We start from the raw sequence: 57,671 nt of genomic DNA, 5'->3' as shown, positions 1-57,671 counted from the left end.
CTCGGGCACCACCTTCGCCGAGGTCTGCACCGCGCCTTGCACCCAGGCCAGCGAACTCACCGGAGGGGCGGGCGTCACCGGCTTGGGCGCGGCAGCCTTCGGCCTGGCCGCGCGCGGCGCGACGTCGGCCACGGTGGCGATCTTCTGGCAGCCCTGGTAGCCCTGGACGCTGTTGCTGTAGACGGTCTCGCCCGACGAACCGGTGCAACGGTACAGCGAACCCGCCTGCACCGGCGCCAGCCACAGCAGCCCGCCCAGCAGCGCGCACGCGGCCGCGGCCCGGCTCAAGGCCGGGGCCATACGGAAAGCCCGCGAAGACGAGCCGAAGCTTTCCCCTTGTCGCTCGGCATCAGACATGGCGCGCAGTGTGCCCCCGGGCAGAACCCAAGCCAAGCGCCGGCTCGCCGTTTCGTGCGCCGCGCCAAACTCCCCGTGCGGCCTGCCCCAGGGATTCACGCAAGTCCCTGATCGCACTGGCCCTTCGCTGGCATGCCCGGCGGCGGGCGCGTAAACTGTGCGGTTCGGCGCCCAGCGCCCCTCCTTACACCGGTACCAGCGCCATGAGCGGCAAGCTTTTCATCAAGACCCACGGCTGCCAGATGAACGAGTACGACTCGGCCAAGATGGCCGACGTGCTCAAGGCATCGCATGGCCTGGAGCTGACCCAGGACGAATCCGAAGCCGACGTCATCCTGGTCAACACCTGCTCGATCCGCGAAAAGGCGCAGGAAAAGGTCTTCAGCCAGCTGGGCCGCTGGAAGGCGCACAAGCAGGGCGGCAAGCCCGTGCTGATCGGCGTGGGCGGCTGCGTCGCCTCGCAGGAAGGCGAGGCCATCATCAAGCGCGCCCCGTTCGTGGACCTGGTGTTCGGCCCTCAGACCCTGCACCGCCTGCCCGAGCTGATCGAGGCCAAGCGCGCCACCGGCAAGCCGCAGGTGGACATCAGCTTCCCCGAGATCGAGAAGTTCGACCGCCTGCCGGAACCGCGCGCCGAAGGCCCCACCGCCTTCGTCTCGATCATGGAAGGCTGCTCCAAGTACTGCTCCTACTGCGTGGTGCCCTACACCCGCGGCGAGGAGATCAGCCGCCCGTTCGACGACGTGGTAGTCGAAGTGGCCCAGCTCGCCGCGCAGGGCGTGCGCGAGGTGAACCTGCTGGGCCAGAACGTCAATGCCTACCGCGGCGCCACCCACGACGGCGGCACTGCGGACCTCGCCGTGCTGATCCACGCCATCGCGCAGATCGAAGGCATCGGCCGCATCCGCTTCACCACCTCGCATCCGCTGGAATTCTCCGACTCGCTGGTCGAGGCCTACGCCAACGTGCCGCAGCTGGCCAACTTCCTGCACCTGCCGGTGCAGGCCGGCTCCGACCGCATCCTGGCCGCCATGAAGCGCGGCTACACGGCGCTGGAGTTCAAGCAGAAGATCCGCAAGCTGCGCGCGGTGCGCCCGGACATCTGCATCTCCTCGGACTTCATCGTCGGCTTCCCCGGCGAGACCGACGAGGATTTCGACAAGACCATGAAGCTGATCGAAGACATCGGCTTCGACCAGAGCTTCTCCTTCATCTTCTCCTCGCGCCCCGGCACGCCGGCCGCCAACCTGGCCGACGACACGCCGATGGCGGTCAAGCACCAGCGCCTGGAGCGGCTGCAGGCGGCGATCAATGCCAATGCGCGGCAGATCAACCAGGCCATGGTCGGCAGCGTGCAGCGCGTGCTGGTGGAAAAGCCCAGCAAGAAGGACCCGAACGAATTCACCGGCCGCACCGAGAACATGCGCTTCGTGAACTTCCCGGGCCACGCGCGCATGATCGGCCAGTTCATCGACGTGGTGATCACCGAAGCCATGGCCAATTCGCTGCGCGGCCGCGTGCACACCGCATGACGCAGGTTGGGGTGAGCCGCAGGCGAACCCCGACATCGCGACACTCGAACGCATCGCACCGTTGGGGTTCGCCTGCGGCTCACCCCAACCTACCCTTCAATCCAGCCGCTTGCGGAACCGCAGGATCGCCGCCGTCATCATCACGGCGGTGAACGCCGCCAGCGCCGCCACCTCGCGCCACAACTCCCACAGGCCCGCCCCGCGCAGCATGATGCCGCGGATCAGCCGCAGGAAATGCGTCAGCGGCAGGATCTCCGCCAGCCACTGCGCCACCTGCGGCATGCCGGCGAACGGGAACATGAAGCCCGACAGCAGGATCGACGGCAGGAACACGAAGAAGGTCATCTGCATCGCCTGGAACTGCGATTGCGCGCGAGTGGAGATCAGCAGGCCCATGGTGAGATTGGCCAGGATCAGCAAACCCGCCGCGAGATAGACGTCCAGCAGGCTGCCGTGGATCGGCACGGTGAACAGCCAGCGCCCCAAGGCCAGGATCACCGTGACCTGCAGCAGGCCGATGCCGATATACGGCAGCACCTTGCCCACCATCAGCTCGGCGCTGGTCAGCGGCGTGGCGATCAGCAATTCCATATTGCCGCGCTCGCGTTCGCGCACGATCGCGATGCCGGTGAACAGCACCATGGTCATGGTCAGGATCACCCCGATCAGCCCCGGCACGATGTTCACCGCCGAGCGCCGCTGCGGGTTATAGAAACTGACGATGCTGATCGGCCCCGCCGCCGGCGTGCTGACCAGCGGCGCGCGCGTATCGGGCACGGAGCTGTCGACCGGCACCTGCGCCAGCTGCGCCGCGGCGCTCTGCACCACGTTGTCGCTGCCGTCGACCATGATCTGCGCCACCTGCCGGCCATCGTAGCGGCGGCGCTCGAAATCCGGCGGCAGCACCAGGCCGATGCTGATTTCGCCACGGCGCAGCATAGCCACCAATGCTTCGGGCGTATCGGCATGCGCCACCGGCGCGATCACACCGGTGGCCAGCATGTCCATCACCAGCGCGCGCGAGCCGGCGCTGTTGGCCTGGTCGACGATGCCGGCATCGAGGCCGCGCAGATTGGTATTGATCGCATAGCCGAACAGCACCAGCTGGATCACCGGAATGCCGACGATCATGGCCAGCGTGATGCGGTCGCGGCTCATCTGCCGCAGCTCCTTCAGCACGATCGCCCATAGCCGCCGCCAGCTCATGCGGCGCGCTCCTGGCCCGGACGCTGCTGGCGCGTCACCGCCACGAACACGTCTTCGAGATTCGGCTTGACCGCTTCGATGCGCGCCTGCGGATCGCGTTCGGCCAGCACCTGATGCAGGCGCGCCAGCGCTTCGTCGCCATCGGCCAGGCCTTCGCGCACGATCACGCGCAGCTCGTTGCCCACCTGGGCCACGCCGAGCACGTCCTTCGCCTCCGCCAGCGGCTGCTGCGCACGCCGCGGCTGCGCGCTGGCGACGACGAAGGTGCGGCCTTGCAGCCGGTCCGTCAGCTCCGCCGGCGTGCCGTCGGCCACCAGCACGCCGCGGTCGAGCACGGCCAGGCGGTGGCAGCGCTCGGCTTCGTCCATCAGGTGGGTGGAGACCAGCATGGTGGTGCCGGCGTCGGTCAGCTCAAAAAGCTTTTCCCAGAAATCGCGGCGCGATTCCGGATCCACCGCGCTGGTCGGCTCGTCGAGGAACAGCAGCTCCGGATCGTGGATCACCGCGCAGGCCAGCGCCAGGCGCTGTTTCTGGCCGCCGCTCATGGTGCCGGCCAGTTGTTTCTGGCGATCGCCGAAGTGGTATTGCTCGATCAGCTCGTCGATGCGCCTGGCGGTGCGCGCCTTCGGCACGCCCTGCACCGCCGCCATGAATTCCAGGTTCTCGCGCACGCCCAGGTCGTCGAACAGCGAGAACTTCTGCGTCATGTAGCCGATGCGCTTGCGCAGCGCTTCCGCTTCGCGCGGCACGCTCAAGCCGAGCACGTCGATCTCGCCGTCGCTGGGCGTAAGCAGGCCGCACAGCATGCGGATGGTGGTGGACTTGCCGGAGCCGTTCGGGCCGAGGAAACCGTAGACATGCCGCGCCGGCACTTCCAGATCGACGTGATCGACCGCGGTGAAATCGCCGAAGCGCTTGGTGAGGCCGCGCGCACGGATGGCGAACTCGCCGTTGCCGTTCCCGGTGCTCACGGCTTCGCCTCGGGATAATCGACACGCACCGGCATGCCGACCGGCAGGTCCGCCGCATCCGGCCCAAGCGCCACTTCGGACAGATAGCTGAGGCGTGCCGCGTCCTCGCCGATCAGCGCGTAGTACGGCGTGAACTCCGGCTCGCTGCGGATCAGGCGGACCTTGCCCTGGTAGACCTTGTCGCGGCCGTCGACGTGTACGCGCACCGTGTCGCCCACGCGCATGCGTGCGCGCTGCGGTTCCTGCAGATAGATGCGTGCATACGGTGCATCGCCGGCAAGCAGCACCACCAGCGGCGCGCCCACGGGCGCCTGGTCGCCGAGCTTGTACGGCAGGCTGTCGATGCGGCCCGCACGCGGCGCCACCAATGCCAGCTTGCCCAGCAGCACCTTCTGCGCCGCGGCCTGCGCCTGCGCCGCGGCAAGCGCGGCTTCACCCTGCGCAACCTGCTCGGGACGCGTGCCGTGCAGCAGCGTGTCGAGCGAGGCCTTCGCGGCAGCGGCCTGGCCATCGGCGTTGCCCGCGGCGGCGCGTGCGCGATCGATATCGGCGGCGGCCGCGTAGTTGTCCTTCTGCAGCGGCAGCAGGCGCTGGTAGTAGGCACGTGCATCGCGGGCCTGCGCCTCGGCGGCGGCCAGGTCGGCGCGCGCCTTGGCGATGTCTTCCTGGCGCGGGCCCACGCGCAGTTCCAGCAGGTTCGCCTGCTGCTGCCGCGCCTGCGCTTCGGCCGCGGCGAGGTCGGCCTGGGTGTGGGTGGGGTCGAGTTCGAGCAGCGGCTGTCCCGCCGCTACCTGTTCGCCTTCGCGCACCTTGAGCGCCACCACGCGTTCCGCGGCGGGTGCGGGCATGCCGATGCGGTCGTATTCCAGCGTGCCCAGCGCCTGCGGCGGCGCCTTGCCGCAGGCGGCGAGCGTGCAGGCCAGCATGAGGGCGAACAGGTATCGGCTCATCGTGAAGCTCCGGACGGCGGTACGCCCAGGCCGCCTTCCAGCAGGGCCAGGGTGTGGTTGACCAGGGCCTGCTGGTCGAGATCGTCGGCCTCGAACACGCGCCGCCAGATCGGCGCACCGGCAGCGGGAAACAGCGTGAGTCCCACCAGCGACACCACCAGCAGGCGCGGGTCCAGCGCGGGATTGAGCGTGCCGGCCTGCTTCGCCGCGGCGAAGCGCTGCGCCAGCAGCCGCGGCAGGTTCGGCAGCAGGTGATGGAACAGCACCTCGCGCAGCTCGCCGCCCTCGCACAGCACCTCGCGCACCCACAGCGGCGGCAGCCAGGGATGGCTCGCCACCACCTCGCCGATGCCGCGCACGAACAGGCCGGCCAGCGCCGCCGGCTCGCTGTCCGCCTGCGCCAGGCGGTCGCGCATCGGCGCCAGCGCGGGCAGCAGGCGCTCGTCGATCACCGCCTGCTTCAACTGCTCCTTGTCGCCGAAGTAGTAATGCAGCATGGCCGGCGTCACGCCGGCCTCGGTGGCGATCGCGCGCAGCGGCGTGGCGCCGATGCCGTCGCGGGCGAACCGCGCCAGGGCGACATCGAGCAGGTGCGCGCGCAGGTCGCGGTCTTCCCTGGCGGGACGGCCGGCGGGACGGCGGGGCTTGGCGGGGGGCTTGGTTCTAGCCATGCCGCGTAAATTAATTAAACAATTAATTATTGGCAAGCGCGGCCATGCCGGCCGCTTCGTCCGGGTAGCCCTGATGCCGCCCCCGCGCTAATCTCGCGCGCCTATGACTGAGCTCAATCAGCGCGACTTCGCGCTAGACCCCGAAGACAACGCCCGCCTCGCCAACCTCTGCGGTCCCTTCGACGAACACCTGCGCCAGATCGAGCTGCGCCTGGGCGTGGAAATCGACCACCGCGGCACGCTGTTCCAGGTGATCGGCGAGGACGCCGCCGCGCGCGCGGCGGAAAAAGTGCTGCGCGCGCTGTACGCCGCCACCGAGCAGGAAGCCCTCACCGGCGCGCGCATCAACCTGCACCTGGCCGAATCCGGCATCGACGCGCTCACCGCCGAAGCGGCCGAAGGCGCGCAGGAAGTGGTGATCAAGGTCAAGCGCGGCGTGATCAAGGGCCGCGGCCCGAACCAGGCGCGCTACCTGCACGCCATCACCACCCACGACATCAGCTTCGGCGTAGGCCCGGCCGGCACCGGCAAGACCTACCTGGCCGTGGCCAGCGCGGTGGAAGCGCTGGAAGCGAACCGCGTGCAGCGCCTGCTGCTGGTGCGCCCCGCGGTGGAAGCCGGTGAAAAGCTGGGCTTCCTGCCGGGCGATCTCTCGCAGAAGGTGGACCCGTATCTGCGCCCGCTGTACGACGCGCTGTACGAAATGCTCGGCTTCGAGAAGGTGGCCAAGCTGATCGAGCGCAACGTGATCGAGATCGCGCCGCTGGCCTATATGCGCGGCCGCACGCTCAACGATTCGTACGTGATCCTGGACGAGGCCCAGAACACCACGGTCGAGCAGATGAAGATGTTCCTCACCCGCATCGGCTTCGGCTCGGTGGCGGTGATCACCGGCGACGTCAGCCAGGTCGACCTGCCGCGCAACGTGCGCTCGGGCCTGCGCCATGCGATCGAGGTGCTGCGCGGCGTGGACGGCATCAGCTTCACCTTCTTCACCTCGCGCGACGTGGTGCGCCATCCGCTGGTGGCGAAGATCGTGCGTGCCTACGAGGCCTTCGAGCAGAAGCCCGAGGAGACCCGGTGAGCGCTGCCGCCGCGTCGAACCTGGCGCTGTCGGTGGGCTACGCCGCGCCGCGTGCCGGCGTGCCCGCCCCCGCCAGCTTCCGCCGCTGGGTGGAAGCGGCGCTGCGCGGAGCGAAGCGGCGCAAGGCGACCGAGCTGTCCATCCGCATCGTGGACGCCAAGGAAGGACGCGCCCTCAACCGCGACTACCGCGGCAAGGACTACGCCACCAACGTGCTGTCCTTCCCCGCCGAACTGCCGCCCGGCGTGGCCCTGCCGCTGATCGGCGACCTCGCCATCTGCGCCCCCGTGGTGGCCCGCGAGGCCGCCGAACAGGGCAAGGCGCCGCGCGACCACTGGGCCCACATGACGGTGCACGGGGTGCTGCACCTGCTCGGCTACGACCACCTCGAAGATGCCGAGGCCGAGGCCATGGAAGCCCTGGAAACCCGCATCCTGGCCGGCCTGGGCATCGCCGACCCGTACGCCTGAAGCTCGCGCGGGCGTGGCTTGCGCCCTGAATCGTCACAAGTTTTGGGCTAGACTCGCCATTCCGCCCTGGCAATGGGCACACCCGCAAGCGTAATGAACGAGGACCCTGGCAGTACCAGCGGCCCGGCCCACCGCAAATGGTGGGATCGACTGGGCCATCTGTTTTCCGGCGAGCCGCGCAATCGCGAAGAGCTGATTGAAGAGCTGCGCTCGGCCCAGGCCAACGGCCTGATGTCCAACGACACCCTCACCATGGTCGAGGGCGCGATCAAGGTCACCGAGCTGAGCGTCGACGACGTGATGGTGCCGCGCGCGCAGATCGTGATGGTCTCCGCCGAAGCCCCGTTGAGCGAGATCCTCGCCATCGTGGTCGAATCCGGCCACTCTCGCTTCCCCGTGCACGGCGAGGACAAGGACGAGATCCTCGGCATCCTGCTGGCCAAAGATCTGCTGAAGTTCGTCGGCGACGGCCGCGATTTCAGCCTGGCCACGGTGCTGCGCCCGGCGGTGCTGATCCCCGAGGCGATGCGCCTGAACGTGCTGCTGGCGGAGTTCCGCCACACGCGCAACCACATGGCCCTGGTGGTGGACGAGTACGGCGGCGTCGCCGGCCTGATCACCATCGAGGACGTGCTGGAGCAGATCGTCGGCGAGATCGACGACGAGCACGACGACGAGGAAGAACCCCAGCTGATGCACGAGCAGGCCGGCGGCGGCTGGCTGGTCAGCGCGCTGACGCCGATCGCCGACTTCAACGAGCAGGCCGGCGCCGCGTTCTCCGACGAGGAGTTCGACACGGTCGGCGGCATGGCCACCTCCGAGTTCGGCCACCTGCCGGAAGTGGGCGAGGAAGTCGCCATCGGCGGCTATCTGTTCCTCGTCACCGAGGCGGACGACCGCCGCGTGCAGCAGTTCCGCGTCACCCGCCTCGCCGAAGGCTGAGCCGTTCTTCACCCTTTAGGAAACGCCCGCCGATGAGCCTGATCGCTCGCACCCTCCTGTTGTTTGCACTGCTGGGGGCTGCGTTCGCCCAGGCTCGGGCGAGCGTGGCCAATGCGCCGGGCGCGAACCTCGAAGTCTCGCTGATCACCTACGGCCCCGGCGAAACCTATTGGGAGCGCTTCGGCCACGACGCCATCCAGCTGCGCGACACCGTCAGCGGCGAATCGGTCGACTTCAACTACGGCGTGTTCGACTTCGACGAAAGCGGCTTCCTGCTCAACTTCGCGCGCGGCCGCATGCATTACCTGATGGATGCCGCGTACACGGCGCAGGACCAGCGCTACTACATCGAATCCGGCCGCTCGGTGACGCGCCAGCCGCTGGCGCTGACGCCGGACCAGGCCGCCGCCTTGCGCGACTTCCTGCTGTGGAACCTGCGCCCCGAAAACGCGCGCTACGACTACGACTACTACGCCGACAACTGCACCACCCGCGTGCGCGACGCGCTGGACCGCGCGCTCGGCGGTGTGATCCGCAAGCAGCTGCAGTCGCGCGCCGGCCTGATGACCTACCGCCAGCAGACCGCGCGCCTGATGAGCGCGCAGCCGTGGCTGATGCTGATCCTCGATCTGGGTCTTGGCCCCTATGCCGATCAACCGCTCACCGCATGGCAGGAAAGCTTCCTGCCGATGGTGCTGGAGCGCGAACTCGCTGCAGTGAAGATGGACGACGGCGCCGGCGGCACGCGCAAGCTCGCGGGCGACAGCACGCTGGTGTCGCCGAACCGGCTCGACGTGCCACCGGAACACGCACCCGACCTGCGCATGCCGCTCGCCATCGCGGGCCTCGCCTTCGCCGTGCTGCTGATCCTCGCCGCGCGCCGGTGGCCGACCGGCCTTGCGCTGCTCGGCACGCTCTACCTGGTCGCGGCCGGCATCGTCGGCCTGTTGCTGCTGGTGCTGTGGACGCTCACCACGCACCACTCCGCCTGGGCCAACGCCAACCTGCTGCTGTTCAATCCGCTGGCCTTCGTGCTGCTGCCTTCGCTGTGGCGCGCGCGCCGCGGGCTGGCGGCGTCGCGCCTGGCGGACCGCGTCATCCTGCTGCAACTGATCGCGCTCGCCGTGGCACTGGGCCTGCACGCGTGGCCCGGCACCGTGCAGCAGAACCAGCCCTGGCTGCTGTTCGCGATCCCATGCTGGCTGGCGCTGTCGTGGAGCCTGCGGCGCGGGCTGCGCCGCCTGCGCTGAACCGCAGGAACTTGCTATTGAACCGTGCGTGAGGCCCTGGGCATCATGCGCGCCATGACTCTGAGTCCCCGCCCCGCCCCTGCGCCCGACGACGCCAAACCCGCCATGGTGGTGAACTGCGTCGCCTACAACACCCGCGACGGCAAGCGCATCGGTGACGTTACCCTGGATGCGATCAGCGACGTGCTGAAGCAGCCGGACACCTTCGTCTGGGTCGGCCTGCACGAGCCCGACGAGTCGCTGCTGCTGAAGCTGCAGGAAGAATTCGACCTGCACGATCTTGCGATCGAGGACGCCCAGGCGGCGCACCAGCGCACCAAGATCGAGGCCTATGGCGAGTCGCTCTTCATCGTGGTGCAGACCGCGCAGCTGGTGAACGGGCACATCGCCTTCGGCGAAACGCATATCTTCCTCGGCGCGCGCTACCTGTTGACGGTGCGCCACGGCGCCTCGCTCTCCTACGCACCGGCGCGCCGCGCCTGCGAGCACACGCCGGACCTGCTGGCGCTGGGCCCCAGCTATGGCCTGTACGGCGTGCTCGACTTCATCGTCGACAACCTGCTGCCGATCGTGCGCGAGTTCAAGGAAGAGCTGCAGGAGCTGGAAAAAGACATCTTCGGCGACACCTTCAAGCGCCGCACCGTGCGCCGCCTGTACGACATGCAGCGCGACCTGATGACCCTGCGCCTGGCGGTGGCACCGCTGCAAGACATCATCAGCCAGCTCGTGCGCATGCATCCGCACCTGATCCAGGACGAGCTGCGCGCGTATTTCCGCGACGTGTACGACCACGTGTTCCGCGTCAACGAGTCGATCAGCGCCATGCGCGAAATGCTCGCCGCGGCGATCAACATCAACCTCTCGCTGGTCACCTTCAACCAGAACGAAGTGATGAAGAAGCTGGCCGGCTGGGCCGCGATGCTGGCCGCGCCCACCCTGATCACCAGCTGGTACGGCATGAACTTCCACCATATGCCGGAGCTGGAGCAGACCTGGGCATATCCGGCGATGATCTGCCTGGTGATCGGCGTGGTGGCCGGCATCTATGCGTGGCTGAAGCGGTCGCGCTGGCTGTAACTGCCGATCACGACCGCCGTAGGCTGGGGTGAGCCAGAGGCGAGCCCCAACGCAGGTGTCGACGAAGCGCAGGTTGGGGTTCGCCTGCGGCTCACCCCAACCTGCGCCGCATTATTTAGATGGCGCCGTCCATTGCTTCAGCCAGGCGTTGACCGTCTCGTGCCACTGCACGCTGTTCTGCGGCTTCAGCACCCAGTGGTTCTCGTCGGGGAAGTGCAGGAACTGGCTGGGAATGCCGCGGCGCTGCATCGCGGTGAACGCGCCCAGGCCCTGCGTATCCGGAATGCGGAAGTCCTTGCCGCCGTGCACCACCAGCATCGGCACGCGCCAATCCTTCACGTGGTTCAGCGGATTGAACTTCTCGTAGTTCTCCGGATGGTCGTAGGCCGTGCCGCCGTTTTCCTTCTCCTCGAACCAGAGTTCTTCGGTGGCGTAGTACATCGAGCGCGTATCGAACACGCCATCGTGGTCGACCAGGCACTTCCACGGCTCGTTCCACACGCCGGCGATCCAATACACCATGAAGCCGCCGTAGCTCGCACCCAGCGCGCAGGCACGGTTGCCATCGAGGAAGCTGTACTTCGACAGCGCGCTCTTCCAGCCGGCCTTCAGGTCGTCCAGCGGCTTGCCGCCCCAGTCACCCGAGATCGAATCGGTAAACGCCTGGCCGTAGCCGGTGGAACCGTGGAAGTTGATGGTGACCACGGCGAAACCCTGGCCCGCATAGGTCTGCGGATTCCAGCGATAGCTCCACGCGTTTTCCATGGCGCCCTGCGGGCCGCCATGGATGATGAAGGCCACCGGATACTTGCGGCCGGATTTGTAATTGGCCGGCTTCACCACATAGCCCTGCACCGGCTCGTTGTTCCAGCCCTTGAAGGTGAAGAACTCGGCATCGCCCATCTGCGCATTCTTCAGGCGCTGCTCGTTGTAGCGGGTCACCTGCTTCAGGCCCTTGCCCTGCAGGTCGGCGGTGTACAGGTCGGCCGGATGCTTCAAGTCGTCGCGCTGCAGCAGCAGCCTGGACTTGCCCAGCGAATAGCCGCCGACGGCGCCGTCGGTGACCAGGGTGCGCACCTTGCCGGTAGCCGCGTCGATGGCGAACAGCGGATGCTGGCCGTGGTCGTCGGCGCCGGCGTACAGCGTCTTGCCGTCGGCGGAAATCTTCAGCGCGCCGGCCGAGCGGTCCCAGTCGGGCGCGACTTCGCGCTTCTGGCCGCTGTCCAGGTCCAGCGCGGTGATGGCGAAGCGGTCCGCTTCGAAACCGGGTTCTTTCATGGCCAGGTAGTACAGCGTCTTGCCGTCGGGCGACGCCACCGGGAACGCATCCCAGGCCAGGTTCGCGGCGGTGAGGTTCTTCGGCGCGGCGGAGCCGTCGGCCGGCACGCTGTAGACGTCGAAGTTGGTCGACCACGGCTCGGTCTTGCCGGCGATGCGCGCATCGAAATACACGGTGCGGCCGTCGGGCGAGAAGCTGAATTCGTCGTCGCCGCCGAACGGCTTGCTGGGCACGTCGCCGTCGATGCCGCGGCTGAGCAGGCGCGGCGCCTCATCGCTGCCCAGGTCCGCGATGTACAGCTGCGCGCGGCGGCCGTCGGCCCAGGTATCCCAGTGGCGCACGAACAGCTTGTCGTACACCGTGCCGGTGGACTTGTCGGCTTCGCGGCCGTCGAGCCGCTCCTTGGTGCAGGCCAGGTCGTTGCAGTCGGTGAAGACGTCGAAGCTCATCAGCGCCTGCTTGCCGTCGGGCGACAGCACGAAGGCATTGACGTCGACCGGCGTGTGCGTCACCTGCGCCGGCGCCGAAGCGGTCTTGCCGAACAGCCCCGCCTTCGATTCGCTGGAACCCCAGCGCCACAGCTGCGACACGCCGTCCTTCGCCGCCAGGTAATAGAACGACGCGCCATCCGGCGCCCAGCGCGGCGAGGAACCCTTGTCCACCAGCTTGCGCGGCTTGCCGCCCTGCTGCAGGTCCAGCAGGTAGATGGCGGTGACGCCCTTGTTCGCGGCGTAGTCGGTGCTGCGCACGGTGTACAGCGCGTAGCGGCCGTCCGGCGACAGCTGCGGATCGCCGACGCGGTCCATCATCACCAGGTCGCGGATATTGAACGGATGCGGCGAGTGGTTCTCGACTTCGGCCGCGACGGCGGAGGACGCCGCCAGCGACAAGGCCAGCGCGGCAAACAGGGGCTTCATGGGCAGGATTCCCTCGGTGGAACGAAGCGCAGACGGTACAGAGGCCCCGCCACGCGACGCAAGGAATAACGCAGCACGACGGGTACTTGCAGCGGGCACCGGGCGGCCCGCGCTCGCTATACTCGGCGTTTTTGCAGTCCGGCACGCCCATGGCATCCACCCATCCCGCCCTTGCGGCCATGCTCGATCGCGACGAGCTGTTCGGCCATCCCAAGGGCCTGTACGTCTGCTTCTTCACCGAGATGTGGGAGCGTTTTTCGTTCTACGGAATGAAGGCGCTGCTGGCGCTGTACCTGATCAAGCACCACGGCTTTACCGACGCGGAAAGCCTGTCGGTGCTCGGCGCCTACGGCGGCCTGGTCTACGCCACGCCGGTGCTGGGCGGCATCCTGGCCGACCGCTACCTGGGCATGCGCAAGGCGGTGCTGCTCGGCGGCGTGCTGCTGTGCCTGGGGCATCTGGGCATGGCGGTGGAAGGACATGCGGCCACGGTGGGGCCGGATGGCGTGGTGCATCGCGACCTGTTCGCGCTGAGCGTGTTCTATCTGTCGCTCGCGCTGATCATCAGCGGCGTGGGTTTTCTCAAGCCGAATATTTCCACCGTGGTGGGCAAGCTGTATGCGGACGGCGATCCGCGGCTGGATTCGGGTTTCACGCTGTTCTATGCCGGCATCAATGTGGGCGCGCTGTTCTCGGCGCTGATCTGCGGCTATCTGGGCGAGCGCTATGGCTGGAGCTATGGCTTCGGCGCGGCGGGCATCGGCATGCTGGCGGGCCTGGCAGTGTTCCTCACCGGCCAGAAATACCTGCAGGGCCATGCGGAGCCGCCGGATCCGGCAGCGCTGCGGCGCCGGCTGTTCGGCCCGCTGACGGTGGAATGGGCGATCTATCTGTGCGCGGCGCTCGCCTTGCCGGCGCTGTGGGCGCTGATGCAACTGGGCAACGCCGTGCTGTGGCTGCAGGTGGCCACGATGGTGGCGTGGCTGGGCTGGCTGGCCTGGTACGTCACCGCGCGCTGCACCAGGGTGCAGCGCCAGCACATGCTGGCCTGCGTGTTCTTCGTGGCGGTGTGCCTGCTGTTCTTCACCCTGTACGAGCAGACCTACGGCTCCTGGGTGCTGTTCAACGACCGCATGCTGACCAAGGACCTGTTCCCCGCCCTGGTGATCCGCGAAGGCCACCCGGTGCCGTGGTCCACCCTGCCCCTGGTGCTCAGCCCCTTCCTGGTGGCGCTCGCGCTGCGCCTGCGCGGCGGCCGCCTGCCCGGCCTGCTACTCGGCGGCCTCACCCTGATGGGCGTGGTCTTTATCGTGCGCGACTGCATCGTGCTGCCGCAGACGGCCAGCTCGCTCACCTACCTGGGCCCGCTCTTTATCGTGCTGCTGGCGCCGATTGCCGCGTGGCTGTGGCCGTTCCTGGAACGCCATGGACTCAATCCGTCGAAGCCCGCCAAGAGCGCGATCGGCCTGGCCTTCGCCGGCCTTGCCTTTATCCCCTTGCTGATGGGCAACCCGGACCCGGCTTCCGGCGCGCTCGGCAGCGTGTGGTGGATCGCGCTGGCCTATCTGCTGATCGAGATGGGCGAAGTAGCCCTTGCCCCGATCGGCCTCTCGGCCGTCACTGAGCTGTCCGTGCCGCAGGTAGCCGGCCTGATGATGGGCGCGTGGTGGCTGGGCACCTCGTTCTCCGAACAGCTGGCCTCGATCCTGGGCAAGCTCGCCGCACTGGACGTGCCGGCGGACGGGCAGATCGACATGGCGGTGGCGGCGGCGAAGTATGGGTCGCTGTTCCAGCAGATGGTGTGGCTGGGGCTGGGGGCTGCCGTGGTTGCGCTGGTTGTGACGCCGGTGGTCAAGCGGTGGATGCTGGGGGTGAGGTGATTTGCGTTTTGGGGGCTGAGCGCTGAGGATCGTGGGTTCTCAGGGTGTGGACAGGGGCGGCACAGGCATGAAGGCAGCGATGGGCATGACCCAGGCATCCTCGCGCGCATGGATTCTTCTGCTGGCCGGCATCGGGCTGCTTGCCTTTGTGTTGCGCTGGTATTACGTGACGCACGCCATGGTCAACACGCCCATACGCAGCGATGCACTCGAGTACTACTACTACGCCTGGAACCTGCTGCACCACGGCGTATTCTCAATGGCCAAAACCGATGCCCCGCAGGTGATGAGCGACGGCTTTCGCGATCCGGGCTATCCGGTGTTCCTGGCTTCATGGATTGCTGCGTTTGGCGAGTTTCCCCGCTGGTATTTGAACCTGCTGGTCGGACAAGCGCTGCTTGGCGCGCTTACGGTGATGATGCTAATGAGCGCTGCGCGCACGTGGCTGTCGACGCGCTGGCTTGCCGGCGCTGGCGTGCTCATGGCGATCTGGCCGCACAGCATCACCATCACTGGCTTCGCCCTCACCGAAACGCTGTTCGGCTTTCTGATCGCGGCCGCGTTATGCGTGCTCAGCGTGGCCTTGCGCCGCGGCAGCGGATGGCTGATGGCCCTCACTGGCCTGCTGTTCGGCATGGCTGCACTCACCAATGCGATGGCGATTCCACTTGCGCCGTGTCTGGCACTGCTGCTCTGGATGATGAACCGCGCGCCGAGGCGACTGCTGGCAACCTTGGCTCTATCAGCGTTGCTGCTGCCGCTTTGCTGGGGACTCCGCAACGTGCAAGTGGGAGGAGCGTCCTCCGGTAGCCGTGCTGCGATGAATCTGGTGCAAGGCTCCTGGCCGGACTATCACGACAACTTCTATCGCTATGCGGTGGATCACGATGCAGAAGCTACCAAAAAGCTTGGACTGATGGGTTCCGAGATCCGGCTTGTCCAGGAACATCCCGGACAGGGCCTCAGCTCGATGGCCCAACGGATGTCCGCAGCGCCGGGCCATTACATCGCCTGGTATCTGAGCAAGCCGGCGTTGCTGTGGGGCTGGAGCATCCGTGTCGGCGCTGGCGATATCTATGTCTATCCCACGACTTATTCGCCGTTCTACGACAAGCTGCCGCTGCGCGTGATCGTATCGGTATGCTATGCGCTCAATCCGGTGCTGATGCTGTTCATGCTGATCGGCTGTATCGCGGCTTGGCTGCACCGGAGGCAGGCGGACCCGATACTGATCGTCATCATGGCCATGGCAGCGTTCGTCACCCTGGTCTATTCGATCCTGCAGGCAGAGCCGCGCTATTCGATCCCGTTCCGTGGCATCGAACTACTCTTGGCCGCCTATGGCGCCTCGCAATTGGTCCGCCTGGCGATCGCCCGGCGGACGGCCGTCCAAACTGGCCCGACGTGACGGCAATCACAGCTCCAGCTGACATAGACGTAGCGCGTTAAGATTGGTACGGGACGTGCTACCCCCGGAGTGTATCCACAGGGGGATTTACCATGTCTCGCACGACAGCCCAGGGCTTTACCCTGATCGAACTGATGATCGTGGTCGCGATCATCGCCATCCTGGCGGCGATCGCCATTCCGGCCTACCAGGATTACGCCATCCGCGCCCAGGTGGCTGAAGGCATAAACCTTTCGGCCGGTGCCAAGTCGGCCATTTGGGATTACGTCTCTAATACGGGGCAGTTTCCGCCGAGCAATGCCTCCGCAGGCCTAGCGCAAGCTACGCAGATTACGGGTAGGTACGTATCGAGCGTTGACGCTACCGGCGGCGCGATCCACGTTGCTTACAACGGCCCGAGCTCGAATGCCGCTATCCGCACCCAGCAGCTGGTGCTTTCGCCGATCACTCATGCAGGCAGCATCACGTGGACCTGCAGCCAGAGCACGCTCGACCGCCGTTACCTGCCCTCTCTGTGCCGTTGATCACACAGTGACTGGGGCGGCCGGCGACAACGACAAAAATTGTCACTTTCCGCCCCATTTCGGCTGGTAATCCGCAGGTTATCGAGATCACGTTTTCAGGCATTCGGATCGTCCAAGAACCTTCGCTTGTGACTATTCGTGATGCCTTGCACAATCCCTGACCCTGGCTGTATGCGGCAATACCGCCGCGGTAAAAATGGCATGCAAGCTGCATCCATCTACCGCGAGCTTCCTGGTCGTTCCTGACCGCAAGTTATGGGGACCAATCCCGCCTAGGGGGATTCGGGACTGGGGCTCAGGGGGCATCACTACGGTTAGCTAACCAAAACAGAGGAACCACCATGAAGAAGACTGTGCAGAAGGGCTTCACCCTGATCGAACTGATGATCGTGGTCGCGATCATCGCCATCCTGGCCGCCATCGCCATCCCGGCCTACCAGGACTACACCATCCGTTCGCAGGTTTCTGAAGGCCTGAGCCTGGCCGACGCTTCCAAGACCGCGCTGGCCGAGTACTACAGCAACTACGGCGTGTTCCCGACCACCCAGGCCTCCGCTGGTCTGCCGGTTGCCACCGCGATCTCCGGCAACTACGTGGTTTCGGTCGATGGCACCACCACCCAGGGCCAGATCCAGATCAAGTACGGCCTGAAGGCCAACAGCAAGATCAACGGCAAGATCCTGATCCTGTCGTCCGCCACCACCGCCGGCAGCACCACCTGGAAGTGCAAGGCCAACACCGTCGACACGAAGTTCGTGCCGTCCAGCTGCCGCAACTAATCGCTGCGCGCTGTTGCATGTGTTGTCGAAGGGCCGCCTCGCGCGGCCCTTCGCTTGTCTGTAAGCTGCGACGCCACCGCTGGGTGCCGTCCGCGACGAACGAATCCCTACGCCTGCCGTGAGCGCTCCCATTTCCAGCCGACACTCTCCCGCCAGGCTGCAACGCCTTTCCACGCTGCTCGCCCTCGTCGCCTTGCTCGCCGCGGCGTGGCTGGCCTATCGCCCGGGATTGAGCGGCGATTTCCTGTTCGACGATTTCGGCAACCTGCCGGATATCGGTGCCACCGGACCGATCCACCGCGCCGACACCCTCGCGCGCTATCTCACCTCCGGCACGGCTGACCCGACCGGCCGGCCGCTGACGCTGGCCTCGTTCCTGATCGATACGCGCGAATGGCCGGCACCGCCGTATCCGTTCAAGCGCACCAATGTACTGATCCATCTGCTCAACGGCCTGCTGCTGTACCTGGCGCTGGCGCGGCTCGGGCGCGAATTCAAGCTGGCCGTGACACCTGCACGCGTGGCCGCGTTGATCGGCGCCGGCGCATGGCTGCTGCATCCGCTGCTGGTGTCGACCACGCTCTATGTGGTGCAGCGCGAAGCAATGCTGCCGGCGACGTTTACGCTGCTCGGCCTGCTCGGCTGGATGCAGGCACGCAGCGCCCTGCAACAAGGGCATATCAAGCGCGGCACGCTCGGCATGCTGCTCGCGATCGGCGGCGGCACCCTGCTTGCCACGCTGGCCAAAGGCAACGGCGCTCTGCTTCCGCTGCTGGTGCTGCTGGTGGAGTGGCTGGTGCTGGCGCCTGCACAGCCGATGCCTTCGGAACCTGCGCGCCGCCGCCTCAAGCTCGGCGTCGCCGTGCTGCTCGCCCTGCCTTCAGCCGCTCTGCTGGCATGGATGATCGCGGGCATTCCCGGCTATATCCACGGCACGCCGCTGCTGCGCAGCTGGACCATGGGCCAGCGGCTGCTCTCCGAAGCCCGCGCACTCGGCGACTACCTCGGCATGCTGGTGCTGCTCAAAGACTCCACCCTGGGCCTGTTCACCGATGCCTTCGCTCCATCCACCGGCTGGCTGCAGCCGTGGACCACCCTGCCCTGCATACTGCTGATCGCGGCGCTGATCGTCTTCGCGATCGCCACACGCAGGCGCTGGCCGGCGCTCTCGCTCGCCATCCTGTTCTATTTCGCCGGCCATCTGCTCGAAAGCACCTGGCTGCCGCTGGAGCTGTACTACGAGCACCGCAACTACCTGCCCGCGCTGCTGCTGTTCTGGCCGCTGGGCGTGGCGCTCGGCATGCCGGGTCCGCTGCCATGGCTGCGCCGTTGCGCCGGCATGGCGATATTGTTTGCGCTGGCAACACTCACCTACCAGCGCGCCGGCATCTGGGGCGACGGCTATCTCCAGGCACAGATCTGGGCCGCCTTCAATCCGACGTCGGCCCGCGCCCAGGCGGCAGCTGCGCAGTACCAGATGGAGCATGACAAGCCCCACCTGGCGGCGGCGCGCCTGACCATGGCCATGGCCACGCACCCCGACGATCTGCAGATTCCGGTAAACCTGATCGGCGCGCAATGCCGCTTCGGCCCCGCCAGCCCCGCCGCGCTGGACGGTCTGCGCCGCGCGCTGTCCACCGCAAAAAATGGCGGCACGCTCGGCTTCGACTGGCTCAATACCGCCATCGACATGGCCGCCAGCCACAGCTGCGAAGGCCTGGATCTCGACGCCGCGCAAAGCTTTATCGACGCCGGCCGCCGCAACCCCAACTGGTCAGTCATCCCTGGCCGCCGCCAGGACATGCAGCACCTCCAGGGCATGCTCGAGCTGGCCCGCCAGGACCCCGACGCCGCCCTGCAAGCCTTCAACCATGCCCTGGCGGAAGAACCCGGCCCCGCCACCGCGCTCGAACAGGCCGCCACGCTCGGCGCCCACGGCTACGCCCGGCAAGGCCTGGCGCACCTGGATTATTGGCGGACGCTTCCGGCACCATCCCAGCCGTCCCGCGGCATGCCTAAACTGCATGCCTGGGTGCTGGCGCACCAGCATTACTGGGAGCACGAAATGGCGCACCTGCGGGCCACCCTCGCCGCCGACGCCGCCACGCAGGCCCGCCCGCCATCACCGTCTTCACGCGATTGAGCCATGCCCACGGATACGCGCTACAAATACCTGCTGCTGCTCGCCCTCGCCCTGCTGGCGACCGCGGCGATCTATATCCCCGGCATGACCGGCGGCTACGTGTTCGATGACTTCCCCAACATCATCGACAACACCGCCATCCACGTTACCCAGTCCAGCTATACGGCCTGGATCAATGCCGCGCTGTCCTCGCCCGCCAGCGCGCTGCACCGTCCGCTGGCCTCGCTGACCTTCGCCGCCAACTGGCTGTTCACCGGCTCCGCGCCGGGGCCGATGAAAGTCACCAACCTGATCATCCATCTGCTCAACGGCGCGCTGCTGTACGGCATGCTGGTGGAGCTGCTGCGGCTGTACGCGATCAACCGCAAGAGCCGCGGCGACGTCGACGAGCCGCGCGCGCGCTGGCTCGCCTTCGCCGTCACCCTCGCCTGGCTGCTGCTGCCGATCAATCTGCAGGCCGTGCTCTACGTGGTGCAACGCATGGAAAGCCTGTGCCAGCTGTTCGTGCTGGCCGGCCTGTGGGGCTATCTGCGCGAGCGCCGCCGCATGCTCGAAGCGGACAGCATCAAGCAGGAAACCAGCGCCTGCGTCCGCGCCGCGGCCTATCTCGCCGTGGGCACCGTGCTGGGCGTGACGGCGAAGGAATCCTCGGTCCTGCTGCCGCTGTATGCCTTCCTCGCCGACCTGATCCTGTTCGGCCTGCGCCGTGCCGACGGCAAGCCGCAGCGCAGCCTGTGGCTGCTGTACACGCTGATGCTGTTCGTGCCGGCGGTGCTGGGGCTGGTGTGGCTGATGCCGCACGTGCTGCCGGCGCAGGCCTGGGCCAACCGCACCTTCACCCTCGGCTCGCGCCTGCTGACCGAGCCGATGGTGCTGATGGAATACCTGCGCTGGACCCTGCTGCCGACGCCGGGTTCGCTCAGCCTGTATCACGACGAGATCAAGGCCTCCACCGGCCTGCTGCAGCCGCCGGCGACGCTGGCCGGCTTCGTGGTGATGTTCGCGCTGATGGCGCTGGCGGTGTGGCAGCGGCGCGAACGTCCGCTGCTGTCGCTGGGCATCGCCTGGTACTACGCCGCGCACGTGCTGACCGCCACCATCATTCCGCTGGAACTGGTCTACGAACACCGCAACTATTTCGCCGCGATCGGCACGCTGCTGGCGGTGTTCTCGCTGCTGATCGGCACCGCGCGCGAGATCGCGCTGCCGATCGTGCGCGGCGCCATCGCCGCCCTGCTCATCGTGTGGTTCGCCGGCCTCACCCTGCTGCGTGCGCAGGAGTGGTCCGATCCGCTGCACCTGGCCATGATCGAGGCCGACCGCCGCGACCAGTCGCCACGCGCCAACTACGAAGCCGCCCGCCTGCTGATCGTCGTCTCCAATTACCAGGCCTCGCCCGCGCTGGACAAAGCCTGGCATTACCTGCGCCGCTCCGCCGCAATCCCGGGTTCGTCCACCCTGTCCGAACAGGCCATGCTGATGGTGGCCGACCACGATGCGCAGGGCGACGACGCGGCGATCTGGCAATCCATGCTGGCCAAGCTGCGCGTGCAACCAATCAGCGAGGAAGATATCTCCGGCCTGATCTCGCTCACGCGCTGCCGCGTGCAGACCTCCTGCATGTTCGATCCCGCCAACCTGCAGCAGGCCTTCCTCGCCGCGCTGTCGCAGCCCGCACCGACGGGACGCCTGCTCGCTGCCTATGCAATGTTCGCGCGCGAACTGCTCAACGACATCCCGCTGACCGAGGAATACCTGCGGCGCGCGGTCGAGAAGTCGCCGGGCGAAGCAGCGTATCGCCTGGATATCGCGCGCATCTACGCCTCGCAGGGCAAGCTGGAACTGGTGGTGCAGCAGATCGACGCGCTGCGCCGGCTGAACAAGTACGGCCAGCTCGATGCGCAGATCGCCGCGCTGGAGCAGCTCGCCGAGCGCGGACCGAAGACGCCGTGAGGCTTCGCTTGCCCGCGCCGCGATCATGAAGCCGCTGTCCGGCCTGATCGCGCGATGGCGGCACAGCGTGCTGGCGCGCAATGCCAGCCTGGCGGTCGCCTGGCAAGGACTGCGCGTCGCAGGGCAGGCCTTGTGGATGATCGTGCTGGCGCGCCAGGTCGGTCCGTCCAGCTATGGCCTGTTCGCCGGCATGGCGGGCCTTGCCACGGCGGTGGGCACGCTCACCGGCTTCGGCTTCGGGGTGCTGATGCTGCAGGACACCTCGCGCGCCCCGGAACGCTTCGCCGCCACCTGGAAGAATGCACTGGGCATGGCCCTGCTTACCGGCGCGGGACTGCTGCTGGTGTTTATCGGCGCAGCGTTCGCGCTGTTCCATCGCGAAGGCACGCTGGCGATGTATGTCGCCATCGGCATTCCGGAACTGCTGTGCGTGCCGCTCACCATCGTCTCCAGCTATGCGTTCCAGGCGCACGAGCGCATGGGCTGGGCCGGCGCGCTGTTCTCGCTGGTGCCGCTGGGCAATCTCGCCGCGGTGTCGGCGTTTTCGTGCATGCCGGGCGCGGCGAGCATCGGCACCTATCTGCCCTTCCATGCGGCCTCGTCGATCCTCGCCGCGCTCACCGCCGTGATGCTGGTGCGGCGCAAGCTCGCGCCGGCACCGGCGCGCTTCGCGCTGCAGCCGCGCGATGTGCGCGAAGGCGCCGCGTTCTCGCTGATGCGGCTGGCCGATACCGGCATGACCTCGCTGGACAAGACCCTGGTGCTGCAGCTGGCCGGCAGCGAGATCGCCGGCATCTACGGCTCCGCTTATCGATTGGTCGCGGTGCTGGCCATGCCCGCCACCGCGGTGGGCGCCGCCGCCCTGCCCCGCCTGTTCCGCGCGGATCTCGAACAATCCGGCTCGAACCCGCACCTGCTGCGCACGTTGATCGGCGTGAACGTGGCCTGGGGTGTGCTCGCGGCGTTCGGCGCCTTCGCCGCCGGCTATCTGCTGCCGCTGCTGCTCGGGCCGGGTTTTGCCGGCGCCACGCGGCTGGCCTGGTGGCTCGCGCCATGGCCGCTGCTGTACGGCTTGTACACGCTGGGCTGCAACGTCCTGCTCACCAGCCAGCGCCGCCATCTGCGCACCGGCGTGCAGGCGCTGGGCATGGGCGTGATGGCGGTCGCGGCGGTGCTCACCATGCCGCGCTTCGGCCTGGCCGGACCGGCCGCGATGCTGCTGTCCACGCAGGCGCTGCTGGTGCTGCTGGTGTGGGGCCTGATCTGGCGGCAGCGCCGCCGCGGTGTCAGTCCGGCTTAGCGTCGAAGCGCACTACGCGCACGCCGAAACCTTCGAACAGTTCCGCCAGCGTCGACGGACGTCCATCGATGGTGATCGGCACGGCGTCCGCCGCCGTGGCGTGGCAGGCGATGTCCGGATACGCCACCACGATATTCGCCAAGGCCGACGTGAAGTAGCTGACCACCTGGTTCACGCCCAGCTTCGCCACCACTTCTTCCGCCGGCAATGCCGCAAGCGCCTCGTCGAGCATCCGCCACCGCGGCGGTGGCGTCACCGCTTTCTGCGTGTAGTGCGGCTTGTAGATCACCTTGCCGCCGAGACGCTCCACGTAGGCAAACGTTCGCGCGCGCAGGAACGCTGCCTTGTCATTGCCCACCACCTGCTCGATGGGCTGATCGAGAAACAGCACGCCGCCTTCGGCCGGCCGATCGGGCGCGGCTGCCGCGGCCAGCCGCAAGCGCTTCACCAGCGGAAACCGCGCGGCGCGCGCGATCATGTCCGGATGCGTGAAGTACCCGCCGGCGACCGGCAATGCATCTACGCCGCTCAGATGCCCCTGGTAGACCGTATACGGCATGCCCGCCAGCGCGGCCTTGGCCTTCTGCCGCAGCCGCCACTTCCACGACGCCAGCGGGCTGCGCGCGTCGTAGTAGTTGAGAATGCCGTCCTGGTAGATGTAGCGGCGCCCCGCCTGCGGATGGAACAGCGCGTAGTTCGCCAGCGGATTGAACGGATGCGGCGCATACAGCGCCACGTCGTCGTACTCGCGCAGGATGCGGTCGATCTCGCGCCCGGCGCGCCGATAGCGCAGTACCCGCGGGCCGCGCGGCGCATCGCAGCCGCCCAGATACGAAACCTTCGGCCCCAGCGCCTGCAGCACGTCCGCGCGCAGATCGGGATGGAACAGATGCAGCTCGCCCTGCGCCTCGCCCGCCAGTTCCAGCATCGGCAGCAGGTGGAACGGCGTGAAGCCGATCAGGATGGAAGCGATGCGCGCCACGTCAGCGTTCGATGCTGTCCCAGCCGACGGGGCTGTTGGCGTGCACCGCCTTGAGCACCGTCTTGCCGATCACCTCGTCCAGGAATTTCGGCGCCAGGCCGTAGCCCGGCCGCACCGAACGCACCGCATCGGCGCCGATCACGTCGCCGGGCTGCAGGTCCTTGACGAAGTACAGCGAGCGGCGGAATTTCAGATTGCCGCGCTCGCTGGACTTGCGGCCGTAGTCCACCCGGCCCAGCGCTTCCCACGCCACCTTGGTGTCGCGGCACAGCGCGCGCAGTTCTTCCGGCTCCAGCGAGAACGCATCGTCCGGGCCGCCACCGCTGCGGTCCAGGGTGAAGTGCTTTTCGAGCAGCACGGCGCCCATCGCGATGCTGGCGATCGCCGTGGCGTTGCCCAGCGTGTGGTCGGACAGTCCGGTGAGCACGCCGTAGCGCCCGGCCATGTCGCCGATGGTGCGCAGGTTGTAGTCGCCGGCCGGCGCCGGATAGCCGCTGACGCAATGCAGGATGCACAGCTCCTTGCAGCCGCCCGAGCGCGCGGCGTCGATCGCTTCCTGGATCTCGTCCTGGTCGGCCAGGCCGGTGGAAATGATCATCGGCTTGCCGGTGCGCGCCACATAGCGGATCAGCGGCAGGTCGACCGCTTCGAACGAAGCGATCTTGTAGGCCGGCGCGCCCAGCGATTCGAGCAGGTCCACCGCGGTGGCATCGAACGGCGAACTGAAGATGGTGATGCCCACCTCGCGGGCGCGCGCGAACAGCGCCTCGTGCCAGGCCCAGGGCGTATGCGCTTCCTGGTAGAGATCGTGCAGCGTGCGGCCGGCCCAGGGGCCGTCCTTGATCTGGAAATCCTCGGCATCGCTATCGAGCGTGATGGTGTCGGCCGTGTAGGTCTGCAGCTTGATCGCATCGGCGCCGCAGGCCTTGGCCTCTTCCACCAGGCGCAGCGCGGTATCGAGCCTGCCATTGTGATTGGCCGACAGTTCGGCGATCACATACGGCGGCTGGTCGGCGCCGATGCGGCGCCCGGCAATGGTGATATGCATCTGACTCATCCTTACCTCGATACCGGAGCCCGTTCGCGCCATTGGCGGGCGGTCAGGCCAAAACCGACGCTGTCCACGGGATGGCCCGGTTCCGGCAGGGCCTCGCCGGTGAAGCCCAGCGCGCGGTGCATGGCCTGCGAGCGTTCATTGGACAGCAGCGCCTGGCCACGGACCTTGCGCAGGCCAAGGGTACCAAACGCGTGATCGAGCGCCGCGGCGCCCAGCCGGCGGCCGGTGCCGGGCGGCGCGCCCGGCACCGCATAGAAACCCCAGTCGGCGACATCGTCGGTGGCGGCTTCGGTGAAATGCACGAAGCCCAGCGGCTGGCCGGCCTGCTCGACGATCAGCAGATGGCGGCGCGGATCGGCCGCGCTGCGTTCGTACCAGGCGCGGTGTTCGGCGATGCCGATCTCGTGCGTGGTGTACATGTGCCGGCGCACGTCGGGGTGGTTGCGCCAGGACAGTACGGCGTCGAGGTCGTCGGGGCGCATCGGCCTGACGGTGGCTTCGTGCGAGGAGGATGGGCGCAATGCCAGGTCCTCGATGCAGATGCGTACGCGCTGCAGGCCAAGGCCGTCGCATATGTCAGCGGCCGCAGCCGACATCGCGCGCCAGGCATCCGGCGCCAGCAAATCCTGCATGGCGGCGGGGATGGCGTCCGGCAGGTTCTCCGGGCCGCCCAGCAGCATCGCTGCACCCTGCCGCACCAGCGCCTGCGCACCGGGACGCTGGTTGTCGGCCAGGATCACCAGCAGCGACGGCAAGCCGAGGCAGCAGCGTTCCAGGGCGGAAACGCCGGCAGCGCCGATGGCGAGATCGCAATCCGCCAGCAGGGCAGCCATATCGCCGACGTCTTCGAGAACTTCGCACGGCCATGGGCTGCGCGCCGCCAGCTCCCTCACGCGTTCCTTCGACGCGGCCTGCGCACCGAGCACCACGGTGATCCGGCATGCCGCCGGCAGCAGAGACCGGCTCAAGCCTTCCAACGCAAGCGACGTGGCATCGGCCGGATCGCCCCCGCCCATGCTGATCACGATCCTGTGCAGCGGCGCCTGCGCGCGTCGCGCCAGGCTTGCTTCGCGCCGCTGGCGGAACTCCGGACGCAGCATCGCGTAGCGCGGGCCGGCAAGCACCCGGCAATCGGTGGATACCAAGCCGGCATAGCGTTCCGCGCGGCGGCCGGCGTTCTGGTCGATCAGCATCTGCGCCAGATGCGGCCGGTCGGCGAGATCGTCGATCGCCACAAGCTTCCCGGCGTGGGGCTGCAAGGCCTGTTCCCACCGGGCATCCAGTGCGTAGTGATCCACGATCAGCACGTCGACGCTGCCGCGGAGCGCCTCGATCGTCGCCTCGGCATCGCCACGCTCATCCATGGCAGCCGCTTCGCCATCGGCCGGCAGCAAGGCCAGCTCGAAACCTTCCGCAGCAATCCGCGCGCCCAGATGCCCCGGCAACTCGCGGCAAACGAACCGGCACGAAGCTCCTTCCTCGCGCAGCGCACGCGCCAGCGCCAGGCAGCGCATCACATGCCCGCTGCCCAGCTGGAACGACGCATCGGCGCGAAAGGCTGCTTTCATGCCATCGCCCGCTAGGCGGTCTTTTCGAGCAGGAACCAGGTGACGTCGTCCTGCGGGAAGCTGGGGTCGCGGCGGTAGGCGAAGCCGTAGTCGACCAGGCGCAGGTCCGCATAGCGGTCCATGATCTCGCCGCAGAACGCTTCCTGCCCGGTCTTGTAGGTCATGCCTGTTCCGCCCCGTGATTGCCTTGCGCCGCCCGCTGGGCGCGGAACATCCATTCCGCGCGGATCCAGTCTTCTTCCGTGTCGATGTCCTGCACGCGATGCCGCGGAATCGGCAGCCCCGCGCCCGACGCATAGATGCCCACGCCATCCAGCCAGGCCTGCGCGCGGCCCCAGTAGAACTGGCCCGCGTCGTGCCAGGCTTCTTCCAGGTCCTGCGAGCGCGTGCCGGCATGCTCCGGCGCGAACATCGCCACCCGCCCCTCCGCCGACAGGCGCAGGGCGCGCTGGATCGGGAACGGGAAGGTGGTGACCGGGAAAACGTAATCGCCGTCGCCCGCATCGAGCATGTGCAAGCCGCGCTCGATATCGCCCGCTTCGACGAACGGCGCGGTGGCATAGATGCAGCACACGTTGCGCGGCGCGGCGCCTGCCCGCTGCAGCTCGCCCACGGCGTGGCGGATGACCGACACCGTGTCGGCGTGATCGCCGGCCAGCTCCGCGGGACGCAGGAATGGCACCTCGGCGCCGAACGAGCGCGCCACCGCAGCGATCTCCTCGTCGTCCGTCGACACCACGACCCGCTCGAAGCACCCGCTGCGCCGCGCCGCCTCGATCGACCAGGCGATCACCGGCTTGCCGCAGAACGCACGGATGTTCTTGCGCGGAATGCGCTTGCTGCCGCCGCGCGCGGGGATCACCGCGAGATTCATACGCCCAGCGCCCGGCGCAGCGACGCGATCACTTCGTCCTGCGCCGCATCGGTAAGCATCGGATACAGCGGCAGCGTGATCGCCTCCGCGTAGTAGCGCTCCGACTCGGGGAACTCGCGCCCGGCCATGCCGTGCTCGCGGTAGTAAGGCTGCGTATGCACCGGGATGTAATGCACGTTGACGCCTATGCCATCCGCGCGCATCGCTTCGAATACTTCCAGGCGCGTGCGCTGGATGCGGTCCAGCTGCAGCCGCACGGTGTACAGGTGCAGGCCGGAATAGCCGTCCGGATGCTGCCAGGGCAAGGTCAGCGGCAGGCCGGCCAGCAGGCGGTCGTAGCGTGCGGCGAGCTCGTGCCGGCGTTCCAGGTAAGCGTCGATCCGCCCCAGCTGGCTGATGCCCAGCGCCGCCTGCAGATCGTTCATGCGGTAGTTGTAGCCCAGCTCCACCTGCTGGTAGTACCAGGGGCCGTCGGAAGCGTGGGTCATGCGCGCCGGATCGCGCGTGATGCCGTGCGCGCGGAACAGCGCCATGCGCTCGGCCAGCGCGGCATCATTGGTCATCGCCATGCCGCCTTCCACGGTGGTGATGATCTTCACCGGATGGAAACTGAAGATGGTGATGTCGCTGTAGCGGCTGTTGCCGATGCGCTCGCCCAGATAGCGCGCGCCGATGGCGTGCGAGGCGTCCTCGACGATCTTGAAGCCATAGGTCTGCGCCAGCGCATGGATGGCGCGCATATCGCAGGGCTGCCCCGAGAAATGCACCGGCACCACCACCTTGGGCAAACGCCCTTCGGCCTTGGCCTGGATCAGCTTCTGTTCGAGCTTGACCGGGCAGAGGTTGTAGGTGCGCTCGTCGATATCGACGAAGTCCACCTGGGCGCCGCAATAGAGCGCGCAGTTGGCCGAAGCGACGAAGGTGATCGGCGTGGTCCACAGCCAGTCGCCTTCGCCCAGCCCCAGCGCCAGGCAGGCCACGTGCAGGGCCGAGGTGGCGCTGTTCGCGCCCACGCCGAAGCCGGCGCCGACATAAGCTGCGACGGCGGCTTCGAACTTCGGCGTCATCGGACCCTGGGTGAGGAAGTCCGAATGCAGCACTTCGATCACCGCGTCGACGTCGTCCTGGGTCACGTCCTGCCGGCCGTAGGGAATCATGTTCAGATCCCCGCCTCGCGGTGCAGCTGCAGGATGCCGTCGTTATCGAGGAAATGCGGATTGGTGCCGGAGTTGTATTCGAAACCCTGCGGCACCGGGGTGCCCGTTTCGCCCAGCCCGTTGACGGCGAAATCGTTGGGCCGGTTGAAGAAGGTGATGGTGGGGCGGATCACGTAGTGGTCGTCGAACTCCAGCGTGAGATGCGAGTCGTCGGCCGGGCACATGATCTCGTGCAGCTTCTCGCCGGGGCGGATGCCGACGATCTTGTGCGCCATCTGCGGCGCCATCGCGCGGGCCAGGTCGACGATGCGCACCGAGGGGATCTTCGGCACGAAGATTTCGCCGCCGTGCATGCGCTCGAAATTCTTCAGCACGAAGTCCACGCCCTGCTGCAGCGAGATCCAGAAGCGCGTCATCGCCACGTCGGTCAGCGGCAGCGCATCGCAGCCTTCGGCCAGCAGCTGCTTGAAGAACGGCACCACCGAGCCGCGCGAGCCGATCACATTGCCGTAGCGCACCACCGAGAAGACGGTGCGGTGGCCGCCGGCCATATTGTTGGCGGCGACGAACAGCTTGTCGGAGGCCAGCTTGGTGGCGCCGTAGAGGTTGATCGGATTGGCCGCCTTGTCGGTGGACAGCGCGATCACCTTGGCGACCTCGTTCTCCAGCGCCGCGTGGATCACGTTCTCCGCGCCGTGGATATTGGTCTTGATGCATTCGGTGGGGTTGTACTCCGCCGCCGGCACCTGCTTGAGCGCGGCCGCGTGGATCACGTAGTCCACCCCGCGCATGGCCTGCACCAGGCGGCCGCGGTCGCGCACGTCGCCGATGAAGTAGCGCATGCAGGGCGCGTCGTACTGGCGCTGCATCTCGTACTGTTTCAGTTCGTCGCGCGAATAGATCACCACGCGCCGCGGCTGGTAGCGGCCGAGCAGGGTCTGCACGTACTGCTTGCCGAAGGAGCCGGTGCCGCCGGTGATCAGGATGGACTTGCCGTCAAACATGGGATGCAACCTCAGCGGAATTCGTGGAATGGGACGGCTCAGCGGATATGCGGAATGCCATAGCGCCCCAGCATGCTCAGTTTTCGCGGAAACAGCACGACGTCGCGCAGATAGGCCGCCAGGCTGGCCCGGCGCATGCCCTGGGCGACACGCCGGCGCTGGCGCAGCGCGCGGAAGTCGCTGGCGATATAGCGCAGGGTCGGCAGGTAGATCTCGCTCCACACGCGCGCATCGCGCTTGACCAGCGCCAGCGCCAGCCCTTCGAGCAGCAGCGCGGCGGCGTGCAGGGTCAGCAGCGGCCACACCGCGATCGTCGGCGTGCAGACCACCATTACCGCGGTCTTGTTGCGCTCGCTCAGGCGGCGGCGGCGGAAGGTGGTGTTGAGGCGGCCGGCGTCCACGCGGTTGCCGCCGAAGCTGGCGCCCTGGCGATGGATATAGCCGCTTTCCTGCGCCACCAGCACCGGCACGCCGCGCAGGCGCGCCAGGCAGCACAGGTACATGTCTTCGGCGAGGGAGCCCATCCACTCGGGGAAGCCGCCCAGTTCTTCCCACAGGCTGCGCGGCAGGAACAGGCAGGCGCCGATGGTGATCGCCACCTGGCGGCGCGCCACGTCGAGGTTCGGCACGGGGTTGTAGAACAGGTCCAGCCGGCAGCCGCGATCGACCAGTTCGCCGGAAGCCCAGTCGTACTGCGGCAGCGTCGCGATGCAGGGCGTGGCCTGCTGCGCGGCCACGCCGAGCAGGGCGCGCAGCGCGCCGGGCTGCAGCGCGGCATCGTTGTTCAGCAGCAGCACGTAGCGGCCGCGTGCGTGCGCGACCATCCGGTTGTTGCCGATGCAGAAGCCGACATTGCTGCGCGCCGCCAGCAGTTCCACCTGCGGATAGCGCTCGCGCAGCCACTCCACCGAGCCGTCGGTGGAAGCGTCGTCGTGCACCAGCACTTCGAGTGCGATCTCGGCCGCCTGGGCAAAGATCGAATCCAGGCATTCGGCCAGCAGTCCGGTGCCGTTGTAATTGGCGATACAGATGGAGCAGACCGGATCGGCCACGCGCTCCCGCGCCGGGTAAAGCTCGACGTCAGAGGCGCTGCCAGCCATTCAGCGACCCTCGCCGGGCGCTTTCAGCAGCAGCCAGCGATGCAGCGCCAGCGGCGAATAGCCACCGGCGCGCGGCCTCTGCCGGCCGGCCAGCCGGCTGGCCAGGCCCCAGCCTACGCGGCCGCCGGCGGTGGCCAGCAGCAGCGCGCTGTCGCGCGGATTGCCGCCCTTGCCCAGCACCTCGAAACCAGCCGCGCGGGCCAGGGCGATGTATTCCTCGCGCCGGAAACCGCGTCCGCCGGTGGCGGAGGCCACACGGTTGCCGGCCAGGCGGCCGATCAGCGAACGCAGTTCCTCGCCCGGGTCCACGATCAGCAGCGGCGCGCCAGGCCGCAGCATCGCCGCGATCTGCGCGAAGGCCGCGCCGACTTCGGGGCGGTCCAGATACATCAGCGAGGTGATGGCCATGGCGCCGGCCATGCTGCGCGGGCGGAACGGCAGTGCGCGCAGGTCGGCCAGCACCGCTCCACCGCCGCCTTCGGCCATGCGCTGGCAGTACCAGCCGCTGATGTCCTGGCCGACCACGAACAGATCCGGGCGGGCCGTGGCCAGCGTCTGCGACAGGCGGCCGTAGCCGCAGCCCAGGTCCAGCACGGCGCCGCCTTCGGCGCCGATCGCCGGGGCGAACATCTCGCGCACCAGCCAGGCGTGCCAGTCGTGCAGGCGGCCGTTCGCCTCGTCGGTGAAACCTTTGAACAGCACGCCGCGGCGCGTGGCGCCGAGGGCCCGCGCCCGTTCGTCCCAGGTCTGGCGGTTGTCGTTCATATGCGGAGCAAAGCCTGTCTCAATGCAGCCGGTCTCAGTGCAGCAAGGTGCGGGCGATGGCCCGCAGGTCGAAGCGGGCGGCGGCTTCGGTGCCCGGCAGGAAGCGTCCGGTCGGCGCCGCCACGGCGGCGGCCAGCGCCCGCGCGTAATCTTCGGCGGACACGGCCTGGGCGACAACACCGCAGCGCAGTTCCTCCACCAGCCGCGGCAGGTCGCCCACCGGCATCGACACCACCGGCCGGCCCAGTTTCATGGCGTCGGAAAACACCACCGGGATGCTTTCGATGCGCGAGGGGATCAGCAGCCAGTCGGCCCGTGCGATGGCGGCTTCGGCCTGGTCCTTCGAAAGAAAGGCACCGAGCAGCACCGGCCTCCCGGCGCGCTGCAAGGCCTCGACGGCCTCGCGCACGGCCGGCTCCAGCGGGCCGCCGCCCTGGATTTCCACCTGTTCGATGCGCTGCCAGTCGGCATCGCCGAGCAGGCCCAGCGCCTGCAGCAACAGGTCCACGCCCTTGTTCGGATGCCAGCGGCCCAGGAACAGCAGCCGGTATGGCGCCTGCGCCCGCGGCGGCGGCGGCTCGCCGGCCGTGCCGATGGAGCGTGTGCTGGGCAGGAAGTCGACCGGGATACCGGCGATCCTGCGGGCGTCGTCGGCCAGCACGTAGCCGTCCGCATAAGCCTTGCCGGCCTGCCGGATCACCCGCCCCAGCATGCCGCGCAGCACCGGCACGCGGCCCAGCGACCACACGTCGCTGCCCAGCAGCCACACGGTGTAGGCCAGGCCGCGGCTGGCGGCGACGCGGCGCGCCCACTCGCCGCAGGGCAGGCCCCACAGCGCCAGCACGCGCGGCTTGCCGCTGCCGACGGCCGCGCGCGCGGCGCGCATGCCGCCGCGCAGCACACGGGCCAGCCAGTACAGGTCGCCCGGGCGCCACGGCTTCAGCGTGGACAGCGGCTTCGCCGGCGCCGCGTAGCGAATCACTTCGATATTCGGCGCGTACTGCTCGCGCTCGTCGCGCGGACCCGGCGCCACCACGCGCACCGCGGCCTGCCGTGCCAGTTCCTCGACCAGGTCGGCCACGAAGGCGCCCGCCGCCTCGCTGCCGTCTCCGCGGATCGGAAACGAGCTGGTGATCACGACCATCGATTCAGCCATGCGTGGTCACCGCTGCGGCCGGCCGGCAAGCGCGGGCATGCGTCAGTCCCGCGCCTTGTAGGTCAGCGCGGTGATCTGCTCGGACACCAGCCCGATCAGGAACACGATCACCGAGGCGCTCCACAGCAGCGTGCTCATGTTGGTGAGGCGGCCTTCGTGCAGGAAAGTCCAGGCGTAGTTGATCAGCCCGAGCAGGAAGAACACCGCGCTGGCCGGCGCGAACAGCTTCAGCGGCGAGTACAGCGTGGCGATCTTGAAGATGATCAGCAGGAAGCGCACGCCGTCGCGCAGCGGCCGGATATGGCTGTGCCCGATGCGCTTGGCCGCCTTGATCGGCATGTAGGCCACCGGATAGGCGCTGCGGAAGAACGCCATGGTGCTGGTGGTCGGGTAGGAAAACCCGTTCGGCAGCAGGTGCAGGAATTCGCGGAACTGCCTGGCCTTCACCGCGCGGAAGCCGGAGGTGAGGTCCAGGATGGCGTGGCCGGTCATGCGCGTGGCCAGCCAGTTGTAGATGGTGTTGGCCACGCCGCGGCCGACGCCGGCCTGGCTTTCCCAGTCGCGCGCGCCCACCACCATGTCGTAGCCCTGCTCCAGGTGCTGCAGCAGGCGGGCGATGTCGGCCGGATCGTGCTGGCCGTCGCCGTCCATGAACACCAGGATGTCGCCGCCGGCGGCGCGCGCGCCGCGCTTGATCGCGGCGCCGTTGCCCATCGAGTACGGCGAGGACAGGCAGGTGATGGCATGGCTGGCGCACAGCTCACGGGTGTCGTCCGTGGAGCCGTCGTCGACCACGATGATTTCCGCGTCCGGCGCGGCCTCGCGCAGCCTGGGCAACAGGCCGCGCAGTGCCGCGGCCTCGTTCTTCGCAGGCAGGATGATGCTCAGTGATTTCATGCGCCCCTCTCGTAATGGCAATCATAGCCTGCCCGGGGCGGGCGGGCTGCGCGGGAATCGACGGATTCCGGCGCCTGGAGGCCCCGGCGCGGCCTCAGCCGCGCTTGCGCGCCTGGCCGCGGGTGGTGATCTCGGTGACCGCCTCGATCACCCGTTCGGCGTCCGCGTCGCTCATCGCGGGCGAAAGCGGCAGGCTCGCGGTCTGCCGGCCGATGCGCATGGCATGCGGCCACTGCTCCGGGCGCCAGCCGAAGCGGTCCTGGTAATAGGGGTGCTCGGGCACTGACAGGTAGTGCACGCCGGTGCCGATCCGCCTGGCGTTCATGGCTTCCAGGAAATCGTCGCGGCTGATGCCGCAGCGCTGCTCGTCCAGCATCACCGTGTAGAGGTGATAGCCGTGGCGGGTATTGGCTTCCGGCGCGGCCGGCAGGCCGATCGGCAAGTCCGCGAAGGCTTCGTCATAGCGGCGCCACAGCTGCTGCCGGCGCTCCCAGCTGCGCTCCACGCGGGCCAGCTGGTGGATGCCGATGGCCGCCTGCAGATCCATCATGTTGTATTTGAAGCCGCACTCCACCACCTGGTAGTGCTTGTAGCCCTTGTCGCCGAAGCGGTGCCAGGCGTCCTTGCTCATGCCGTGCAAGGCCAGCATGCGGGCGCGGGCGATCTGTTCCTCGCTGCGGCCCAGGATCATGCCGCCCTCGCCGGTCACCACGTTCTTGGTGACGTAGAAGCTGAAGCAGCCGAAGTCGCCGAAGGTGCCGGCCGGCTGGCCGTGGAACTCGGTTTCGATGGCGTGGGCGCAGTCCTCGATCACCATCAGCCCGTGCTTCCGCGCGATGGCCATGATGCGGTCCATCGCGCAGGGGCGGCCGGCGAAGTGCACCGGCAGGATGGCCCGGGTGCGCGGCGTGATGGCCGCTTCGATGGCATCCGGGTCCAGGTTCTGGGTGACCGGGTCCACGTCGGCCAGCACCGGGGTCAGGCCGGCGTGCAGGATCGCATTGACCGTGGCGCAGAAAGTCAGCGGCGTGGTGATCACCTCGCTGCCCGGCTCCAGCCCCGCGGCGACCATGCTCACGTGGATGGCCGCCGTGCAGGAATTGACCGCGGCCACCTGCGAGGGGCGCACCCCGCGCCACTGCGCGAAATCCTGCTCGAAACGCGCCACCCGCGGCCCCGTGCCCAGCCAGCCCGAGCGCAGGCAGGCCTCGACTTCCGCAATTTCTTCCTCGCCGATCTGGGGTGCTCCGAAGATCAGGAACGGCTGCATGGGTTCGGCGTTGGACACGATGGCGACCACTGGGGAAAGGCCGCTTTTGTATACGAACTTTCACGGCGGCGTCCATGGCGGCGTCACAACCCTGACGGACGCCACGCTTATGGGAATCCAATGTGCTGGATTTCACGCAAATGGGCCGGGCACGGGTGTACTGGCGCGGCTTCTGCGGTAAATTCCCCGTCAATCAGGGGGCTGGGCGACATTCAGGTTATGGCGACGCAAATGCAACCGTCACTGGCAGGGCTGTCCGGCATGGCCCGGCGCCTGGTATCCGAAGGGGTGCTCCCCGAGCCGGACGTGCGCAAGGCGGTACTCGATTCCGCCCAGGCCAAGACCACGCTCACCGCCTGGCTGCTGGACCACGGCCTGATCGACAGCAGCCGGCTCACCCAGCTCGCCTCGGCCGAATTCGGCATGCCGGCGATGGACGTCTCCTCGCTGCAGCCGGCCAGCATGCCGCTGAACCTGATCAGCGAAGCGCTGATCAACAAGCACCACGCCCTGCCCCTGTTCCGCCGCGGCAAGCGCCTGTTCGTCGGCATCGCCGACCCGATGCAGTCGCATGCGCTGGACGAGATCAAGTTCCACTCCAACTGCATGGTGGAACCGATCCTGGTCGAGCGCGCCCAGCTGCACCGGGTGATCGAGACCGCGCTCAGCGCGATGAGCTCCAGCGTGCCGGACCTCGGCGGCGACGACCTCGACGAACTCGCGCTGGAAGCCGGCGACGACGACGGCGACACCACCGGCATCGACGCCAACGCGAACGACGACGCGCCGGTGGTGAAGTTCGTCAACAAGATCCTGGTCGACGCGATCAAGCGCGGCGCCTCGGACATCCACTTCGAACCATTCGAAACCAACTACCGCGTGCGCCTGCGCATGGACGGCATGCTGCGCGCGGTGGCCAGCCCGCCGATGAAGCTGTCCACGCGCATCTCCTCGCGCCTGAAGGTGATGGCCGGCCTGGACATCGCCGAGCGGCGCGTGCCGCAGGACGGCCGCATCAAGCTCAATCTTTCCAAGAGCCGCTCGGTCGACTTCCGCGTCAGCACGCTGCCCACGCTGTTCGGCGAGAAGATCGTGCTGCGTATCCTGGACGCCTCCACCGCCAAGCTCGGCATCGACAAGCTCGGCTACGAGGAAGTCCAGAAGCAGCTCTACATCGAAGCCATCCACAAGCCCTACGGCATGGTGCTGGTCACCGGCCCGACCGGCTCGGGCAAAACCGTGTCGCTGTACACGGCGCTGAATATCCTCAACACCAACGAGCGCAATATCTCCACGGTGGAAGACCCGGTCGAAATCCGCGTCGAGGGCATCAACCAGGTTCAGCAGAACACCAAGCGCGGCATGACCTTTGCCGCGGCCCTGCGCTCCTTCCTGCGCCAGGATCCGGACGTGATCATGGTCGGCGAAATCCGCGACCTGGAAACCGCCGAGATCGCCATCAAGGCCGCGCAGACCGGCCACATGGTGCTGTCCACCCTGCATACCAACGACGCGCCGCAGACCATCTCGCGCCTGATGAACATGGGCATCGCGCCCTACAACATCACCTCGTCGGTCACCCTGGTGATCGCCCAGCGCCTGGCCCGCCGCCTGCACGACTGCAAGAAGCCGCTGGACCTGCCGCCGGCCACCCTGCTCGCCGCCGGCTTCACCCAGGAAGAGATCGACGCCGGCCTGACCCTGTACGAGGCGGTCGGCTGCGACAACTGCAACGAAGGCTACAAGGGCCGCGTGGGCATCTATCAGGTGATGCCCATGCTCGAGGAGATCCAGAAGATCGTGCTGCAGGGCGGCAACGCCATGCAGATCGCCGAGGTGGCGCGCGGCGCCGGCATCAACGACCTGCGCGCCTCGGCCCTGCTGAAAGCCAAGCAGGGCGTGACCAGCCTGGCCGAGATCGACCGCGTCACCAAGGACTGACGCGGCTCCTGCGGCGGCCTGAGACGCCGCCCGCACTGGAGTTGCGTGCCAAGGCACGGATTGCCTGAGAGATTTGCCATAAGCTGCAACAAATTTGCCGCCGGCCCCTGGCCGGCTAGCTCGAAGGGGGAGTTTCCGCATGGCCACAGCAATCACGGCAGCCAAAGACGCTCGCGCCCGCGGCGCAGAGCGCGCCGCCGTCACCCAGATGTCCATGTACGACTGGGTCGCGCTGGACAAGCGCGGCAAGCGCATGAAGGGCGAGATGCCGGCGAAGAACGCTTCGCTGGTGAAGGCCGAGCTGCGCCGCCAGGGCATGAACCCGCAGACGGTGCGCGAGAAGTCCAAGCCCCTCTTCGGCGCTGCCGGCAGCACGGTCAAGCCGCGCGACGTGGCCATCTTCAGCCGCCAGATCGCCACCATGATGGCGTCGGGCGTGCCGATGGTGCAGTCCTTCGAGATCATCGCCGACGGCCAGAAGAACGTCCGCTTCAAGAACATGCTGGTCGACGTCAAGCAGGGCATCGAGGGCGGCGCCGCGCTGCACGAGGCGCTGGCCAAGTATCCGGTCCAGTTCGACGAGCTCTACCGCAACCTGGTGCACGCGGGCGAATCCGCCGGTGTGCTCGACACGGTGCTGGACACCGTGGCGACCTACAAGGAGCGGATGGAAGCGATCAAGAGCAAGATCAAGAAGGCCCTGTTCTACCCCGTGATGGTGCTGGCGGTGGCGCTGCTGGTCAGCATGATCCTGCTGCTGTTCGTGGTGCCGGTGTTCCAGCAGACCTTCAAGGACGCCGGCGCGGAACTCCCGGCACCGACCCAGATCGTGATCTCCGCCTCGCAGTTCATGCAGAGCTACTGGTACGTGGTGATCGGCGTGATCGTCGGCAGCATCGTCGCCCTGGTCATGGCCAAGAACCGCTCGCAGAAGTTCGCGCACTTCCTCGACCGCGTGATGCTGAAGCTGCCGGTGATGGGCGCCATCCTCCGCCAATCCGCCATCGCCCGCTTCGCCCGCACCCTCGGCGTCACCTTCCGCGCCGGCGTGCCCCTGGTCGAAGCCATGGACGCCGTGGCCGGCGCCACCGGCAGCATCGTCTACGGCGACGCGGTCCGGCAGATGCGCGACGACGTCGCGGTCGGCCACCAGCTGCAGCTGGCCATGCGCCAGACCGGCCTGTTCCCGAACATGGTGGTGCAGATGACCGCCATCGGCGAGGAATCCGGCGCCCTGGACAACATGCTGTTCAAGGTGGCCGAGTTCTACGAGGAAGAGGTCAACAACGCGGTCGACACCCTGTCCACCCTGCTCGAGCCGCTGATCATGGTGATCCTCGGCGTGCTGGTGGGCGGCATGGTGGTGTCGCTGTACCTGCCGATCTTCAAGCTCGCGGGCACCGTGTAAGCTTCCGCATCCGAGCCCCTCTCTCCCCCGGGAGAGGGGGGCTTTTTTTATAGCTATCGAGACGACGCATGCCTGAGCTTCCTCTTTGGGCCTGGATCACCGTGGCAGGCGTGCTCGGCCTGCTGGTGGGCAGCTTTCTCAACGTGGTGATCCTGCGCCTGCCCGAGCGCATGGAAGCGGCCTGGCGCGAACAGGCGCTGGACACGCTCAAGCTGCCCCCCGACGAAACCACGCCCCGCCCGCCCGGCATCGTGCGCGAGCCCTCGCACTGCCCCAGGTGCAAGCACCGCCTGTCGGTGTTCGACAACGTCCCGCTGTTCGGCTGGCTGCTGCTGCGCGGGCGTTGCCGCTACTGCAAGGAGCCGATCTCGATCCAGTACCCGCTGGTGGAACTGCTGAGCGGCGTGCTCAGCGCCATCGTGGTGTGGAAGTTCGGCCCCACCCTGCCGGCGCTGGCCGGCCTGGCCTTCACCTGGCTGCTGATCGCGCTGGCCGGCATCGACTTCCGCACCCAGTACCTGCCGGACGAACTCAACTACCCGCTGCTGTGGATCGGCCTGCTGCTTACCCTGCTGCCGATGTTCGTCACGCCCACCGCCGCGATCATCGGCGCGGCGATCGGCTACCTCAGCCTGTGGAGCGTGTACTGGCTGTTCAAGCTCGCCACCGGCAAGGAAGGCATGGGCTACGGCGATTTCAAGATGCTGGCGGCCATGGGCGCCTGGATGGGCGCCGGCGCGCTGCTGCCGATCGTGCTGCTGTCCTCGCTGGTGGGCACGGTGATCGGCGGTTCGCTGATCCTGCTGCGCCGGCATAAAGCCGAGGTGCCGATCCCGTTCGGCCCGTTCATCGCCATGGCCGGCTGGCTGTGGTTCGTGGCCGGCGACTGGATGCTGCACACCTACATGCAGATCACCGGGCTGCGGTGATCGCGCCGCGCCCTTACGTCGTCGCGCTCACCGGCGGCATCGCCTCCGGCAAGAGCGCGGTGGCGCGGCGCTTCGAAGCGCTGGGCATCGCGGTCTACGACGCCGACGTGGCCGCGCGGGAAGTGGTCAAGCCCGGCAGCGAAGGGCTGGCGGCCATCGTGCAGACCTTCGGCGCCGGCGTGCTCGACGGCGAGGGGCAACTCGATCGCGCCGCCATGCGCCGCCGCGTCTTCGCCGACGACATGGCCCGGCGCCAGCTGGAAGCCATCACCCACCCGCGCGTGCGCAGCTGGCTGCGCGAACGCGCCGGCACCGATCACGGCCCGTACTGCCTGCTGGCGATTCCGCTGCTGGCGGAGAACATCGCGCATTACCGCTGGGTCGACCGCGTGCTGGTGGTGGACAGCACCGAGGCCGCGCAATTGGAGCGGCTGATGCGCCGCGACGGCATCGACGAGGCGCTGGCACGCCGCATGATCGAACGCCAGGCGCGCCGCGAGGAACGCCTCGCCATCGCCGACGACGTGATCGCCAATACCGGCGAAGAAGCCGCGCTGGATGCCGCAGTGGCCGCCCTGCACCAGCGCTATCTGGCGCTGGCCAAAACCAGGACCTGAGCGCGCGTCAGCCGCCCCAGAAGCCGCGGATGCCCGCGACGCCCTGCCCACCCGACGTGCGCGCCTGCTGCACGTCTGCCTGACTCATGCCGCCGAGCGCGTAGACCGGCAGCGCCGCCGCCTCGGCCAGTGCCGCGAAAGCGGCCCAGCCAAGCGCAGGCAGCTCCGGATGGGTCGCGGTGACGGCCACCGGCGACACGGTCGCGAAATCCGCCCCCAGCGCCAGCGCCCGCGCCAGCTCGGCGGCATCGTGGCAGCTCGCGCCGACGGGCTGGTTCCAGGGCAAGGGCCGTTCGCTGCCGCTCAGCTGCGCGGCCTTCAATTGCACGCCGACACCCAGGGCCAGTGCGCCTTCGATATCGCCGTTGAGCAGCAGCCGCGCACCGCGGCTGCGCGCTTCCGGCAGCAGCTGCCCGGCCAGCTCCCTCACCTGCTCCATCGGCCATAGCGGCAGGCGCAGCTGCAGCAGCCGCTCGCCGCGGCCCAGGGCATCGCGCAGCATGGCGGCGCAGGCGTCATGGGCCGCGGGCGGCAGGTCCGCCGGTGTGATCGGATAACGATGCGGCAGGCGCAGCGCCTGCAGGATGGCGCGGTCGGCCGGCGCCAGCAGCGCCAGATCGACCGCATCGGGATCGGCCCATTGCAGCGCGGTGTGCTCCAGCGGCCGCGGCTCGCTGTCCCAGCGCCGCACCACCCAGGCATCCAGCAGCAGGCGCTTGGCGCCATAGGCCCAGGGCACCCGCGTCAGCGGCTCGCCCGGGCCGATCGCGATACCCAGCTCTTCGGCCAGCTCGCGCGCCAGCCCGTCGCCGGCCGCTTCGCCCGGCTCCAGCTTGCCGCCGGGAAACTCCCACGCGCCCGCCAGGTGCTTGCCCGGCGGCCGCTGCGCCAGCAGCACGCGTCCGGCCGGGTCGACCAGGACGCCGGCCATGACGTGGATGGCGCCGCTAGGGGGAACGGGGCTCAAATGCTGCTGCGGACGTACTCGACCATGTCGAAGTCGTAGGCGTGGTCGGCATCTTTCTTGTGATGGGTGCGGCTGAGCTCGGTCCAGTCGCTGAAATGCACGCCGGGGAAGAAGGTATCCGCACCGTCCACCGCCGCATTCACCCAGGTCAGGAACAGCCGCTGCGCCTTCGGCAGCGCCGCCTTGTAGACCTCGCCGCCGCCGATCACCATCAGTCCGGTACCGCCGGCGCGGGCCAGGCCCTCTTCCAGCGAACGCACGGTGACCTGGCCCGGGAACGGCGCTTCGTGCTTGCGCGTCAGCACCAGGTTGGTCCGGCCCGGCAGGGCGCGGCCGACCGACACCGCCGTGTTGTAGCCCATCAGCACGAACTTGCCGAGCGTGAGCTCCTTGAACCAGCGCAGGTCGTCCGGCAGGTGCCAGGGCAACTGGCCCTTGCGGCCGATGGCAGAGTTCTCGTCGAGCGCGGCGATGAGCGAAATGGCCATGAAGACTCCAGATGAGCGAACCGTATGGGGACGCACGGGCGGCCATATGGGGGTCGGCGCGCGCTAGCCGCGCATTGTACTCACGAACACCGCCGGGGCGGTGGCCGCCGGCCCAGGGCAATTCACACGGCGACCGGCGCCTTGATGGCCGGGTGCGGGGTGTAGCCCTCGATCGCCACGTCCTCGAAGCGGAAGTCTTCCAGCGCGCGCACGTCCGGGTTCAGCCGGAGCGTGGGCAGCGGGCGCGGCTCGCGGCTCAGCTGCAGGCGGGCCTGCTCGACGTGGTTGCTGTACAGGTGGGCGTCGCCCAGCACGTGCACGAAGTCGCCCACGCCCAGGCCGCAGACCTGCGCCACCATGTGGGTGAGCAGCGCATAGCTGGCGATATTGAACGGCACGCCGAGGAAGATATCGCCCGAGCGCTGGTACAGCTGGCAGCTGAGGCGCCCGTCGGCCACGTAGAACTGGAACATGGTGTGGCACGGCATCAGCGCCATCCGCGGCAGCTCGCCCACGTTCCAGGCGTTGACGATGAGCCGGCGCGAATCCGGATTGCGGCGGATCTCCTCCACCACCCAGCGGATCTGGTCCACCGTGCCGCCGTCGGCCGTGCGCCAGGCGCGCCACTGCTCGCCGTAGACCGGGCCGAGCTCGCCGTTCGGGTCGGCCCACTCGTCCCAGATGCTGACGCCGTGTTCCTTCAGATAAGCGATGTTGGTGTCGCCGCGCAGGAACCAGATCAGCTCGTGGATGATCGACTTCAGGTGCAGCTTCTTGGTGGTGACCAGCGGAAAACCTTCGCGCAGGTCGAAACGCATCTGCCAGCCGAACACGCTGCGCGTGCCGGTGCCGGTGCGGTCGGCCTTGATCGTGCCGTGCTCCAGCACGTGGCGCAGCAGGTCGAGATAAGCGCGCATGGTTACTCCTTCGCCGGCAGCGCCACGGTATACGGCCGCAGCGTCGGCGCCTTGCGGGACATGAAGATCAGCACCAGGCCCACCAGGATGAGCGGCAGCGACAGTATCTGCCCCATGGTGAGCCAGCCGAAGGCCAGGTAGCCGAGCTGCGGGTCCGGCAGGCGCACGAATTCCACCGCGAAGCGGAAGCAGCCGTACAGCAGCGCGAACAGTCCCGAGAGCAGATAGCGCGGGCGCGGCTTGAGCGACACCAGCCACAGCACGGTGAACAGCACCACGCCTTCCAGCAGCATCTCGTACAGCTGCGAGGGGTGGCGCGGCAGGCGGTCCGGCGCGTTGGGGAAGATCATCGCCCACGGCACGTCGCCGGGCTTGCCCCACAGCTCGCCGTTGATGAAGTTGCCCAGGCGGCCCAGGCCCAGCCCGATCGGTACGATCGGCGCCACGAAATCCACCGTGTCGAAGAACGCGACCTGGTGCCGGCGCGACCACCACAGCCCCGCGGCGAGCACGCCGAGCAGGCCGCCGTGGAAGCTCATGCCGCCGTCCCACACGCGGAACAGCGCCACCGGGTCGGTCCAGATCCAATGGATGTCGGCATAGAACAGCATGTAGCCGATGCGGCCGCCCGCGATCACGCCCATCATCGCGTAGAACAGCAGGTCGCCCAGCGCATCGCGCGTCACCGGCAGGCGGCCATGGCGGCGGCGGTATTCGGCCAGCAGCCAGGCGCCGAAGAAACCGCCCAGGTACATCAGGCCATACCAGTGGATCGGGAAGGAACCGAGGCGGAAGGCCACGGGGTCGATGGCGACGGTATAGGGCAGCGACATGAGTCCGATCGGGGAAGCCGGCAAAGTCCAAGTGTAGCGACACCGGCACCGCTGCCGACAGGCAGGGTCGACGGCCGTGCCGGCTTGGCTATACTCGGCCGCGAACGCGATGCGGGCCCGGGGAGGCGCCCGCACGGCGCGCCGCCGGAAAGCGGCATGCGTCGCGGCGTTCGGCACGGTGGGGGTGTTGCTCCCAGCCACCGGCCCGGCAAGGGAGCCACCAAACAGGGGAAAATACATGTCGCTTCATTTCGCGCGGACCGCGCTGTCCGTGCTTTGCCTGCTCGCGCCCGCGGCCGCCTTGGCCGCCGACCTGATCCCGGTCGAGGATTTCGCCCGCCATCCGCAGATCTCCATGCCGCGCCTGTCGCCCGACGGCAAGTACGTGGCCGTGCGCGTGGATACCGACGACGGCGACAACCACGCGCTGATGGTCTACCAGGTCAGCGACATGAGTAACCCCGTGAGCATGCTGCGCATGCCCAAGTACGAGCTGCCGACCAGCATCGTCTGGGTCAGCCCCACCCGCCTGGTGATCGAGAAGGGCAAGCAGTTCGGCTCGATCGACAAGCCGCTGTCCACCGGCGAGATCATCGCCACCGACTTCAACGGCAAGAACCAGGACTACCTCTACGGCTACGACAGCAAGGCCAGCAGCCGTTCCGCCACGCGCGGCACCGACCGCGGCTGGGGTTCCATCGACGGCCTGCCCGAGCGTGCCAACGGCCATTTCTACATGGGCGCGCAGGACTGGGACGTGCAGAACCAGAGCTCGCTCTACGACGTCAACGCGCAGAAGAACACGCGCCAGCTGATCGGCGACATCGGCGTGGGCGACATGACCTTCATGACCGGCGCGGACGGCCTGGCGCACTTCGCCTACGGCCGCGACGAGAACTACAACTTCGTGGTGTTCCACCGCGAGAACAACGCCTGGGCCAAGCTCGGCAGCCAGGCCACCGGCGCCAGCTTCGCGCCGATCAGCTTCGCGCCGGACCGCCAGCGCATCTACGCCAGCTTCAGCGCCGACGGCGGCCCGGGCAAGCTGGTCGAGCAGGACGAGAACGGCGGCGGCCGCCACGACCTGGCCAAGGACGACTTCGGCAGTATCGGCACCCTGCAGTGGACCGCCCTGCCCAACCAGCCGTTCGCGGCCACCCCGATGACCGGCCTGCCCAAGCCGATCTACATCGACCCGAACCTGCCGGCGGCCAAGCTACATATGGCGCTCAGCCAGAAATTCCCGGGCCAGGTGGTGGATTTCATCAACTACAGCGAGGACGGCAGCCAGCTGCTGTTCTCGGTCAGCAGCGACCGCAGCCCAGGCTCGTACATGCTGATCGACACGCAGACCTTCAAAGTGCGCAAGCTGTTCGACGCCGCACCGTGGATCGATCCGAGCAAGATGGCCGAGCGCCGCCCGGTGCGCTTCAAGGCCAGCGACGGGCTGGAGCTGGAAGCGATCCTGACCTTCCCCAAAAGCTCCAAGGAAGCCAACCTGCCGATGGTGCTGGTGCCGCACGGCGGCCCGCACGACGTGCAGGACACCTGGTTCTACGACGACGACGCGCAGTTCCTGGCCAGCCGCGGCTACCTGGTGCTGCAGGTGAACTACCGCGGCTCCGGCGGGCGCGGCGCGAACTTCAAGGAAGCCGGTTACCTGAAGTGGGGCACGCGCATCCAGCAGGACCTGATCGACGGCGTGAAGTGGGCGATCGAAGAGCGCTATGCCGACCCCTCGCGCATCTGCGTCTACGGCGGCAGCTTCGGGGGCTACTCGGCCATGATGGCCACCATCCGTGCGCCGGGCCTGTTCAAGTGCGCGGTCGGCTACGCCGGCATCTACGACCTGGACATGATGTACAACAAGGGCGATATCGGCTCCAACAAGCGTGGCCGCAACTATCTGCGCACGGTGATCGGCAAGAACGACGCCGACCTGGCGGCCAACTCCCCCGACAAGCTGGCCGACAAGATCGACGTGCCGGTACTGCTGGTGCACGGCGAGGACGACCAGCGCGCCCCGTTCGCCCAGGCCAAGGCCATGCGCGCCGCGCTCGAAGCCGCGCACAAGCCGTACCAGTGGCTGTCCAAGCCCGGCGAGGGCCACGGCTTCTACACCGAGAAGAACAACATCGAGTTCTACAACACGCTGCAGTCCTTCCTGGACAAATACATCGGCCCGAAGGCCGACGTGGCCGCCAAATAGCTGTCGCGGAACTGACGAAAGCAGGACACGGGAAAGGGCGCCACGGCGCCCTTTCCTCGTTTTGGCCCGGCCCAAAACGAATGTCTGCAATTACTTACGAAGACAAAGCTGACGCGACAGTAAGGTTGCAGGAAGCTGTCACCTTGTTTTAACTTCGGGCTTACATCGCCTGCTCCCCGGCTTCGGCGATGCCAGGGCACGTCCACTCCCCCCGTGGGACGCGCCATCCCAGATATCCAGGCGACCAGCGCTAAGTAGCTGGCGGCTGGCTATTTTTTGTTCGGAGTTCCTATAACAATGAAGCAAAAGACCCTGCTGGCTACCGCCATCGCCGCAGCGCTCCTGCTGCAGACCTGGTCCATCGCCGCCCAGGACGCCCCCGCTCCCGCCGCCGACCAGTCCAAGGCCAAGAGCCTGGACACCATCACGGTCACCGGCTCGCGCATCCGCAGCGTGGACGTCGAGACCTCGCAGCCGATCTTCACCATGGACCGCCAGGCGATCCAGTCGACCGGCCTGACCAATGTCAACGACATCCTGGCCCGCATGCCGTCCGCCGGCACGCCGGACATCACCCCGCAGGACACGCTGTCGTCGGGCGCCGACGTCGGCGGCCGCTACGTGAACATCCGCAACCTGGGTTCGACCCGCACCCTGGTGCTGGTCAACGGCCGCCGCTGGAGCACCAGCCTGGGCGGCCTGACCGACGTGTCGACCATCCCGGTCTCGATGATCGAGCGCATCGAAGTGCTGAAGGACGGCGCGTCTTCCGTCTACGGTTCCGACGCCATCGGCGGCGTGGTGAACATCATCACCCGCGACCGCTTCGAAGGCGCCGAAGTCAACGCCTACTACGGCCAGAACGAGAAGGGCGACGGCCAGCAGAAGAACGTCGACTTCACCTGGGGCCACAACACCGAGAACAACTCGCTGATCCTCGGCGCTGCCTACCAGGACAGCAAGCCGATGTGGAACCGCGACCGCGCCGAAACGCGCTACTCCAACAGCCCGCGCCATATCGACGACAGCCTGGGCGGCGGTCCGTGGGGCCGCGTGACCAACCCGGCCGACGGCCAGGATTACATCCTGAACCGCGGTGGCAATCCGGCGAACTTCGCCGACTACCACCCGTTCACCGGCGCGCCGAGCGACCTGTACAACACGCAGGCCGACATGACCTTCCGCGCCGGCACCAAGCTGAAGAACCTGTTCCTGCAGGACCGCTACAAGCTCACCGACAACGTGACCCTGCGCGGTTCGGCCAGCTACAGCGTGCGCGACACCGAAAGCCAGCTGTCCGGCTACCCGCTGCAGACCGGCAACACCGGCCTGACCATCGACCCGAACAACGCCTACAACCCGTTCCCGGGCCAGGCGACCAGCTTCTACCGCCGCACCGTCGAGCAGCCGCGCGACACCTGGAGCAAGTCCAAGCTCGCGCACATCGACGTCGGCGCCGAAGGCTTCTTCAACTTCCTCGGCCACGAGTGGAACTGGGACGCCACCTACACCTACTCGCAGACCAAGGTCCGCCAGGTCTCCTCCGGCAACTTCTACCTGCCTAACGCGCAGAAGGCGCTGGGCCCGACCACGATCGTCGATGGCCAGGTCGCCTGCGCCAGCGCCGCCGACCGCGCCGCCGGCTGCGTGCCGTGGAACATCCTGGCCGGCCCGGGCGGCACGCCCGCCTCGGTGTGGAACTACATCAACTACATCGGCACCGCGCGCCAGACCAGCAAGACCGACGACTTCAGCGCCAACCTCACCGGCGGCCTGTTCGACCTGCCGGCCGGCACGGTCAGCATCGCCGGCGGCATCGAGCACCGCGGCGAGAAGGGCAGCTTCCGGCCCGACGCGGGCGACTCGGCCGGCCTGACCACCAACCTGGCCAGCAACCCGACCAACGGCGCCTACATCGTCAACGAGGCCTACCTCGAACTCGACGTGCCGCTGCTGCGCGACCTGCCGGGTGCGCAGGAGCTGGGCGTGAACGTGGCCAGCCGCTACTCGCACTACAGCAACTTCGGCAGCACCACCAACAACAAGTACAGCTTCCGCTGGCGCCCGTTCGAGGACCTGCTGGTCCGCGGCACCTACGCCGAAGGCTTCCGCGCGCCGACCATCGACAATCTCTATGCCGGCAGCGGCCAGAGCTTCGAGAGCTTCGTCGACCCGTGCGATTCCGTGATCGGCGCCGCCGGCAGCAATGCCACCGTGGCGGCCCGCTGCGCCGCCGCCGGCGTGCCGGCGAACTATCGCCAGATCGACAACGGCACCGGCAAGCCGATCACCGACAACACCGGCGGCCAGACCGCGACGCCCTTCATCTCGGGCTCCAACCCGAACCTGAAGCCGGAGCAGTCGATCACCCGCACGATCGGCTTCGTGTACAGCCCGCACTACGTGTCCGGCCTGGACTTCACCGTGGATTACTACAACATCTACGTGAAGAACATCATTACCTCGGTCACCGCGTCGAGCATCCTGAACTACTGCTACGTGCAGAACGATTCGTCCTTCTGCGACCGCTTCAGCCGCAGCGCCAACGGCGTGATCACCAACCTCAACGAGAGCCTGTCCAATCTGGGCACGCTGAAGACCGAGGGCTACGACGTCGGTATCCACTACCGCCTGCCGCAGACCAGCTTCGGCACCTTCCGCATCGCCTCGGACAGCACCTACCTGACCAAGTACGAGACGGTCAGCGGCCCCGGCGCTCCGGCGGTGAACGCGGTCGGCTTCATGACCGACGGCGCCGGCAACCTCAACGGCGGCATTACCGGCCTGTACCGCCTGCGCTCGAACCTGCAGCTGGACTGGGACTACAAGCAGTTCGGCGCGAGCTGGACGGTGCGTTACTTCTCCGGCCTGAAGGACAGCTGCTACACGTCGACGATGGAGTGCAACATGCCGACCTACGTGGCCCCCGGCCTGGTGGGCGTGGGCGTGAGCCGCAAGGGTTCGCTGGCGTTCAACGATGCGCAGGTGCGTTATACGGCGCCGTGGAAGGGTGTGTTCACGGTTGGCGTGAACAACATCTTCAACAAGAAGAGCCCCTACTACTACAACGTGACGAATTTCGGCAGCGGCAGCCCGCCGTACAATCCGGCGTTCGATATCGATCGTTATTTCTACGTGTCGTATAACCAGAAGTTCTGATCGCTTAGGCGGATGGAATTTTTGTTTTGTGGGGGTGGGCCTTCGGGTCCACCCCTTTTTTTTGGGCGCGCGGGGCGCTCTTTGCTCGTCATCCCGGCGTAGGTCGGGATCCAGTTTCTGTGTCGCCTGGATTTTGCGTTACCGCGGACTGGCCGCTTATGCAGCGGGCATTTCGGACGCCTGCCGGCGCCCGAGTCACTTTCTCTTTGCTGGCCCAAAGAGAAAGTAACCAAAGAGAGAATGGCCTGAGAGCCACTGCTCGCGACGCGACTAGAAGGAGCAGTGGACGGCTGCGGTAACCGGATTAACCTGGGTCTACACGAAACGACTTTGCGTTTACGTAGCGGGTGCTTCAACGTGCCGTCGCCGAGAGGATGTTCAAGAACTGAGGCCAGCTTGAGCGGTGCGTTTTACCTCAGCTTCTCAGGTTGAACCCTTCTCCCTCCGGGAGAAGGTGCCGGCAGGCGGATGAGGGTTCGGGCGGAGCGCAGCGTTACACCCCGCCACACAAGGGTAGGTTGGGGTGAGCCGCAGGCGAACCCCAACGTGGCGAGGCGCGGGAAGGTGCGGGTGTTGGGGTTCGCCTGCGGCTCACCCCAACCTACGCCGTACGCTTACGCAACGGACAGAGCTAAGCCCAAAAGCTGGCCTCAGTCATTGAACGTCCTCTCGGCCACGGCACGTTGAAGAAGCCGTTACGTAAACGCACTGCCGTTTCGTGTAGACCCAGGTTAATCAGGCTACCGCAGCCGCCCACTGCTCCTTCTAGTCGCGTCGCGAGCCTTTGACTTGAGGCCATTTCTCTTTGGTTACTTTCTCTTTGGGCCAGCAAAGAGAAAGTGACCCGGGCGCCGGCAGGCGTCCGGAATGCCCGCTGCATAAGCGGCCAGTCCGCGGTAACGCAAAAACCAGGCGATACAGCAAAAGGATCCCGGCCTACACCGGGATCACAACCATCACCCCAACATGAAATCCACAGCGGCCGCTGCATGCAACGCAGCCGTATCAAACAGCGGCACCGGGCTATCCTCCCGCCCAACCAGCAACCCAATCTCGGTACACCCGAGAACCACCCCCTGCGCCCCGCGCGCAGCACAATCCACCATCACCTCCCGATAAAACTGCCGCGAGGAATCGAGCACCACCCCCGCGCACAACTCCTCGTAGATGATGCGATGCACCTCGCGCCGCTGCCCCTCGTCGGGCACCAGGCACCGAATGCCATACCTCGCGCGCAAGCGCTCCCGATAGAACTCCTGTTCCATCGTAAAAGCGGTACCCAGCAACGCCACCTGATGACACCCCGCCGCGCGCAGCGCGGCCCCCGTCGGATCCGCGATATGCAAAAACGGCAACGCCGTCGCCGCCACCACGGCATCAGCCACCTTATGCATCGTGTTGGTCGCCAGCACGATGGCCTCGGCGCCGCCGGCCTCGAGCCGCCGCGCCGATGCGGCCAGCAGCTCTCCCGCGTGATGCCAGTCACCTTGCCGCTGCAACGCCTCGATCTCACCGAAATCCAGGCTGTCCAGCAGCAGCCGCGCCGACCGCAGCGGCCCCAGCCGCTCCCGCACGCCGCGGTTGATCAACTGATAGTAGGCAAGCGTCGATTCCCAACTCATGCCGCCGATCAGGCCAACCGTGCGCAGGCGGCGTTCCATCCTCATGCCGCCTGCGGGCCGAGCGCGCGCATCCGCGCACCGATGCCTAGAAACCGGTAGGCCAGCGACAGCAGCACCACCCAGCCGGCGCCCACGTACAGCGCCACGCGCGTGTCGGGGCTGTAGCCGAGCATGAACAGCACGAAGGCCAGGAACAGCAGGCACACCACACTGGTCAGCGGCCACGCGCGCAGCGGGAACTGCGTGGCGCCGTAGCGGCGGCGGAAGCTGAAGTGGGCGATCAGCACCATCATCCAGGTCCACACCGTGTTGAACGCCAGGATCGACATCATCATGGCGAAGATGCGCTCCGGCAGCAGGTAGTTCAGCACCACGCCCAGGACCAGGCAGGCCAGCGTCACCAGCACCGCGCGCACCGGCACGCCGTGCTCGCTCACCTTGCCCAGGAAGGCCGGCGCCTGCGCCTTGGTCGACAGGCTGTACAGCATGCGGCTGCCGCTGAAGGTGGTGCTGTTGAAGCCCGACAGCGCCGCGGTGATCACCACGAAGTTGATCAGGCCGGCCGCCTGCGGAATGCCCAGCTTGCCGAAGGTGGTGACGAAGGGGCTGCCCTGCGTGCCGAGCTGGTTCCACGGGTAGATCGCCATGATCACGAACAGCGCGCCCACGTAGAAGATCAGGATGCGCCACAGCACCGAATTCACCGCGCGCGGAATGGTGCGCTCCGGCTGCGCGGCCTCGCCCGCCGCCATGCCGATGGTCTCGATGCCGCCGAACGCGAACACCACCACCGGCAATGCCAGCACCATGCCGGTAAAGCCGTGCGGGAACCAGCCGCCATGCCCCCACAGGTTGGACAAGCCCACCGGCTGGCCGCCATTACCCCAGCCCAGCCAGATCATGCCGGCGCCGCCGAGGATCATCAGCACCACCGTCACCACCTTGATCAGGGTGAACCAGAATTCCATCTCGCCGTAGACCTTCACCGCCATCAGGTTCAGGCCGCCGATCATCGCCACGCTGCCGAACACCCAGATCCACTGCGGCAAGTCGGGAAACCACTGGCGCATGTAGATGCCCACCGCCGTGCTCTCGGCCATGCCGACGCCCACCATCAGGATCCAGTAGTTCCACCCGGTGAGATAACCGGCGAACGGACCCAGATAACGGTGCGCATAGGTGCTGAAGGACCCGGCCACCGGATCGTGCACGGCCATCTCGCCCAGCGCGCGCATGATGATGAAGATCATCGCGCCGCCGAACAGGTAGGCGAACAGCACCGAGGGGCCGGCCAGGTTGATCGCATTGGCCGAGCCCAGGAACAGGCCGGCGCCGATCGCCATCCCCAGGGCCATGAAGGTGATATGGCGCGGGGTGAGCCGGCGCTGCAGGTGCTGAGTCATGAAGAAGAACCGCGAGGTGGAAAGGTCAGCGCATCAAGCGCCGCTTCGGTTTGACCGGCAGCTTGCCGCGCCAGTACTGCAGCAGCACGAAGCCGCCGAGCATGCCGCCCAGGTGCGCGAAGTGGGCGATGCCCGGCGCCCAGCCGGTGGCGCCGGAGATCAGCTCCAGCGCGGCGTAGCCGGAGACGAACAGCCATGCGGGGATCTGCGCCGGGATCGGGAACAGGATCAGCTTCTCGTGCGGCCACAGCATGCCAAAGGCCAGCAGCAGGCCGAAGATCGCGCCCGAGGCGCCCAGCGTCGGCGTCTGGAAATCCTGCTCGATAAAGCGCAGCCACAGCAGCTGCAGGAGCGAGGCGGTGATCAGGCAGACGAAGTAATAGATGGTGTAGTTGCGCGTGCCCAGCAGCCGCTCGATCTGGCTGCCGAACATGAACAAGGCGTACATGTTGAAGAACAGATGCAGGAAGCCGCCGTGCATGAAGGCGTTGGTCACCACCTGCCAGGGCTGGAAGTAGCCGCTGCCCAGGGGCCACAGCGCCAGGGGCACCAGCAGCGAAGGCATCAGCTGCTGCAGCAGGAAGACCGCCACGTTGGCGATCAGCAGGTTACGGGTTACCGGAGCGAGGTCGTAGAACATGGGCGGTTCCGTGGGCAACGGCCAAGGGTAGCGGCTGAGCCGGGGCGCCGCCATCGGCGCCCGATGGCGCGGCGCAACATCCTGCGACAACTCGCCGCACCCATCCGGGGAACCTTGCGGGGCGCGGCCCGGCCGCGTGCCGGCAGCCGTTTTGCGCCGCCGGCGGCGAACGCGCATCGTCACCTCGGGTTGACATCGCCGCGCGGCGATGCACAAATAGCCGTCCATACGGCCGAACCCCCAACGCGCCGTTCCGTCCCCAGCAGGAATGCCACCGCTCGTGACCATCCAGGGTTACCGCCAGCTCGCCAGCACCACGCATCGCATGTGCGCGATGTGTTGCTGCTGTTGTTGTTGCTGATCGCGCGCTTTCCCTGTTGCCGGGCGCCAGTCCGGAATCCCCAAGCAAGCCAGCGTCCACCGGACGCCGCCGGGCCGGATATCACGATGCACTTCCCGCTGTTCTCCTCTTCGCCACGACACCGCCATGCCGTCGCCGGCACAGGCTGCTGTTGTCGTTGCTGTCGAATGTGTCGCTGCGGCTGATCCCGCGACCCTAGGCGTTTTCCCGCGCCGCCATTGACGCCGTCCCCACGGCGATCCCCCGAACGCAGCTCCCCCGCTGCATCCCGCGCATCCATCGCACCTGGCCAGGAGCCGGGACGGCTGCGCCTACAGGAATGCTTCCCGCCATGAACACGATCCGCCTGCTTCCCTTCGCCATTGCCACGGCGCTCGCGCTGTCCCCGCTGCACGCGGAGGAGGCCGACGACAAGAAGGCCACCCAGCTCGAAGCCGTCAGCGTCACCGGCTCCAATATCAAGACCACCGACCTGGAAGGCCCCAGCCCGGTGCAGGCCATCACCGCCGAACAGATCCGCAGCAGCGGCAAGACCACCCTGCCCGACCTGCTGCGCTCGATCTCCGCCAATACCGGCAACAGTGTCAACGAACAGCTCACCGGCAGCTTCTCCGCCGGCACCGCCGGCATCTCGCTGCGCGGCCTGGGCCAGAAGAACACCCTGGTGCTGGTGGACGGCAAGCGCGTGGCCAACTACGCCACCGCCTACGAACTGCAGAACACCTTCGTCGACCTCAACGCGCTGCCGCTGACGGCAGTGGAGCGCATCGAAGTGCTGAAGGACGGCGCTTCCGCGGTGTACGGCTCGGACGCCATCGCCGGCGTGGTCAACATCATCCTCAAGCAGAACTACCAGGGCGCCGAAGTCGGCGCCAACGTGGGCGGCAGCACCGAAGGCACCGGCCAGCGCTCGAACAATTTCCATCTGCTGCTGGGCCAGGGCGACCTGAAGAAGGACGGCTACAACGTGTTCTTCGCGCTGGACGGCACGCGCAGCTCGCAGCTCAACCAGGACGACGTGAGCTGGCTGCGCGGCAACGACTTCCGCGACAAGCCGGGCGGCCGCCTCAACTGGACGCCGACCAACTACTACAACAACGATCCCACCCAGGGCTTTGCCAGCGCCGTCGGCCCGGTGCGCAAAGTGCCTTACGGCGCCATCACGTCCGGCAAGAGCGGCGACACCTGGGCCTACAACCCGGCGCAGTACACCTCGCTGATTCCCGGCGTGGAGCGCTACCACGCCGTGCTGAAGGCGACGGTGAAACTCACCGACCAGATCGACGCCTATGGCGAGGCGATCTACAGCCGCAGCCACGCCGCTTTCGTGTTCAGCGGACCGCTGGCCATCGGCAGCGGCCTGCGCGCCTGGGACAACGCGAACCAGAAGCTGGTGAACATCGACACCACCTTGCCGGCCGGCAACCCCGCCAACCCCAATGGCGTGCCGACGCCGGTAAACACCAACCTGTGGGACGTGGGCCAGCGCAACAAGCGCGACCGCACCATTTTCACGCGCTTCCTCGGCGGCGTTAAAGGACGTACCGGCGCATGGGACTGGGATGTCTCCGCCGAGCATTCCGAGAGCAGCCTGAAGGAATACGTCACCAACTTCGGCAACCGCTATGCGTTCCAGTCGCTGCTGGCCAATGGCGGCTACAACTTCGCCGCCAACAACCATTCGCAGCAGGCGATCGAGGCCCTGCGCCTGTCCACCATCCGCCCCGCCGTATCGCGCCTCACCGCGGTGAATGCCACCGCCAGCACGCAACTGTTCGACCTGCCCGCGGGCACGGTGGGCTTTGCCGCGGGCTACGAGTTCCGCAACGAGTCGATCAATTCGCGCACCTCGCAGGCGGTGCTGTCCGGCTCCGAGCTGCGTCCGGCCATCGACGTGATCCGCGGCTCGCGCGACGTGCACGCCGGCTATGCCGAATTCAACGTGCCGATTCTCGCCACGCTGGAAGCCGGCATCGCCGGGCGCCTGGACCACTACAGCGATTTCGGCAATGCCTTCGCACCGAAGTTCTCGCTGCGCTACCAGCCGCTGGACTGGCTGCTGCTGCGCGGCTCGTACTCGCGCGGCTTCCGCGCGCCGTCGCTGCCGGAAATCACCCAGAGCACCGCGGTGAGCTACAGCACGGTGGTCGATCCCTACGATCCGGTCACGCCCGGCCAGCGCCGCGGCTATACCGACGTCTTCGCCGCCAACCCGAAGCTGCGGCCGGAGCGCTCGGAGAACTACAACGGCGGCTTCGTGATTTCGCCCAGTGCCGACACCAGCTTCGGCGCGGACTACTACCACATCGTGCAGCGCGGCATCATCGGCCCCGACGACGACGCCACCCTGGTGCAGCGCAAGGACCCGCGCGTGCAGCGCGACGCGCAGGGACGCATCAGCATCATCACCAACCAGTACCGCAACCAGCAGAGCCTGACCACCGACGGCGTGGACCTCAGCTTCCACCAGGCACTGCACACGGCGAACGCGGGCGACTTCGCGCTCGACGGCAACTGGACGCGCCTGCTCAGGTACAGCCAGCCGCGCGTGGCCGGCGATGCACCGGTGAACGGCGCGGGCACCAATATCTTCGGCTCGCTGCCGAAGTGGCGCGGCAGCACCGGGCTGACCTGGAGCTACCGCGACTTCGCCAGCACGCTGACCTGGTACTACGTGGGCGGCTACCAGCAGAACCCCGATAACCGCCTCACGCCGGCGTATCCGGAGCGCGTAAAAGCATGGAGCACCTTCGACCTGAGCATCGCCTACACCGGCCTGCCCAAGACCACGCTCACGCTCGCCGTACAGAACCTGCAGAACCGCCGTCCGCCGTGGGATCCGTCCAACACCTACTACGACCTGACGCAGGCTGATCCGCGCGGACGCTATGTCTACGTCGGCGCGGACTATCGTTTCTAAGCCGATCGCATGAAGCTGCCGCGCCCGCTGCTGAACGCGAAAACTTGCGCGTTTTCAGCGGGCCGCGGCGCGGTTACAGTCCTGCCGGTCCCTTACAGGGAGCCGGGGGAATGCGCCGTTTTCTATCCATCGTTGTGCTAAGCACCATGCTTGCTGCTTGCCAGCAGCATGCGTCGTCGTCGCGCGACGGCGAGATCGCGGCGAACTTTTCACCCGGCATCATGCCGGAGGATTTGGCCGTCCATTTCCACGCGCTGTCCACGCCCGCGCTGCGCGACCGTTCGCCCGGCAGCGCTGGCGAGCGGCATACCGTCGATTATCTGATCGCGCAGTTCCAGCGCATGGGCCTGCAGCCCGGCGCCGATGGCAAGTGGACGCAGGACGTGCCCTATGTGCGCGGCAGCGTGATCCATCCCGAACGGATGACCCTGCAGATCGAAGGCGGCGCGCAGCCGCTGTCGCTCGCCTACGGCATCGACATGGTGGCCAACTCGCCCGCACAGCATACGAACGCGGCGATCGAACATGCACCGGTGGTGTTCGCCGGCTACGGCATCGACGACCCCGCGCAGGACTGGGACGACTACGCCGGCGCCGACGTCAAGGGCAAGACCGTGGTGCTGCTGGCCAACGACCCCGGCTGGGGCAGCCAGGATTCGGCGCTGTTCCACGGCCGCACGCCCACCTTGTTCGGTTCCTGGCGCTACAAGCTGGAGCAGGCCGCGCGCCACGGCGCGGCGGCGGTGTTCGTGGTGCATGACGAAGCGGCGTCGGGCTATCCATGGACCGCGGTGCGCCAGCACTGGAGCAGCCCCTGGTACACCCTGCCCGGCGATGCGAATGCAGCGCCCGCCATCGCCGGCTGGCTGAGCGATGCCGCCGCGCGCCGGCTGTTCGCCAGCGCCGGCCAGGATTTCCAGGCGCTGCGCGCCGCCGCGCACCGGCGCGGCTTCCGCGCGCTGACGCTGGCGGCCAAGGCCAGCCTGGCATTCCAGAGCAGCATCAGCCAGGGCATGTCGCCCAACGTGATCGCGCGCATGAACGGCAGCAAGCAGCCCGGCGATGCGATCGTCTACACCGCGCACTGGAACCACCCCGATGCGCGCGACAGCCAGTCGCTGCACGGCGTGGCCGAGAGCGCGGCGGGCCTGGCCGGCCTGCTCGAACTGGCCGAGGCCTTCGCGCACCGCGCACCCAAGCCGCATCGCAGCGTGCTGTTCGTCGCGCTGACCATGGAGGAATCCGGCCAGCTCGGTTCGCGCTGGTACGTCGACCATCCGCCGGTGGCGCTGGAGCACACGGTGGCGGAAATCCAGCTCGACGCCTTGCCGTGGCTGGGGCCGAGCCGCGACCTGGACGTGCTCGGCTATGGCCAGTCGCAGCTGGACGATTACCTCGCCGATGCGCTGCAGAGCCAGCACCGCCGCATGCGCTCGGGCGACGAGCAGGCCGGCATGGAACTGTTCCGCTCCGACGCGCTGAGCTTCGCCACGCGCGGCGTGCCGGTGCTCTACGCCCGCTCCGGCCTGGACCTGCGCGACGGCGGCGACGCCGCCGGCCGCAAGCGCTACGGCGACTACCTCGCGGCCAGCGCCAGCGCCCCGCCCGCCGGCACCGCGCCGAGCTGGGACCTGCGCGGCCTGGTGGAAGACCTGCGCGCGCTGTTCATGGTCGGCGGCAAGCTGTCGACCGAAACCACCTATCCGCAGTGGAAGCCGACCGCGAGTTTCCACCGCCCTGTGACGGTGGTCGCGCGCTAGCGTTTCGGTCCGCCCGCGTTACGCGCAGCAAAGATGCGGCGTGGCAAGCTGTGTGCGTCAGGTCTCCATGCCGCACCCATGACCGCTGCGCCCCTCCATGTCCTGCTCGCCGGCGCCACCGGCCTCACCGGCGGCGCCGTGCTGCGCGAACTCCTGTCCGACCCCGCCGTCGCCCGCGTGCTCGCCCCCACCCGCCACGCCCTGCCACGCGCGCCCCGGCTGGAAAACCCCATCGGCATGCTCCACCGCACCCTCCCCACCCTGCAGCCGCCGCTGGACGTAGCCCTTTGCTGCCTCGGCACCACCATCGCCCAGGCCGGCTCCCGCGAAGCCTTCCGCATGGCCGACTACGACCTGCCCCTGGCCGTGGCGCGACGCGCACGCAAGCTTGGAGCGCGGCATTACCTGGTGATGAGTTCGCTCGGCGCGAGCGCCACGTCGCGCACGTTCTACACGAAGGTCAAAGGCGAGCTGGAACAGGCATTGATCGAACAAGACTGGCCACGGCTGACCATCGTCCGCCCATCTCTGCTGCTGGGACCACGCAAGGAGTTCCGCCTGGGCGAGGCAGTCGCGGGACCGCTGTCGCGCCTGTTGCCCGGACGATGGCGCGGGATTCACGTGGAGACGGTTGCGCGCGCGTTGTGGAAATTGGCGCGAGAAGCGGGCGAAGGAGTGCGGATTGTCGAGTCGGATGAGTTGCGGCGCTTGGGTCGGGCAAGCTGACCTGCGTCATCGCGGGCGAATAGCGCCCAAGCGGCCCAAGGAACAACAGGCGTTACGCTCCGCCCGACCCCTCACCCTGCCCTCTCCCCGGAGGGGAGAGGGGTGGTGGCGTGAGGTAAGCAGGAACGAAGAACAAAAGCTGGCCTCAGTCCTTGAACATCCTCTTCGCCACGGCACGTTGAAGCACCCGCTACGTAAACGCACTGCCGTTTCGTGTAGACCCAGGTTAATCAGACTACCGCAGCCGC

The 57,671-nt window shown here is 67.5% G+C and carries 47 protein-coding genes (1 of these 47 running past the window's edge); 22 read left to right on the top strand and 25 right to left on the bottom strand.

Annotation, left to right across the window (positions count from 1 at the left end; all coding sequences use genetic code 11):
• On the bottom strand, positions 1–288 hold the start of the coding sequence (locus FHW85_RS16990; RefSeq protein WP_246866801.1) for a lytic transglycosylase domain-containing protein. 777 nt of this gene lie to the left of the window's left edge; 288 of the gene's 1,065 nt are visible here — the first part of the coding sequence; it begins with the start codon at positions 286–288; its stop codon lies off the left edge, out of view.
• A 272-nt stretch (positions 289–560) separates the two neighbouring features.
• Here FHW85_RS16990 and miaB point away from each other — a divergent pair, with 272 nt between their 5' ends.
• Complete coding sequence (gene miaB, locus FHW85_RS16985) at positions 561–1,889, top strand: tRNA (N6-isopentenyl adenosine(37)-C2)-methylthiotransferase MiaB (RefSeq protein ID WP_167252224.1); 1,329 nt, start codon at positions 561–563, stop codon at positions 1,887–1,889.
• A gap of 96 nt (positions 1,890–1,985) precedes the next feature.
• Here the strand turns inward: miaB and FHW85_RS16980 are convergent, their stop codons facing one another.
• Genes FHW85_RS16980 through FHW85_RS16965 form a run of 4 tightly spaced genes read right to left on the bottom strand, consistent with a single transcriptional unit; the run spans position 1,986 to position 5,687 of the window.
• Complete coding sequence (locus FHW85_RS16980; protein ID WP_168649038.1) at positions 1,986–3,095, bottom strand: ABC transporter permease; 1,110 nt, start codon at positions 3,093–3,095, stop codon at positions 1,986–1,988.
• A complete protein-coding gene (locus FHW85_RS16975; RefSeq protein ID WP_168649105.1) occupies positions 3,092–4,033 on the bottom strand; it encodes an ABC transporter ATP-binding protein in 942 nt (313 codons plus the stop codon). The genes FHW85_RS16980 and FHW85_RS16975 overlap by 4 nt, the downstream gene beginning before the upstream one ends.
• Positions 4,034–4,062: 29 nt before the next feature.
• The gene (locus FHW85_RS16970) at positions 4,063–5,016 is read right to left on the bottom strand and encodes an HlyD family efflux transporter periplasmic adaptor subunit (protein WP_168649037.1); all 954 of its coding nucleotides are present in this window, start codon (positions 5,014–5,016) and stop codon (positions 4,063–4,065) included.
• Positions 5,013–5,687, bottom strand: a complete 675-nt coding sequence (locus tag FHW85_RS16965; RefSeq protein WP_168649036.1) for a TetR/AcrR family transcriptional regulator — start codon at positions 5,685–5,687, stop codon at positions 5,013–5,015. The genes FHW85_RS16970 and FHW85_RS16965 overlap by 4 nt, the downstream gene beginning before the upstream one ends.
• A gap of 103 nt (positions 5,688–5,790) precedes the next feature.
• Between FHW85_RS16965 and FHW85_RS16960 the strand changes: the two genes are divergently transcribed.
• From FHW85_RS16960 to corA, 5 genes are all read left to right on the top strand, one after another.
• Complete coding sequence (locus FHW85_RS16960) at positions 5,791–6,771, top strand: PhoH family protein (RefSeq protein ID WP_168649035.1); 981 nt, start codon at positions 5,791–5,793, stop codon at positions 6,769–6,771.
• Positions 6,768–7,241, top strand: coding sequence for an rRNA maturation RNase YbeY (gene ybeY, locus FHW85_RS16955; RefSeq protein ID WP_168649034.1), 474 nt, complete (start codon positions 6,768–6,770; stop codon positions 7,239–7,241). Before FHW85_RS16960 ends, ybeY begins: the two co-directional genes overlap by 4 nt.
• Before the next feature lie 93 nt (positions 7,242–7,334).
• Positions 7,335–8,183: a transporter associated domain-containing protein gene (locus FHW85_RS16950; protein WP_167252230.1), complete on the top strand. Its 849-nt coding sequence runs from the start codon at positions 7,335–7,337 to the stop codon at positions 8,181–8,183.
• 32 nt (positions 8,184–8,215) lie between these two features.
• Entirely contained in the window at positions 8,216–9,433 is a 1,218-nt protein-coding gene (locus FHW85_RS16945; RefSeq protein ID WP_168649033.1) for a DUF4105 domain-containing protein, read from the top strand.
• A 45-nt stretch (positions 9,434–9,478) separates the two neighbouring features.
• Positions 9,479–10,510, top strand: a complete 1,032-nt coding sequence (corA, locus tag FHW85_RS16940; protein WP_168649032.1) for a magnesium/cobalt transporter CorA — start codon at positions 9,479–9,481, stop codon at positions 10,508–10,510.
• A 111-nt stretch (positions 10,511–10,621) separates the two neighbouring features.
• On the opposite strand, the gene FHW85_RS16935 is transcribed toward corA, so the two are convergent.
• Positions 10,622–12,706, bottom strand: coding sequence for a S9 family peptidase (locus FHW85_RS16935; protein WP_168649031.1), 2,085 nt, complete (start codon positions 12,704–12,706; stop codon positions 10,622–10,624).
• 149 nt (positions 12,707–12,855) lie between these two features.
• Between FHW85_RS16935 and FHW85_RS16930 the strand changes: the two genes are divergently transcribed.
• From FHW85_RS16930 to FHW85_RS16900, 7 genes are all read left to right on the top strand, one after another.
• Entirely contained in the window at positions 12,856–14,586 is a 1,731-nt protein-coding gene (locus FHW85_RS16930; protein ID WP_168649030.1) for an oligopeptide:H+ symporter, read from the top strand.
• A gap of 85 nt (positions 14,587–14,671) precedes the next feature.
• The gene (locus tag FHW85_RS16925; RefSeq protein WP_168649029.1) at positions 14,672–15,994 is read left to right on the top strand and encodes a hypothetical protein; all 1,323 of its coding nucleotides are present in this window, start codon (positions 14,672–14,674) and stop codon (positions 15,992–15,994) included.
• A 92-nt stretch (positions 15,995–16,086) separates the two neighbouring features.
• On the top strand, positions 16,087–16,518 hold the full coding sequence (locus FHW85_RS16920) for a pilin (protein WP_168649028.1): 432 nt from the start codon (positions 16,087–16,089) through the stop codon (positions 16,516–16,518).
• A 341-nt stretch (positions 16,519–16,859) separates the two neighbouring features.
• Entirely contained in the window at positions 16,860–17,297 is a 438-nt protein-coding gene (locus FHW85_RS16915; RefSeq protein WP_168649027.1) for a pilin, read from the top strand.
• A gap of 118 nt (positions 17,298–17,415) precedes the next feature.
• Positions 17,416–19,440 carry a tetratricopeptide repeat protein gene (locus FHW85_RS16910; protein WP_343203711.1) on the top strand — a complete coding sequence of 675 codons (2,025 nt, stop codon included), beginning with the start codon at positions 17,416–17,418 and terminating at the stop codon, positions 19,438–19,440.
• A gap of 3 nt (positions 19,441–19,443) precedes the next feature.
• Positions 19,444–21,393 (top strand): hypothetical protein, encoded by a 1,950-nt coding sequence (locus FHW85_RS16905; protein WP_168649026.1) that lies wholly within the window; start codon positions 19,444–19,446, stop codon positions 21,391–21,393.
• A gap of 25 nt (positions 21,394–21,418) precedes the next feature.
• Positions 21,419–22,693: a lipopolysaccharide biosynthesis protein gene (locus FHW85_RS16900; RefSeq protein WP_168649025.1), complete on the top strand. Its 1,275-nt coding sequence runs from the start codon at positions 21,419–21,421 to the stop codon at positions 22,691–22,693.
• Here FHW85_RS16900 and FHW85_RS16895 read toward each other — a convergent pair.
• From FHW85_RS16895 to FHW85_RS16840, 12 genes are all read right to left on the bottom strand, one after another.
• The gene (locus FHW85_RS16895; RefSeq protein ID WP_168649024.1) at positions 22,680–23,675 is read right to left on the bottom strand and encodes a hypothetical protein; all 996 of its coding nucleotides are present in this window, start codon (positions 23,673–23,675) and stop codon (positions 22,680–22,682) included. The two genes, FHW85_RS16900 and FHW85_RS16895, sit on opposite strands and share 14 nt — an antisense overlap.
• 1 nt (position 23,676) lies before the next feature.
• The gene (pseI, locus tag FHW85_RS16890) at positions 23,677–24,723 is read right to left on the bottom strand and encodes a pseudaminic acid synthase (protein ID WP_208399563.1); all 1,047 of its coding nucleotides are present in this window, start codon (positions 24,721–24,723) and stop codon (positions 23,677–23,679) included.
• 11 nt (positions 24,724–24,734) lie between these two features.
• Positions 24,735–26,300 carry a UDP-2,4-diacetamido-2,4,6-trideoxy-beta-L-altropyranose hydrolase gene (gene pseG / locus FHW85_RS16885; RefSeq protein WP_168649023.1) on the bottom strand — a complete coding sequence of 522 codons (1,566 nt, stop codon included), beginning with the start codon at positions 26,298–26,300 and terminating at the stop codon, positions 24,735–24,737.
• Positions 26,301–26,311: 11 nt separating this feature from the next.
• Positions 26,312–26,464 (bottom strand): hypothetical protein, encoded by a 153-nt coding sequence (locus FHW85_RS16880; protein ID WP_210427836.1) that lies wholly within the window; start codon positions 26,462–26,464, stop codon positions 26,312–26,314.
• Positions 26,461–27,174 carry a pseudaminic acid cytidylyltransferase gene (pseF, locus tag FHW85_RS16875; protein WP_168649022.1) on the bottom strand — a complete coding sequence of 238 codons (714 nt, stop codon included), beginning with the start codon at positions 27,172–27,174 and terminating at the stop codon, positions 26,461–26,463. The genes FHW85_RS16880 and pseF overlap by 4 nt, the downstream gene beginning before the upstream one ends.
• The gene (gene pseC / locus FHW85_RS16870) at positions 27,171–28,331 is read right to left on the bottom strand and encodes a UDP-4-amino-4,6-dideoxy-N-acetyl-beta-L-altrosamine transaminase (protein ID WP_168649021.1); all 1,161 of its coding nucleotides are present in this window, start codon (positions 28,329–28,331) and stop codon (positions 27,171–27,173) included. The genes pseF and pseC overlap by 4 nt, the downstream gene beginning before the upstream one ends.
• A gap of 2 nt (positions 28,332–28,333) precedes the next feature.
• The gene (gene pseB / locus FHW85_RS16865) at positions 28,334–29,335 is read right to left on the bottom strand and encodes a UDP-N-acetylglucosamine 4,6-dehydratase (inverting) (protein WP_168649020.1); all 1,002 of its coding nucleotides are present in this window, start codon (positions 29,333–29,335) and stop codon (positions 28,334–28,336) included.
• A 38-nt stretch (positions 29,336–29,373) separates the two neighbouring features.
• The gene (locus tag FHW85_RS16860; protein ID WP_167252246.1) at positions 29,374–30,435 is read right to left on the bottom strand and encodes a glycosyltransferase; all 1,062 of its coding nucleotides are present in this window, start codon (positions 30,433–30,435) and stop codon (positions 29,374–29,376) included.
• On the bottom strand, positions 30,436–31,200 hold the full coding sequence (locus FHW85_RS16855; RefSeq protein ID WP_168649019.1) for a class I SAM-dependent methyltransferase: 765 nt from the start codon (positions 31,198–31,200) through the stop codon (positions 30,436–30,438). It abuts the gene before it with no gap.
• 34 nt (positions 31,201–31,234) lie between these two features.
• A complete protein-coding gene (locus tag FHW85_RS16850) occupies positions 31,235–32,356 on the bottom strand; it encodes a glycosyltransferase (RefSeq protein WP_167252248.1) in 1,122 nt (373 codons plus the stop codon).
• Between the two features lie 42 nt (positions 32,357–32,398).
• On the bottom strand, positions 32,399–33,253 hold the full coding sequence (locus tag FHW85_RS16845; RefSeq protein WP_167252249.1) for a glycosyltransferase family 2 protein: 855 nt from the start codon (positions 33,251–33,253) through the stop codon (positions 32,399–32,401).
• A gap of 94 nt (positions 33,254–33,347) precedes the next feature.
• Positions 33,348–34,541 carry a DegT/DnrJ/EryC1/StrS family aminotransferase gene (locus tag FHW85_RS16840; protein ID WP_343203546.1) on the bottom strand — a complete coding sequence of 398 codons (1,194 nt, stop codon included), beginning with the start codon at positions 34,539–34,541 and terminating at the stop codon, positions 33,348–33,350.
• 201 nt (positions 34,542–34,742) lie between these two features.
• Between FHW85_RS16840 and pilB the strand changes: the two genes are divergently transcribed.
• The 4 genes from pilB (at position 34,743) to coaE (ending at position 39,418) form a co-directional block, all read left to right on the top strand.
• Positions 34,743–36,464, top strand: coding sequence for a type IV-A pilus assembly ATPase PilB (gene pilB, locus FHW85_RS16835; protein WP_167252250.1), 1,722 nt, complete (start codon positions 34,743–34,745; stop codon positions 36,462–36,464).
• A gap of 139 nt (positions 36,465–36,603) precedes the next feature.
• Positions 36,604–37,872 carry a type II secretion system F family protein gene (locus FHW85_RS16830; protein ID WP_167252251.1) on the top strand — a complete coding sequence of 423 codons (1,269 nt, stop codon included), beginning with the start codon at positions 36,604–36,606 and terminating at the stop codon, positions 37,870–37,872.
• 68 nt (positions 37,873–37,940) lie between these two features.
• Positions 37,941–38,801: an A24 family peptidase gene (locus FHW85_RS16825; RefSeq protein ID WP_168649018.1), complete on the top strand. Its 861-nt coding sequence runs from the start codon at positions 37,941–37,943 to the stop codon at positions 38,799–38,801.
• A complete protein-coding gene (gene coaE / locus FHW85_RS16820; protein ID WP_168649103.1) occupies positions 38,801–39,418 on the top strand; it encodes a dephospho-CoA kinase in 618 nt (205 codons plus the stop codon). Before FHW85_RS16825 ends, coaE begins: the two co-directional genes overlap by 1 nt.
• Before the next feature lie 7 nt (positions 39,419–39,425).
• Here coaE and FHW85_RS16815 read toward each other — a convergent pair whose 3' ends face one another.
• From FHW85_RS16815 to lgt, 4 genes are all read right to left on the bottom strand, one after another.
• Positions 39,426–40,349 (bottom strand): Nudix family hydrolase, encoded by a 924-nt coding sequence (locus FHW85_RS16815; RefSeq protein ID WP_210427835.1) that lies wholly within the window; start codon positions 40,347–40,349, stop codon positions 39,426–39,428.
• A gap of 32 nt (positions 40,350–40,381) precedes the next feature.
• On the bottom strand, positions 40,382–40,873 hold the full coding sequence (locus tag FHW85_RS16810) for a dihydrofolate reductase (protein ID WP_167252254.1): 492 nt from the start codon (positions 40,871–40,873) through the stop codon (positions 40,382–40,384).
• Between the two features lie 122 nt (positions 40,874–40,995).
• Positions 40,996–41,790, bottom strand: coding sequence for a thymidylate synthase (locus FHW85_RS16805; protein WP_168649017.1), 795 nt, complete (start codon positions 41,788–41,790; stop codon positions 40,996–40,998).
• Between the two features lie 2 nt (positions 41,791–41,792).
• Positions 41,793–42,623, bottom strand: coding sequence for a prolipoprotein diacylglyceryl transferase (gene lgt / locus FHW85_RS16800; protein WP_167252256.1), 831 nt, complete (start codon positions 42,621–42,623; stop codon positions 41,793–41,795).
• 238 nt (positions 42,624–42,861) lie between these two features.
• Between lgt and FHW85_RS16795 the strand changes: the two genes are divergently transcribed.
• Both FHW85_RS16795 and FHW85_RS16790 read left to right on the top strand, forming a co-directional pair.
• On the top strand, positions 42,862–44,832 hold the full coding sequence (locus FHW85_RS16795) for a prolyl oligopeptidase family serine peptidase (protein ID WP_168649016.1): 1,971 nt from the start codon (positions 42,862–42,864) through the stop codon (positions 44,830–44,832).
• A gap of 297 nt (positions 44,833–45,129) precedes the next feature.
• Positions 45,130–47,991, top strand: coding sequence for a TonB-dependent receptor (locus FHW85_RS16790; RefSeq protein WP_168649015.1), 2,862 nt, complete (start codon positions 45,130–45,132; stop codon positions 47,989–47,991).
• Between the two features lie 956 nt (positions 47,992–48,947).
• On the opposite strand, the gene FHW85_RS16785 is transcribed toward FHW85_RS16790, so the two are convergent.
• Genes FHW85_RS16785 through FHW85_RS16775 form a run of 3 tightly spaced genes read right to left on the bottom strand, consistent with a single transcriptional unit; the run spans position 48,948 to position 51,656 of the window.
• Positions 48,948–49,640 (bottom strand): aspartate/glutamate racemase family protein, encoded by a 693-nt coding sequence (locus FHW85_RS16785; protein WP_168649101.1) that lies wholly within the window; start codon positions 49,638–49,640, stop codon positions 48,948–48,950.
• A 14-nt stretch (positions 49,641–49,654) separates the two neighbouring features.
• A complete protein-coding gene (locus FHW85_RS16780) occupies positions 49,655–51,016 on the bottom strand; it encodes an amino acid permease (protein ID WP_168649014.1) in 1,362 nt (453 codons plus the stop codon).
• A gap of 25 nt (positions 51,017–51,041) precedes the next feature.
• Positions 51,042–51,656, bottom strand: a complete 615-nt coding sequence (locus FHW85_RS16775) for a rhomboid family intramembrane serine protease (protein ID WP_167252088.1) — start codon at positions 51,654–51,656, stop codon at positions 51,042–51,044.
• Positions 51,657–52,348: 692 nt separating this feature from the next.
• On the opposite strand from FHW85_RS16775, the gene FHW85_RS16770 reads away from it, so the two are divergent.
• The 3 genes from FHW85_RS16770 to FHW85_RS16760 all read left to right on the top strand — a co-directional run bounded on the left by FHW85_RS16770 (position 52,349) and on the right by FHW85_RS16760 (position 57,423).
• On the top strand, positions 52,349–54,937 hold the full coding sequence (locus tag FHW85_RS16770; RefSeq protein WP_168649013.1) for a TonB-dependent receptor: 2,589 nt from the start codon (positions 52,349–52,351) through the stop codon (positions 54,935–54,937).
• Positions 54,938–55,047: 110 nt separating this feature from the next.
• Positions 55,048–56,697 carry a M28 family peptidase gene (locus tag FHW85_RS16765; protein ID WP_168649012.1) on the top strand — a complete coding sequence of 550 codons (1,650 nt, stop codon included), beginning with the start codon at positions 55,048–55,050 and terminating at the stop codon, positions 56,695–56,697.
• Positions 56,698–56,775: 78 nt separating this feature from the next.
• Positions 56,776–57,423, top strand: a complete 648-nt coding sequence (locus FHW85_RS16760) for an oxidoreductase (protein WP_168649011.1) — start codon at positions 56,776–56,778, stop codon at positions 57,421–57,423.
• The last annotated feature ends 248 nt before the right edge of the window (positions 57,424–57,671 follow it).

This window comes from Dyella sp. SG609 (assembly GCF_012275375.1).
Taxonomy (GTDB): domain Bacteria; phylum Pseudomonadota; class Gammaproteobacteria; order Xanthomonadales; family Rhodanobacteraceae; genus Dyella_D; species Dyella_D marensis.
This window is presented reverse-complemented; position numbering and strand designations above follow the sequence as displayed.

Coding starts and splice junctions, on each gene's coding strand:
- FHW85_RS16915 (WP_168649027.1), top strand. CDS start 16,860: ATGAAGAAGACTGTGCAGAAGGGCTTCACCCTGATCGAACTGATGATC.
- pseB (WP_168649020.1), bottom strand. CDS start 29,335: ATGTTTGACGGCAAGTCCATCCTGATCACCGGCGGCACCGGCTCCTTC.
- FHW85_RS16760 (WP_168649011.1), top strand. CDS start 56,776: ATGACCGCTGCGCCCCTCCATGTCCTGCTCGCCGGCGCCACCGGCCTC.
- FHW85_RS16845 (WP_167252249.1), bottom strand. CDS start 33,253: ATGAAATCACTGAGCATCATCCTGCCTGCGAAGAACGAGGCCGCGGCA.
- pseI (WP_208399563.1), bottom strand. CDS start 24,723: ATGCATATCACCATTGCCGGGCGCCGCATCGGCGCCGACCAGCCGCCG.
- FHW85_RS16980 (WP_168649038.1), bottom strand. CDS start 3,095: ATGAGCTGGCGGCGGCTATGGGCGATCGTGCTGAAGGAGCTGCGGCAG.
- FHW85_RS16935 (WP_168649031.1), bottom strand. CDS start 12,706: ATGAAGCCCCTGTTTGCCGCGCTGGCCTTGTCGCTGGCGGCGTCCTCC.
- FHW85_RS16855 (WP_168649019.1), bottom strand. CDS start 31,200: ATGAACGACAACCGCCAGACCTGGGACGAACGGGCGCGGGCCCTCGGC.
- pilB (WP_167252250.1), top strand. CDS start 34,743: ATGGCGACGCAAATGCAACCGTCACTGGCAGGGCTGTCCGGCATGGCC.
- FHW85_RS16795 (WP_168649016.1), top strand. CDS start 42,862: ATGTCGCTTCATTTCGCGCGGACCGCGCTGTCCGTGCTTTGCCTGCTC.
- FHW85_RS16770 (WP_168649013.1), top strand. CDS start 52,349: ATGAACACGATCCGCCTGCTTCCCTTCGCCATTGCCACGGCGCTCGCG.
- FHW85_RS16965 (WP_168649036.1), bottom strand. CDS start 5,687: ATGGCTAGAACCAAGCCCCCCGCCAAGCCCCGCCGTCCCGCCGGCCGT.
- pseG (WP_168649023.1), bottom strand. CDS start 26,300: ATGAAAGCAGCCTTTCGCGCCGATGCGTCGTTCCAGCTGGGCAGCGGG.
- FHW85_RS16950 (WP_167252230.1), top strand. CDS start 7,335: ATGAACGAGGACCCTGGCAGTACCAGCGGCCCGGCCCACCGCAAATGG.
- FHW85_RS16780 (WP_168649014.1), bottom strand. CDS start 51,016: ATGACTCAGCACCTGCAGCGCCGGCTCACCCCGCGCCATATCACCTTC.
- FHW85_RS16825 (WP_168649018.1), top strand. CDS start 37,941: ATGCCTGAGCTTCCTCTTTGGGCCTGGATCACCGTGGCAGGCGTGCTC.
- FHW85_RS16900 (WP_168649025.1), top strand. CDS start 21,419: ATGAAGCCGCTGTCCGGCCTGATCGCGCGATGGCGGCACAGCGTGCTG.
- FHW85_RS16920 (WP_168649028.1), top strand. CDS start 16,087: ATGTCTCGCACGACAGCCCAGGGCTTTACCCTGATCGAACTGATGATC.
- FHW85_RS16805 (WP_168649017.1), bottom strand. CDS start 41,790: ATGCGCGCTTATCTCGACCTGCTGCGCCACGTGCTGGAGCACGGCACG.
- FHW85_RS16880 (WP_210427836.1), bottom strand. CDS start 26,464: ATGACCTACAAGACCGGGCAGGAAGCGTTCTGCGGCGAGATCATGGAC.
- miaB (WP_167252224.1), top strand. CDS start 561: ATGAGCGGCAAGCTTTTCATCAAGACCCACGGCTGCCAGATGAACGAG.
- FHW85_RS16775 (WP_167252088.1), bottom strand. CDS start 51,656: ATGTTCTACGACCTCGCTCCGGTAACCCGTAACCTGCTGATCGCCAAC.
- corA (WP_168649032.1), top strand. CDS start 9,479: ATGCGCGCCATGACTCTGAGTCCCCGCCCCGCCCCTGCGCCCGACGAC.
- FHW85_RS16830 (WP_167252251.1), top strand. CDS start 36,604: ATGGCCACAGCAATCACGGCAGCCAAAGACGCTCGCGCCCGCGGCGCA.
- pseC (WP_168649021.1), bottom strand. CDS start 28,331: ATGATTCCCTACGGCCGGCAGGACGTGACCCAGGACGACGTCGACGCG.
- FHW85_RS16925 (WP_168649029.1), top strand. CDS start 14,672: ATGACCCAGGCATCCTCGCGCGCATGGATTCTTCTGCTGGCCGGCATC.
- lgt (WP_167252256.1), bottom strand. CDS start 42,623: ATGTCGCTGCCCTATACCGTCGCCATCGACCCCGTGGCCTTCCGCCTC.
- FHW85_RS16860 (WP_167252246.1), bottom strand. CDS start 30,435: ATGGCTGGCAGCGCCTCTGACGTCGAGCTTTACCCGGCGCGGGAGCGC.
- FHW85_RS16850 (WP_167252248.1), bottom strand. CDS start 32,356: ATGGCTGAATCGATGGTCGTGATCACCAGCTCGTTTCCGATCCGCGGA.
- FHW85_RS16790 (WP_168649015.1), top strand. CDS start 45,130: ATGAAGCAAAAGACCCTGCTGGCTACCGCCATCGCCGCAGCGCTCCTG.
- FHW85_RS16810 (WP_167252254.1), bottom strand. CDS start 40,873: ATGGCCATTTCGCTCATCGCCGCGCTCGACGAGAACTCTGCCATCGGC.
- FHW85_RS16960 (WP_168649035.1), top strand. CDS start 5,791: ATGACTGAGCTCAATCAGCGCGACTTCGCGCTAGACCCCGAAGACAAC.
- FHW85_RS16905 (WP_168649026.1), top strand. CDS start 19,444: ATGCCCACGGATACGCGCTACAAATACCTGCTGCTGCTCGCCCTCGCC.
- pseF (WP_168649022.1), bottom strand. CDS start 27,174: ATGAATCTCGCGGTGATCCCCGCGCGCGGCGGCAGCAAGCGCATTCCG.
- FHW85_RS16930 (WP_168649030.1), top strand. CDS start 12,856: ATGGCATCCACCCATCCCGCCCTTGCGGCCATGCTCGATCGCGACGAG.
- FHW85_RS16815 (WP_210427835.1), bottom strand. CDS start 40,349: ATGGCCGGCGTCCTGGTCGACCCGGCCGGACGCGTGCTGCTGGCGCAG.
- FHW85_RS16765 (WP_168649012.1), top strand. CDS start 55,048: ATGCGCCGTTTTCTATCCATCGTTGTGCTAAGCACCATGCTTGCTGCT.
- FHW85_RS16945 (WP_168649033.1), top strand. CDS start 8,216: ATGAGCCTGATCGCTCGCACCCTCCTGTTGTTTGCACTGCTGGGGGCT.
- FHW85_RS16970 (WP_168649037.1), bottom strand. CDS start 5,016: ATGAGCCGATACCTGTTCGCCCTCATGCTGGCCTGCACGCTCGCCGCC.